Source organism: Paraburkholderia sp. 2C (assembly GCF_054589215.1).
Genome location: NZ_BAAILL010000045.1, coordinates 236,114 through 293,784, shown reverse-complemented (window position 1 = coordinate 293,784; position 57,671 = coordinate 236,114). Strand labels below are relative to the sequence as shown.

Below are 57,671 nucleotides of genomic sequence, written 5' to 3'. Positions count from 1 at the left end.
GGCTCTCGCCGCTCGCATCGGGCTCGATCAGTGTCGCCACCGCGGTCGGGTCGCTGTCGGTGCGTGCGCTGATGGGGCCGGCGATCCGCGGTATCGGCTTTCGCCGGCTGCTGATCGGCGCGACGCTCGTCACGGGCTGCTTCTACGCGAGCTACGGTCTTTTCAGTCCGGCCACGCCGCACGCGCTGATTTTCGTCGTGCTGCTGTTCGGCGGCCTGTTCAATTCGCTCGCGATGGTGACGCTCAACACGCTCGGCTATTCGGATATGCCGAAGCCGCAAATGAGCCGCGCGACCGCGCTCGCAAGCATGGCCCAGCAACTGTCGATCAGCGTCGGCGTGGCGTTTGCCGCGTCGCTGCTCGCGTTGACGGCGTATCTGAATGGCGGCAGCGCGGCGCAACTCGGTGCGCGCGATTTTTCACCGGCGTTTTTCGTGGTCGGCGCTTTGACGCTCTGTTCGTTGCTGTTCTTCGTCAAGCTTTCGCATGACGAGGGGAATGAATTGCGGCAGCGTTGAGATCGATCGTGCAGGACGCAGGCACTCAACGTAGGCGTTGTGCGGCAAATTCCGCTTCGAGCGTCCATGTGACGCCGTCCGGCGCGAGTGCGACGCCGGTCCAGTGAAAGGCATCGCGGCCGATGTCCGTGAAATTCCAGCGAATCGGCGTGCCGTCCGCGTGCGTGCCGATCTGCACGATCGCGTCGCCGATGCGCCGGCCAATCAGTTCGTCGCGCTGGCCCGTCGCCGGGTTCAGATACGTGACGCGCCATGCGCGCAACGCCGGGTCCCAGATGCGCAGTGTCGTTCCATACATGTCATGTGTGCCGTTGGACCTGACGGCGCCGCCACGGGCGCCGTCGCCTGCCGCGTGTGCGCGGTGCTCGCGCGGCGGCATGATCCAGACGTCCTGCACCGCGCGGCCCTCGAGCACCCGGCCGAATTCGATCTCGCCTTGCAGCGGCGCGGCGCGCAGGTCTTCGCGATAGTGCAGCACCTGCATACGCCAGCTGCCGACGAGCCAGCCGTAGACGTCGTCTGCTTCGTCGATATCGGCAGCGCGGCAAGGCGCGCTCAGCGCAGTGAGCAGCGATTCCGCTGCGACGGGTTCGTGCAGGCGATCTGCGTTCATTTCACCGATGCTCCGTTCGCGTTGAAAAGGGCGGGGCGCACATACGACCGCGCTTTGCGTCGATGTGATAAAACAACGATACGGCGTTCGAGGGGTGACATCTTGGGGAAAATTGCCGCGCAACTGGACGATGCGCTGCGCGCGCGCGATCAAGCCGGCGCGTGTGGCGCGCTGCTCGCGAGGCCGCTCGCGGCGGGCGATGGCTGGTCCGTCATGGACATGCTCTGCACATTCGGCCCGCACGACCATCCATTCGGCGAACGGCACGACGGCGTCTGCATTGCGGCGGTCGTGGCCGGCTCGTTCGGCTACCGGAGCGCGCAGGCGCGCGCGCTGCTGGCGCCCGGCGCGCTGCTCGTCGGCAACGACGGCGAGTGTTTCGAATGCGGACACCGTTATGGCGCGGGCGACCGCTGCGTATCGTTTCACTATCGGCCCGGGTATTTCGAATCGCTTGCGGCCGATGCGGGCGTTGTAAGCGGCATAAGCGTCAGCGCACGTACGAGCGGCCGCGGCACGCCGCGCTTCGCGTGTGCGAGCATCGCGCCGCTGCGTGCCACCGCGCCGCTTGTTGCACGGGCGTGCGCGGGAATCTCGACAGCCGTATCGCTTGCCTGGGACGAACTGGCTATCGAACTCGCCGTCGCGGCATTGCAGGCGGCCGGCGCCGGTCAACGCAAGCATGCGCACGAGCGACGCGCCCATGCACCGGCCGCCGCGTGGTCGCGTGTCGCGCAAGCCGTGCGCCTGATCGACAGCACACCGGACGCGCCGCACACCTTGCACACGCTCGCGCAGGCATGCGGCCTGAGCGACTTCCATTTCCTGCGCACATTCGAGCGCATCGCCGGCGTCACGCCGTATCAGTATGTGCTGCGCGCGCGATTGCGCCATGCGGCGCTGCAGCTTGCCGACAGCGACGGCACGCGCGAGCGGATCGTCGATATCGCGTTCGGTTGCGGCTTCAACGATCTGTCGAACTTCAACCACGCGTTTCGGGCTGAGTTCGGGATGAGCCCGCGCGTCTGGCGCACGCGACACGCACGGACGCCATCGGGCGCGCAGCGCGCATGAGCGGGTCGAGACGAAGCGCCCGCACGTTGGCGCAACGCGCGCTGCGCATGCTGTCGGGCCGCCGTATACCGGCGTTCCGCGCATTCACCGCCGCGAACTCGCCGCGCGCCTGTCTGCTGGCGTTCGTTTGCGCCTTGTTTGTCGCGCGAGGCGCATGGGCCGACGAGGCGACGGCCTCACCGGGCGATACCCCGCCTTCGACCATCGAGCGCGACGTCCATCTATTCATCGTGCAGAAAGACGGCTCCGTCGAAGAACACGACGACACCGTGTTGCGCGCGAACACGACGAGCGGCGTCGACGATATCGCGCAGCGCTACGTCTGGTTCAACAAGGACATCGAGCAGGTGCAACTGCTCGCGGCGGACACGATCGACCGCGACGGCGTCGCGCATCCGGTCGGCCCCGACGGCATTCGCGACGTGCAGGAGCCGCGCTCGGCCGGCGCACCGACGTTCCAGGACGGCGTGTTGCGCACGGTAATCTTTCCGGGCGTCGAACCGGGCTCGCGCGTGCATCTCGCGTTTCGCAAGACGCGCACGGTGCCGCTGCAGACCGGTACATTCGCGTATTTCGTCGAACCGTCGCGTGGGCCGATCGAGATGCAGAAGCTGATTTTCGATCTGCCCGCCGACGTGCCGCTCTATGCCGATGCGCGCGGCTACGTCGCGGAGCCGCCCGTCACCGAAAACGGCCGCACGCGCTACACGTTCGATTATCAGCACGGCCCCTATGCGCCGATCGAATCGGGCGCGGTCGGCTATGCGACGTGGGGCGACCGGCTGATGGTATCGACGACGCCCGATTTCGCCGCATTTGCCGCGCGCTATCGCAACGCGGCCGCCGACCCGTCGACGAACGATCCGACCATCGTGCGGCTCGCGCGGCAGCTGACCGCGCAGACCGACGACCCGCGTGAGAAGGCGCGGATTCTCTACGACTGGATGCGCTTCAATATCCGCTACGTCGCGCTTTTTCTCGGCGAAACCGCGGCGGTGCCGCACAAGGCCGTCGACGTGCTGCGCAACCGCTACGGCGATTGCAAGGACCATGTCGCGCTATATGGCGCGCTGCTGGCCGCGGTCGGTATTCAAAACCAGCCGGTGCTGCTGAACCTCGGGCCGGTCTATACGCTGCCCGATGTGCCGGGCTACGGCGCGAGCGCGATCAATCATGTGATTACCTGGATTTCTTCGCTCGCGCTGTTCGCCGATACGACCGCGGGCGGCACCGGCTTCGGCTATTTGCCGGCCAGCGTGATGGACCGGCCGGTGCTGCTGGTCGACGACGGCATCCTCGTGCGCACGCCGGCCGTGCAGCAGCGTGCGCGCGACGCGCGCCTGCAGATCGACATCGATCGCGGCGGCGCGGGCCGTTTCAGCTATCGCGTCGAAGATGCCGGCGCGCCGGCCGAAACGGAACGCAATATGTTCCGGCGTTCGACGCGCCAGCGCTGGCAGCAGATCGCTGCCGAACGGCTGCGGCAAACCGGCCTCACCGGCTTCGCGCGGATGCGGCCTGGGGAATTGAATGCGACCGCCGGGCCGTTCGTCACGTCGATGCAAGGCACGCTCGAGCACGTGACGTGGCCGGACGGCACGACCGCGCTGCCCGCGTTGACGAGCCTGTCGGGCGGTATCGCGACGCAGGTGCAGGTCTGGCTTGCCGAACCGCAGCGCACGCAGCCGTGGGTCTGCATCGGCGGCGACTTCGACGAGACCTCGCAAATCACGCTGCCCGACAGCGTGCGCGTGACCGATCTGCCACAAGACGCGCAGGTGCACGACCGCTTCTTCGATTTCTCATCGCACTACGTGTTCGATCCCGATACGCGGATCGTGCAGATCACGCGGCGGCTGAGCGCGCGCTTCGGGCACCAGATGTGCAGCGCGGACGAGTTCGCCGCGGCACGTGCATCGCTTGTCAGAGTCGAACGCGATGCGCTGTCGCAGATCGTCGTGCGCGCCGGAAACGAAGCGCGGCCGCCCGTCGCGCCACTCGCTCCTAAGGCGGCACAGTAAGCGCAACGGGCGAGCAAGGGCCTACGTGCCGGTCTTCGTCACAACCGGCACCCACACGCCGTTCTTCACCTGATACAGCGTCGAGGCGGCATTCTTCAACGCACCGGTGCTGTCGAACGCAATCGTGCCGGTCACGCCTTCGAAGCTGATGCTTTTGAGTTTCGGCCGGTAGGCGGACGGTGTCGCGGAACCTGCTGCCTGCATCGCCTTGATCGCGGCCCACGTCCCGTCATAGCCGAACGGCGCATACGACAGGATGTCTTCGCCGAACTTCGCCTTGAACTTCTGCGAGAAGTCCTTGCCGCCCGGCAATTGCGCGAGCGGCCGGCCGTATTCCCAGGCCATCGTGCCCTCGGCCGCGTCGCCGGCAAGCTTGATGAACTCGGGGTCTTCCACACCGCCGCCGCCGAGCAGCTGCGCACTCATGCCGAGCTGTTTCATCTTCTTCGCGATCGCGGCCGCCTGCGTATCGAGGCCGCCGAAGAAAATCAGATCCGCGTTGGTCGATTTGATCTTCGTGAGCTGCGTGCTGAAGTCGACCGCGTGATTGTCCGTGTACTCGCGCGCGACGATGTTGCCGCCGGCGGCCTTGACGGCTTTTTCGAATTCATCGGCTTCGCCCTGGCCGAACGCGGTGCGGTCGTCGATGATCGCGATGCGCTTCGCTTTCGTCGTCTTGACCGCATAGGTGCCTGCGTTGCCGGCATTTTGCGCATCGGTCGAAATCACCATGAACGTGTTCGCAAAGCCACGATTCGTGATCGTCGGATTGGTTGCCGCCGGGTCGATCATCGGGATACCTGCTGTTTCGTAGACTTGCGACGCGGGAATCGTCGTGCCCGAATTGAAGTGGCCGACCACCACGGCGACGTTCGCATCGACGAGCTTCTGCGCAGCCTGCACGCCGACGCGCGGGTCCGCCTGGTCGTCTTCGGAGACGAGCACGAAGGTCGCCACCTGGTCGCCGATCTTGATCTTCTGCGCGTTCGCTTCGTCGATGGCGAGCCGGATGCCGTTTTGCAGATCCTTGCCGTAACCGGCGTTCTGCCCTGTCAGCGGTGCCGCGGAACCGATCTTCACGGTCAGTTCGTCCGCCGACGCGGCGGACGCGGCAATGGCGAGCACGACTCCCAGCAACAGCGCGAACGGCTTTAGTGTTTTGCACAAGCTCATGGCTTCTCCTTACGTCGGCACAGCTGATGGACAGGAAAGCAGGCGTTTCGCGCAGCGTAATGATAGGCACGCGTGGCGGCGCGGTTTGCCGGATGGTTCGATGCGATGACGCCTCACACGATCGGAATGCACGAGATTACGGATGACGCGAAGCAGCGGGCAATGCAGGAAAACGCGAAGCCCGCGGGCCGCAAGCGCAAGCGGCTGTCGGACCGATTGGCGCGAATATAGAAAGCCAATTTCTGGCCGTCTTGGCAGATCGCGGCATGCGCAATGCGGATTTCGGCACAGCCGCCGTGCTGTGAAGCGGCGTGCGAGTCACGATGGAAATGGGCAGCAGTGCAGAAAAGCGCGGAACGACCGGCGCCCGATAGGGGCGTATCGGGCGCCGGTGTATTTGAGCGGTGTGAAAAGAAGCGTCGCGCTACTAGCGTTCTGCTTGTTCGAGCCCTGCGGCAAGTGCTGCCACGATCACGTCGAGGTGCTTCCTGTCGGCGACCAGCGGCGGTGCGGCAACTATCACCGTTCCCATGGGCCGCACAAGTGCGCCGTGCGCGCGTGCGATATCGCACACGCGATTGTGGTACCCGCCCATCAGATCGACCGGCTCGCGCGTCGACTTGTCCGCCACGAGATCGAGCGCGACGAGCAGGCCCTTGCCGCGCACGTCGCCAACCGTGTCGAAACGTTCGGCAAACGGACGCAGCGCGTCGAGTAGATAGTCGCCCTGCGTCGCGGCATTGGCCGTGAGCTGGTCGCGTTCGATGATATCGAGCGTGGCGAGCGCGGCCGCGCATGCAACCGGATGACCGGAGTTCGTATAGCCGTGCATGATCGCGCCGGTGAAATCGCTGTTGGTGTGAAACGCGCGCTCGATGCGTTCGTTGACGACGGTTGCGCCGAGCGGCACATAGCCCGACGAGAGGCTCTTCGCGAAACACATGATGTCGGGTTTCACGCCCCACAGGCGGCTGCCGAATAACGCGCCGGTACGTCCGAAGCCGGTCACCACTTCGTCGGCGATCAGCAGCACCCCGTGGCGGTCACATACCTCGCGCACAAGCGGCCAGTAATTCGCGGGCGGCACAATCACGCCGCCCGCGCCCTGAATCGGCTCGGCGATAAATGCAGCGACCGTGTCCGGCCCCTGAAACACAATCTCGCGTTCGAGCAGCGCCGCGCAAAGCTTGCCGAGTTCATCGGGATCCTCAGTGAACGGATTGCGATATAGCCACGGCGGCTCGACATGAAAAACACCGGGTAACGTCGGTTCGTAATTGCGCCGGAATACGGTAAGGCCGTTCACGGCGCCTGAGCCGAAATGCGTGCCGTGATAGGCCATGCGTAGCGCGATGAACTTGCTACGTTCTGGCTGCTTTTCGATTTTCCAGTACTGACGCGCGAGCTTCATGGCAGTTTCGACCGCGTCCGAGCCGCTCTGGCTGAAAAACACGCGGCGCATGCCTTCTGGATCGAGCATGTCGACGAGGCGTTTCGCGAGTTCCTCGGCACGCGGGTGCGAGATCGCGCCGCCGAAAAGGGTCGAGTATTCGAGCTCGTCGAGTTGCTCCGAAATCGCTTGCTTGACTTCGCGGCGGTTATGTCCGACCGCGACGTTCCAGAGTCCGGACGAGCCGTCGACCAGTTCGCTACCCTGATCGTCGTAGAGGATGCAGCCGTCGCCGCGCACGATGCGCAGCGGCTGGACGGCCTGGTCAGCGGCCGGATGGGATTCCCAGTTCCAGAAATGGCTTTGAAACGCTTGCATGCAGGCTCCTTGAAGCGAAATGTAGGGGGCAGCGTGTCGTGCGACGCGTGCGGACAATGGCGCGTGGTGCGGTTGAGCGGACCGGTTCGGCAAGCGTAAGGAAACGGTGCGCACGGCAGTGTTCCAGGACCGGCGAACGGGTTGGCCGAAGCGCGCTTTTTGCGCGGCGGCGAAAGTGCGTGCGGCGGCCATGCGCCTTTCAGGCCGTGTAACCGGCTTTTGCTGGAATAAGCGGTCGTTGCGCTCTGTTCTCCATGTAGGCATCGAAAGCGCTGGATCTTTCGATCTACGTTTCATGACTGACAACCTCTTGAGCACATGCAAAACGATTACTGCCGCCACCTGGTGCTGACCCACGAGCCCGACAGCAAGGACAGTTGGCGCCGTGACAGCGCGATGAAGCTGCACCTCGATTGCGAGTACGAGTCGGGCGATCCGGCCGGTTCGTGCCTCGATGCGTGGAGCCTTGGCCGGCTCGACATGCTGGACGGGCGTTTCGCACATATGTCGCTGTCGCCGCTGGCCGACCGCGGCGATACGTGGCTATATCTGAAGCTCGTCAAAAGCGGCGCGATGCATATCGAGCAGGGCGGGCAGGCGCGGCGCATCGGACCCGGCGAGATCGTGCTCGTCGAGTCTTCGCAGGATTACTGGCAGTCGTTCGGTGGGCAGACCGATTTGATCGCGCTGCGTTTCCCGTCGCATGCGCTGAAGGAGCGTGGCCTGCGGCACACGCTGCGCGGTCTGATCACGCCCGATATGTCGGCCGCCGATACGCGCGCGATCAGCGAACTCGTCACGTCGATCGCCGCGCAGCGCGGCGAGACGAGCGCGAGTCTGCGCCACCGCCAGGGCGATCAGTTGCTCGAACTGATCGATCTGCTGATCGAGGACCCTGCCGCGCTGACGCGTGCGCGCAGCGGCGATGCGACGCTATTTCGCGCCAAGCGCTTTATCGCGCAGAACCTGCGCAATCCGGAACTGACAGTGCCGCTGATCGCCGCGGCGGTCTGCGTGTCGGAGGCGCACCTGAGCCGGCTGTTCCGCGGCGAAGGCCAGTCGGTCATGCGCTACGTGTGGGAGAGCCGTCTCGTGCTGGCGGCGGATATGTTGAGGCGCGGCGGGCATGGCGATAAAGGCCGCGTGCAGATCAGCGATATCGCGTATCGCTGCGGGTTTTCGACGCCCGCGCACTTTAGCCGCGCCTTCAGGGAGCGTTACGGCGTCTCGCCACGCGAGGCGCTCGCCGCGAATGGGCGCGAAACCGCGATCTGGTTCAGTGCGGCCCGCCCCCGTGCCGCTTAGAACGGCAGTTGCGGCAACGCTAACGCGTGCACGCCGAAGCCGACCGCGTCGAAGCGCTCGGCGCCGCCGCTTGGCGTATTCACGATAAACGGCTGCCCGAGTACATCGGCCCGCACCATTTCGGTCGAGCCGCCGCCGTCGAGATTGATCGCGTCGGTGGCGCCTGCCGCTAGCATCAGTTGCGCCGATTGCTCGTTCGTCGTGCCGGTCGAATAGCCGGGCAAGCGGCCGTCGACCACCGCGAAATACAGATAGCGCCCGTTTTGCGACAGGCCGACGAGCGTGCGCGGATTCGGATTGAGCGGATCGCCCTCGTTCGGGCTTTGCGCGCTGACGTCCTGGCCGTTCTTCACAAGGATCGCCGAACCGGCGACCGCGTACTGGATCAGCTTCAGTTGCGCCGGCGAAATCTCCGGCGCTTCGGCGATATACGCGCGGTTCTGCCGCGTCACCGCGAGCACCGCTTCGCTTTGCGTCGGATCGGTCGTGAGCGGGCTCACCACCGTGCCGTTCGAGACGAGCAGGCCGATCACGGTTTTCGGTTCCGGCGCCGCGTTGCAGCACGGCGCGAAGAAATTGCCATTGATCGCGATGCGCGTACGCGTACGCGCGGCGAACTGCGAGATCGTTTCGGCCGTCGTGTTGAGCGACCCGCTGTGCTGCGTCGTTTCGAGCGAGATGCCCGGCGCGAACAGGTCGATGCGCGTGATGTAGGCGCGGCTGATGGTCGGCGCGCCGCCGGCCGTTGCCGGGTTCGACGGCACCGTCGCCGTTTCCGCATCGACGCCGAGGTAGACCGGCGAGTAGCCGCTCTGCGTGATCTCGGTGCTCGGGTTGGGGATCTGTGATGCGGTTGCAGCAGTCTGCGCTTGCGCGCCGAGCGAGGCGAGGCTAAAGACGGCTGCTGCAATGGCGGTCTTTAAACCCGCGGTCTTCAGACGGAACGATGCAAGGGGGTGGGCACGTGCCATGTCGTAGTCTCCCGGGACTAGCGTTGGAAAACGGTTTGGGATCAGTCCGGGAGATGACGATAGGGGCGGAGGATGAACGTCGCGTGATATTCGGCTGACGTTTAAATTTCTTCTTTTTAGATTGCAAGTTACTTACAAATGCATGGGTGGCGCGTGCAAACACACGAATGCGTGTGGAAGTAAGTCAGAAAAAACACGGCAGGGCCGCGTGCGGGCGCGAGCGCAACCCGCAGGCATCGAAAATCGATCAGGCGATCACTGCTCGCCTTGCATGCGCAGCAGTTCTTCGCGAAGTCCCAGTAGCGGTTCTTTCGTTTCGTCGTCGGCCCACGTGTCGAGGTCGTCGAGCGCGTTCTGGCAGCCGTCGAGCACGATATCGAGATCGACCGGCACGCCGTTGGCCATCGCGAACTGCAGCGTCTCGGCGAATTGCCGGCATTCTTCCTCGCCGTACGAAATATCCAGACTGTCGGCGATCACAAACGCGATATTGCTGCGCGCCTTGTCGTCGGGCGTGACCATGTCGACGATGCCGCGCGCCACCGCGGGCGAATAGTAGAGCGCAATATCGAGCCATTGCGCGGCGTCGAAGCCGTCTTCTCCGAACTGCGCTTCGAAAAACTCGATCGCTTCCTGCTCGTGTGCTTCGTCTGCGTCGACGCTGACGCACAGCGCCTCGAATTGCTCTTCGCGTTCGCTGCGGATATAGCCGTCCATCGATACCTCTTTGCCTTTAAATAAAAACTGCGCGTTCGTGGTGCATGGGCGCTTCGATCGCGCTGTGAGCGCGCTGGGGTTGCCTGTCGCGCGGCACGCATTATAGGACGTGGCAGGGGGCAAAAGCTTTCTGCAAGGAATAATGCAACGCCATCGTTTGTTATTTGTACGCGTCACAGGAATTGATTTGAAGCCGCTCGCTCCGAGGAGATCGTGTCCATGTCCGTAAAACCCCATTCGCGCTTCGTGCGTTTCTTTCTGTTCGCGTGCGCGGCGCTGGCCATGCAGCATGCGCAGGGCCAGTCGCAGGCCAAAGGCGAACAGCCACCCCGCTGGCAGATCTTGCCGCCGACGCCTGCGCCCGTCGCGGGCGAGCAGACGGGCCGGGCAGAGGTCAACGGCATCCGCCTTTACTATGCAACGATCGGCCGCGGTTCACCGGTCATTCTGATGCACAGCGGGCTAGCGAATTCCGACTATCTCGGCAACCAGGTCCGGGCGTTAATGAAACATCACAAGGTGGTGGTCATCGATAGCCGAGGCCACGGTCGCAGCTCTCGCGATTCGCATGCGTTCGGCTACGACCTGATGGCCGACGATGTCCTCGCGCTGATGGACAAGCTGCATATTCAGAAGGCCGATGTGGTCGGCTGGAGCGACGGCGCGATCATCGGACTCGATCTGGCGATTCGGCATCCCGACCGCGTCGGCAAGGTGGTCGCGTTCGCCGCCAATACGAAAACCGATGGCGTGATCGAAGGCGTCGAAAAGAATCCGACCTTCGCCGCCTTTATCAAACGGGCGGGCGACGAATACCGGCGGCTGTCGCCGACGCCGAACGAGTACGACGCGTTCGTCGAGCAGATCAGCCATATGTGGGCGGCGCAGCCGAACTGGACCGACGATCAGCTGAAGTCGATCAGATCGCCGGTGCTGGTGCTCGACGGCGACCACGACGAAGCGATCAAGCGCGCGCACACGGAATATATCGCCGCGACGATACCGGGCGCCGGTCTGGAGATTTTGCCCAACACGAGCCACTTTGCGTTCCTGCAGGACCCGGCGGCGTTCAACTTCGCGGTCCTGCATTTCCTCGGCGACGAGTAGCCGGGCAGGCGTGACGGTGCCCGAGAACGTTCATTCGATCTCGCGCACCTTGACACCTCACGCCGATTCGACGACCCATGCATCGAACCACTCGCGCGGATGCGCGATGTCGTTCTGCGCGGCGATCAGCTCGAGTTCGTAGCGGCCGGCGTCCCATGTCGCGCGCATCACGCCGTTGACGGCCGCCAGCGTATGCTCGAACGCGACACGCAGCGGGTCGCCGAGCAGCGTACGCGTGACGAACACTGCGCTCGTCAGGTCGCCGACACCGACCGGCTGGCGCGCGAACGGATAGAGCGGGCGCTGTCCGACCCAGCTCTCGCGCTCGGTCACGACGAGCATGTTGAAGCGGTCCGCCGGGCTGTTGCGATCGAGCAGATGCTTGACGAGCACGAGCTTCGGCCCGCGCTGCATGAGTTCGCGGCACGCCACGACCGCCTCCTCGGTGGTCTCGATCATGCGGCCGACGAGGCGCTGCAGCTCGCTGTGGTTCGGCATGATCGCGTCCGACACCTCCGGCATCGACTTCACGAGAAACTCCTGGATGCCCGGTTCGACGCGGCAGCCGGTTGCCGTGCCCATCACCGGGTCGCAGAAGTAGCGCGCATGCGGGTTGACCGCCTTCACCGCGCGCACGATTTCGATCACCGCCTGCGCCTGCTCGGGCGTGCCGAGATAACCGGAGAGCACGGCGTCGCAGCGCGGCAGCATGCCGATCGCGCCGATCCCTTCGACAAGCTCCTGCATCTGCTTCGCGTCGATCGCGCTGCCGGCCCAGTGGCCGTATTGCGTGTGATTCGAGAACTGGACGGTGTTGAGCGGCCACACGTTGACGCCCAGACGGCGGATCGGGAATTCCGCGGCGCTATTGCCCGCGTGCCCGAAGACGACGTGCGACTGGATGCTCAGAACGTTTTTCATGACTGGCGGCGCGGGGGGGCGCGTATTTTTATAGCGAGTGCTTCGCCGGGTTGCCTCGATCGATCGGACTTGCGGCCCGATGCCTATGCGCATTGAGTGTCGCGCGCGGATGCTGCGCGCGCAACGTGCGTCAATGAACAATACATGACTTTTTGTGCCGTGCAACGATCGGGCGACTCGCGCTGTTGCGCCGACCCGTCAGGCGCGAGCCGCTATCGGCATTCAGACCAGCTCGCGATACAACGCGAGATACCGCTGGGCCGAGGTGCTCCAGCCGAAATCCTCGCGCATTGCGCGCTGTTGCGTGGCCTTCCATTCGCTGCGCCGCGCGTACAGCGCAAAGGCCCGCCGGATCGCGGCGGCGAGCGCCTCGGGCTCGAAGCGGTCGAAGACGAAACCGGTCGCGGCCTCGTCGGCGAGATTTTCGAGCGACGCGTCGACGACCGTATCGGCGAGGCCGCCGACCCGGTGCACGAGCGGCAGCGACCCGTAGGCGAGCGCATAGAGCTGCGTGAGCCCGCACGGCTCGAAGCGCGACGGCACCGCGACGACGTCGCTGCCCGCGATGATCGCGTGCGCAAGCGCCTCGTCGAAGCCGAGTTCGACCGCGACCGATTCCGGATGCGTCTGCGCGACGCGTTGCAGGCCGGTTTCGAGCGCGGGGTCGCCGGTGCCGAACACGACCAGCTGGCCGCCGCGCCGGATGATTTCGGGCAGCGCGGCGAGCAGCAGGTCGAGGCCTTTCTGCTCGGTGAGGCGGCTCACCACACCGAACAGCAGCACGTCGCTTTTCTGCGGCAGGCCGAAGCGCGCCTGCAGCGACGTCTTGCAGGCGCGCTTGCCGGCAAGCCGCGTATCGGTATAGCGCGCGGGCAGGAGCGCGTCGGTCGACGGTTTCCAGACCGTGTAGTCGACGCCGTTCAGAATGCCCGACAGGTCGTGCGTGCGTTGGCGCAGCAAGCCGTCGAGGCCGCCGCCTTGCGCGATGGTCTGGATTTCGCGCGCATAGGTCGGGCTGACGGTGGTCAGGCGGTCCGAGAAGTAGAGGCCCGCCTTCAGGAACGAGATCTGGCCGTAGAACTCGACGCCGTTCATGCCGAAGAAGTCGGACGGCAGCCCGAGCATGCCGAACTGCTGCGCCGGGAAAATGCCTTGATACGCGAGGTTGTGCACCGTGAACACGCTTTTTGCGAGCGGCCGGCCCCGCTCGCGTTCGGCGGCCTTCAGATACGCGGGCGCGAGGCCCGCATGCCAGTCGTGCGCGTGCAGGATCTGCGGCGCCCAGGCCGCATCGAGATGCTGCGCGAGTTGCGCGGCGCACCAGCCGAGCAGCGCGAAACGCTGCGCGTTATCGCCGTACGGCACATGCTGGGGGTCGAGATACGGGTTGCCGGGCCGCTCGTAAAACGTATCGGCGCGAACCACGTAGACGATCACCCCGTTTGCCGCGAGCGTGCCCTGTTCGAGCCACGCCTCGGACGCGCCGAAAGTCCGCTCGAGGCGCGCGACGCGCTTCAGGTCCGTCAGTCCGGCGAGCACGGACGGGAAGCCGGGCAGCAGCACGCGCACGTCGGCGCCGAGCTCGATCAGCGCGGGCGGCAGCGCGCCGGTGACGTCGGCGAGGCCGCCCGTCTTCAGTAGAGGGTACAGCTCGCTTGCGACGTGCAGCGCGCGAATCGTCATAGGCGTCGTCCTCGCAGTCCGGGTTCAGGGAATTGTGCCGCACTACCAGGTGCGCCGCGTTGAGCTAGCGTTGGGCGTCGCGTCGTAACGCCTCGGCCGTGACGAGCACGACGCCGCTCTCGGTTCGATAGAAGCGTTCGGCGTCGCGCGCCGGGTCTTCGCCGATCACCGTGCCGTCCGGAATCTGGCAGCCGCGGTCGATCACGACCTTGCGCAGCCGGCAGCTCGCGCCGATCGTCACCTGCGGCAACAAGACTGCCTCATTGATGTTACAGAATGAGTTCACGACGACATTCGTCGACAGCACCGAGCGGGAAATCTGCGAGCCCGAGATCACGCAGCCCGCGCAGACAATCAGATTGGTCGCCGACCCTTGCAGTCCGTTCAGGTCGCGCACGAACTTGGCCGGCGGCAACTGTTCGAGATGCGTCCAGATCGGCCAGTTGCGGTCGTACAGGTCGAGCGTCGGAATCGTCGAGGCGAGGTCGAGATTCGCGGCCCAGTATGCGTCGATCGTGCCGACGTCGCGCCAGTACGACTCGACGCTCGGGTCCGACGATACGCACGACATGCTGAACGGGTGAGCGATCGCCTTGCCCGACGTCACGATGCGCGGAATGATGTCCTTGCCGAAGTCGTGGTCGGTCGCGGCGCTCGTGATGTTGTCCTCGAGCTGGTCGTACAGGTATTGCGCGTTGAACACATAGATGCCCATGCTCGCGAGCGCGATATCGGGGCGCCCCGGCATCGCGGGCGGATCGGCCGGCTTTTCGACGAAGCCCGTCACACGGCGCTGTTCGTCGACGGCCATCACGCCGAAGGCGACCGCTTCCATGCGCGGCACCTCGATGCAGCCGACCGTGCAGTCCGCGCCGCTTTCCACATGGTCCATCACCATGCGCGTGTAGTCCATCTTGTAGATATGGTCGCCGGCCAGCACGATGATGTACTTCGGGCCGATCGAGCGGATGATGTCGAGGTTCTGGAACACCGCGTCGGCCGTGCCGCGATACCAGTGCGCGCCTTCGACGCGCTGCTGCGCAGGCCACAGGTCGATGAACTCGTTGAACTCGCCGCGCAGGAAACCCCAGCCGCGCTGCACGTGGCGCAGCAGCGAATGCGCCTTGTATTGCGTGACCACGGCGATGCGGCGGATGCCCGAATTCAGGCAGTTGGACAGCGCGAAGTCGATGATGCGGTATTTGCCGCCGAAGTGGACAGCCGGCTTGACGCGCTTGTTGGTGAGCGGCCCGAGCCGGGTGCCGCGGCCGCCCGCGAGCACGATGGCGAGCGTGGTGTGTTGCAGGTCGTTCAGGCTTGCCGGAGTATCCATCTGCGTCTCCCAGTTGCTTAAGGGCCCCCCGGACAGACAAGCTAGCGTGCTGCGAAGCGTATTGTTCTTGTTTGTTGTTTTTGGTGCGGCCTTCCACAGTCTGGACCTTGCGGACCCCGCGCGCAATGCGCAAGACGCACTGCATGATGCAAGCCACGTGCCTCCTCATGTGCCTCGTCATGAGGGCTTGCCGCGTGTGCTTGCGCCAGCACGTTCGAGCAGCGCCAGGTAGAATCATCCGCTCCGATCTGTGTCCGTTCAAGTTCGGGTTATTGCTGCCCACATCAGCCGCCCGACCCTGCGCCTCTTAGTCAAGAACAAGCTCATGAAACCGCGCCACACTCTCTCGCTCGCGTCGTTGCCTTCGCTTTTGCCTGCCGTTTCCCTTTCGATTGCCCGAGTTTCGTCTGCATTGATGGGTGGCGTCTGTGCGCTGGCGATCGCGCTTGCGCCGGCTGCGCATGCCGCCGGTCAGGCGGACGAGGGCGCGGGCATGGCGCCGGCTGCCGCCCGCGGCGCCTCCGATAGCGGCGCGCCCGCGGCCGCCGGCAACGCCGGGCCCGCCTATGGCCCGGAGCTCGAAGGCTTCGATTATCCGTATCCGGTGCGCCAGTTCAGCTTCATGTCGCAAGGCGAGTCGCTGCATATGGCCTATATGGACGTCGCGCCGGCCGACCCCGCTCACGCGAACGGCCGCACCGCGGTGCTGCTGCACGGCAAGAATTTTTGCGGCGCGACATGGGTCGAGACGATTCGTCGCTTGAGCGATGCCGGCTACCGCGTGATCGCACCCGACCAGATCGGCTTTTGCAAGTCGAGCAAGCCCGAGCGCTATCAGTTCACCTTTCAGCAGCTCGCGCGCAATACACACGATCTGCTCGAATCGATCGGCGTCACACGCGCAACGATGATCGGCCACTCGACGGGCGGCATGCTCGCGATCCGCTATGCGCTGATGTACCCGGAGGCGACGCAGCAACTCGTGCTGGTCGACCCGATCGGCCTCGAGGACTGGAAGGCGAAGGGCGTGCCGTCGCTGTCGGTCGACCAGTGGTATGCGCGCGAGCTCAAGACCAGCGCGGACAGTATTCGCCGCTACGAGCAGGCCACGTATTACGCGGGCCAATGGAGTGACAGCTACGAACCATGGGTGCAGATGCTCGCGGGCATGTATCGCGGACCGGGCAAGCAACTCGTTGCATGGAATTCCGCGCTGCTCTACGACATGATTTACACGCAGCCTGTGTATTACGAGTTCGGGCTGCTGAAAGTGCCGACGCTGCTGATGATCGGCGACAAGGACACTACCGCGATCGGCAAGGACGCCGCGCCGCCCGACGTGCGTGCCAAGCTCGGTCACTATCCGGAACTCGGCAAGGCCGCGGCGCGCGCGATGCCGCATGCGACGCTTGTCGAATTCCCAAGCTCGGGTCATACGCCGCAGTTGCAGGATCCGCAGGCGTTTCACAAGGCGCTGCTCGATGGCATGGCGGCGGTGCAGGGCGCGAAGTAACGCATCGCGCCGGCGTCGCGCGGCTCATCGCGTGGTGAGTTAAGGCGTTCGAGCCTGTAACAGTAAAATTGTTATTTACAGGTTAGGCGTCAGAGCGCGGGATCGCGCCCCGTCGTACAGGGCTCGGGGCGGCCGATGCAAAGCCGCCGTCACCGAGCGGCCGCGTCGAGTTCGTCGCGAATCTGCGCGGCCATTTCGAACGAATGCAGCCGCGCCGCGTGATCGTAGATCTGCGCGGTCAGCATCAATTCGTCGGCGCCGGTCTGCTCGACGATCGACACGAGTTGCTCGCGCACCGTGTCGCGGTCGCCGATCGCCGAATACGCGAGCGAATGCGCGACGCTCGCCAGTTCGAACTCCGATGCTTCGATGCGATCGACGGGCGGCTGCAACTGGCCCGGCGTGCCGCGCCGCAAATTGACGAACTGCTGCTGCAAGGACGTGAAAAGCCGCCGCGCCTCGTCGTTCGTATCGGCTGCGAACAGATTGACGCCGACCATCGCATACGGCCGCTCGAGTGCTGCGGAAGGACGGAACTGCGCGCGATACAGCTTCAACGCCGTCAACATCTGGTCCGGCGCAAAGTGCGAGGCGAATGCAAACGGCAGACCGAGCGCCGCGGCCAGTTGTGCGCTGAAGAGGCTCGAGCCGAGCAGCCACAGCGGCACATTGAGGCCCGCGCCTGGCACGGCGCGCACCCGCTGGCCGGCAACCGGTTCGGCGAAATAGCGCTGCAGTTCGACGACGTCGTCGGGGAACGAATCCGCGCTGCCTTGCAGATCGCGGCGCAAGGCGCGCGCAGTGGTCTGGTCGGTGCCTGGCGCGCGGCCCAGACCGAGATCGATGCGGCCCGGATACAGCGACGCGAGCGTGCCGAACTGCTCGGCGATCACGAGCGGCGCGTGATTGGGCAGCATCACGCCGCCCGAGCCGACGCGGATGGTTTGCGTGCCGCCGGCGACATGCCCGATCACGACCGACGTCGCCGCGCTCGCAATGCCGGTCATATTGTGATGCTCGGCCAGCCAGAAGCGTTTGTAACCCCAGCGTTCCGCGTGTTGCGCGAGGTCGAGCGTGTTGCGAAAGGCGTCGCCTGCCGTCGAGCCGGCGGTGATCGGAGACAGATCGAGAACGGAAAAGGGAATCATGGCAATCCAGAGGAAGGCCGCGCGAGCGGCGCAGAACAGAGCGGATTGTGCCAAAGCACGCTTATTTCCGCTGAAGGCCGCCATAAGTCCACATTCGCCGCAGGGTTGGACTGTCCGATGTCGCGGCGAGCTTGCCGGCGTCGCCCGCGTTGCCGATCGCGCACGGCATGCGGCCGCGATGCGCACGCGTCGGTCTTGCACGACATGCCCTAGCGTGTGAATTCGCACAGATAGTCAGGCATCGGCGCATTAGCCTGAGGGTGGCGCTGTCGACATGGCCGCGGCCTTCCCCGGACTTCGACGCCGGTCGCTTGAGCTCGTCACGCGTAGGTCGGCTACGCAGTACACCCCCGGACGCAGCGGGCGACCGGCTCAGCCGGACGCTGATTCCGGTGGCATCAGCTGCACTTGTAACCGATCCGCCCCCCGCATGATCGAAGTTTCGTCAGCCGATTCGGTGTAAACGCGCTCTCGCGCGTTCGTCGTTGCAACGCTAGATTGTGATCAATCGGCGCATAGTCGAGGGGCCAAACGGTCGCGCATGCGCGGCCGAACAAAGCGACAGAGCCGCTGCTGATACGCGGCCGGTTGAAGCGGAGCAGGTGCAACGGCCGTGAGACGAAGCGTCCACGGCCGTTGTGCCGCCGCATCCACCTTCCTTCACATTTCCCCACATCAATTCGACCGCCCACGCACAATGCGCGCTGCTTCGGCGTGTCCGCTTCGCGCGGTTCGTCTCCGCGCCTCATCTCAGCGCCTTATCTCAGCGCCTTATCTCAGCGCTTGGCCCCCGTGCTTCGCCAGCTCACTTCGTCTCATTACGCGCCGCTTCGCGCGTCTGCGGTATCCTGTCACGTCGATGACTCCGTGACATCCGTCACCTTCCACGCTTTCAGATGGCCTTCCGCTATTCATCGCTGGTCGCGGCCACGCTCGGCGCATCGATTGCGCTTGCCGGTTGCGACAATCAACAGACCGAGCACGCCGTGCAGAAGCTCAAGGATTTCTTCAACGCAATCAAGCCGGACGTGCTGCTGCTCAAGGGGCTCACGCCCGGCGTCACCACCGAAGCGCAGATTCGCGACCAGATGGGCAAGCCCGAAACCGAGCGCAACTTTACCGACGGCTCGAAGCGCCTCGAATATCCGCGCGGCCCCGAAGGCCTCAACACCTATATGGTCGATATCGGTCTCGACGGGCGCTTGCAGGCTGTCACGCAGGTGCTGACCGCGGCCAACTTCGCGAAAATCCGCGCCGGCATGAGCGAGGACGAAGTGCGGCGCCTGCTCGGCAAACCCGGCCAGATCGCCGTCTATCCGCTGAAGCCCGAAACCGTGTGGAGCTGGAAGTGGCGCGAAGGCGGGGTCACCGAGGAAGCATTCTTCAACGTGCATTTCGATGCGAACCACGTCGTCTACACGACGTCGCGCTCGGATGTGATGCGCGGTCATTGAGCAGGAAACGGAGCCGGAAACTGCGCGGCAAACCGAGAGGAAACCGAGCGGGAAACTGAGCGGCAAACCGAGCGGCAAACCGAGCGGCAAACCGAGCGGTAACCGGGCAGCTAACGCAATGACGGCAAAACGAGGAGGGGTTCGGCAGGTGGCGTATCGACGTCGTTACAAGAAGATCGGTCTCGTGCTCGGCGGCGGCGCCGCGCGCGGTTGGGCGCATATCGGCGCGATCCGCGCGCTGCACGACGCGGGTATCAGGCCCGATGTCGTCTGCGGCACCTCGATCGGCGCGCTGGTCGGCGCGGTCTATGCGCATGGCGACCTCGACTGGCTCGAAGACTGGGTGTCGCGGCTGACGTGGCAGTCGGTCGTGAGGCTGCTCGATCTGCGCTTCTCGGGCGGGCTTTTCGGCGGCAAGAAAGTGATCCAGGTGTTTGCCGAGCGCTTCAACGGCTGCGAAATCCGCGATCTGAAGATGCCGTTCGCCGCGGTCGCGACCGAACTCGATACGGGCCGCGAGACGTGCTTGCAGGAAGGCAGCGTTGTCGATGCCGTGCGTGCGTCGATTGCGATTCCGGGTATTTTCACGCCGGTGTGGCATGAAGGCGTATGGCTCGTCGACGGCGGGCTCGCGAATCCGGTGCCGGTATCGGTCGCGCGCGGGATGCGCGCGGACTGTGTGATCGCAGTCGATCTGAATAACGACATTCTCAATGGCCGCGATCTCGGCGGCGCGGCGCTGCCGTTGCCGGCCACCGCACGGCGGCCGCGTACGAGGGCGCGCAGACGGCCGGCGCCGCGCGCGGCCGGGTCTCTACCTGCCGAACCGCTGGCGAATCCGCTTCACCCGCAGGCCGATGTGCTGATCTCAGGGCCGTCGCTGGCGGATCAGGTGGTGGCTGCCGCCGCAACGCCCGCGCTGCGTCGTAACGGCAAGCCGTGGCCGCGCTGGCTGCAGCCGGCGCCGGGGTTCGAAGACCGCGTGGGCGACGTTCATATCGGCGATGTGCATCCGGGCGACGTCCGTGTGCCACCCGCGCCAAGCGCGCGCATCCCGTCGATGCTGAGTTCGATCGCACAGAGCATCGACATCATGCAGGTGCGTATCACGCGCAGCCGCCTTGCCGGCGAACCGGCCGACGTGCTGATCCAGCCGCGTCTCGGCGGCCTCGGCATCTTCGATTTTCACCGTGCGGAGCCCGCGATCGCCGAAGGGCGCGCGGCCGTCGAGGCGATGCTGCCGGCCATCCGCGCGCTGCTCGGCGAGTGACGCGCGTGCATGCCACGCGGGTTCACGCCGGTTCGCGCGGGTTCGCGTGAGTTCATATGGCATGCTCAGCGTCGCGCCTTGCGGCGCGGGTGTGCTATTTTCCGCGCTGCGCCGTACCTTGCCTTTATGCGGCAATGCGGTGATCCTGATGCCGTCGCGAGCGTTGCCGCGTCGTGATTGCCGCCGTCTGTCACCTGAAGGCGCGCCGCGCGGCACCGGCCCGCGCACCTCGCGGTGCGGCGTCATCGACTCCTCTGGACTGGAGACCATCTTGCCCGATCACACTCAAGCTCAAGCCGAAGAAGTCTGCAAGCTCGTCGTGCAGGATATCCACAAGCGCTACGGCGACAACGAAGTGCTCAAGGGCGTGTCGATGAACGCGCAGAAGGGCGACGTGATCAGCATCATCGGCGCGAGCGGCTCGGGTAAGAGCACGTTTCTGCGCTGCATCAACTTTCTCGAGCGGCCGAACGCGGGCAAGATCATCGTCGACGGCGAAACGGTGCGCACCAAGGCCGACCGCAACGGCAATTTCGAAGTGGCGGACCACAAGCAGCTACAGCGCATCCGCACGAAGCTCGCGATGGTGTTCCAGCACTTCAACCTGTGGGCGCATATGACGGTGCTCGAGAACGTCGTCGAGGCGCCGATGCATGTGCTGGGCCTGTCGCGTCGCGAAGCCGAAGAGCGTGCGCGCACGTACCTCGAGAAGGTCGGGCTCGCGCCGCGCCTTGAAAAGCAGTATCCGTCGCATCTGTCGGGCGGGCAGCAGCAGCGCGTCGCGATTGCGCGCGCGCTGGCGATGAATCCCGACGTGATGCTGTTCGACGAACCCACTTCGGCACTCGACCCCGAACTCGTCGGCGAAGTGCTGAAGGTCATGCAGGCGCTCGCCGACGAAGGCCGCACGATGATCGTCGTGACGCACGAGATGGGCTTTGCGCGCAACGTGTCGAATCACGTGATGTTCCTGCATCAGGGCCGCACCGAAGAAGAAGGGCCGCCGGCCGAAGTGCTCGGCACGCCGAAGAGCGAACGGCTCAAGCAGTTTCTGTCCGGCAGCCTCAAATAGTGCTCGTGCATGACGCGATCGATCCGCGCCGATTCCGGCGGCAGTCCCGATAAAAGCGCCGACACGAGCGCAGCCAGCAGCGCGGAAACCCGCGCGCCGGGCACCACGCAGGTGGCGATCGTCGCGTTGCCGCCGGTGTCGATGTCGGGCGTCGGGCCGATCGTCGATACGCTGAATCTCGCCAATGAAATCGATGGCCGCGCGCTGTACCGCTGGCAGGTCTGTTCGTGGGACGGCCGGCCGGTGCCGTTGGCGGGCGGCGCGCAATGGCCGGCCGACGCCGCATTCGGCGCTGCGATCGCGTGCGACTGGCTGATCGTGATCAGCGAGCGCTTCCAGCCGTTCGCCGACCACCGGCGGTTTCTCGCCGACCTCGCGCGGGCCGGCGCGCGCATACCGCTCGTTACCGGCATTCATCACGGCGTCTGGTGGCTCGCGATGGCGGGGCAATTGTCCGGCTATCGCGTGAGCGTCAACTGGGAGACGTATCAGCAATTCACCGAGCAGTTCGAGCACGCGATCGTCACGCAGCAGATCTTCGAGATCGACCGCGATCGCGCGACCTGCGCGGGCGGCCAGGCAAGCATCGACTTCATGCTCGCGATGATCGCGCGCGAGCACGGCCAGGAACTCGCCGAACGGATCGCCGATGCGCTTGGCGTCGGTACGCTGCGCACGGGCGCCGAGCGGCAGCGCATTCCGTTCGTGACCGCGCCGGGCGAACGCCATCCGCGTCTGAACGATGCGCTGCTGCTGATGGAAGCGAATATTGAAGACCCGCTCACGACCGACGAGATCGCGGACCTCGTCGGCGTGTCGCGGCGTCAGCTCGAGCGGCTTTTCCGGCAGTATCTCGGTGCGATGCCGTCCCGATACTACCTGGGCCTGAGGCTCTCGAAGGCGCGCACGCAGTTGCAGCGCACGAGCAAATCGGTCGTGCAGATCAGCCTTGCGTGCGGGTTTTCGTCGGCCGCGCATTTTTCGAACGCGTACCGCGAGCGTTTTAATGTGACGCCGCGCGAAGAGCGCCGCAACTGGCTCGATAAGCAGTCGGCGGGCGCATCGTCGCGCGCGACGCCCGCGGCGCCGGGCGAGCCGCCCGAACGCGACCGACCCTAGCGCCGCGCGCCGGCGCCCCGGGATCTTCGATAGAACACGTCGCGTATGCGCAAGACGGCGCGCGTATCGTTTTCTACACTATGAAGGTTACCCGCCCGCCTCGAGGATCCGCCATGAACGACCAGAATGTGACACGCCAGACCTTCGACGAAGTGATGGTGCCGGTGTTTTCGCCCGCCCCGTTCGTGCCGGACCGCGGCGAAGGCTCGCGCGTCTGGGACACGCAGGGCCGCGAGTATCTCGACTTCGCCGGCGGCATCGCCGTCACCGCGCTCGGCCATGCGCATCCGGAACTGCTCGAGGTGCTGAACGGGCAGGGCGCGAAGCTCTGGCATATCGGCAACGGCTATACGAACGAGCCGGTGCTGCGCCTCGCGAAGCGGCTCGAAGAACTGACGTTTGCCGACCGCGCATTTTTCGCCAACTCGGGCGCCGAAGCGAACGAAGCGGCGTTCAAGCTGGCGCGGCGCGTGGCGTTCGACCGGCATGGCGCGGATAAGGTTGAGATCGTCTCGTTTGCGCAGTCGTTTCATGGCCGCACGTTCTTTACTGTCAGCGTCGGCGGGCAGCCGAAATACTCGGAGGGCTTCGGGCCCGTGCCGGCCGGCATCGTCCATCTGCCATACAACGATATCGAAGCGGCGCGCAAGGCGATCGGCCCGAAAACATGCGCGGTCGTGGTCGAACCGATCCAGGGCGAAGGCGGCGTGATTCCCGCCGATCCCGCGTTTCTGCGGGCGCTGCGCGAAGCGTGCGACCGGCACGGCGCGCTGCTCATTTTCGACGAAGTGCAAACGGGCGTTGGCCGTACCGGCTTTTTCTACGCGTATCAGGACACCGATGTGACGCCGGACATCCTGACCACGGCGAAGTCGCTCGGCAACGGCTTTCCGATCGGCGCGATGCTGACCACGAACGAGCTGGCCGCGCACTTCAAGGTCGGCGTACACGGCACGACGTATGGCGGCAATCCGCTCGCATCGGCGATCGCGCTCAAGGTGGTGGAACTGATCAGCGATCCGCACCTGTTGGCCGGCGTCCGCTCGCGCAGCACGGCGTTGCAGGAAGCGCTCGCGAAACTCAACGAGCGCTTCGGCATCTTCACGCAAGTGCGCGGCAAGGGGCTTCTGATCGGCGCGGAGCTCAACGATGCATTCAAGGGGCGCGCGAAAGATTTCGTCACGGCAGCGGGCAAGCATGGGCTCATCATGCTGATGGCGGGCCCGGACGTGTTGCGCTTCGCGCCGTCGCTGATTATTCCGCTCGACGATCTGCACGAGGGGCTCGCAAGGCTCGCGAAGGCGATCGAAGAAGTGATCGGTGCGACGGCTGCGTCGCACGCGAAGTAGCCTGCACACAGGGAACCACGATGCTCTTTGTCCGCCCGGGTCGCCTTGCCGACCTCGATGCGCTCGAACAGATGGCGCGCGCCGCGCAGCCGGTGCTGCATTCTTTGCCGCATGACCGCCGCGCGCTCGAGGCGCGCGTCGCATTGTCGGAAGACTCGTTTCGCGCGGAAGCGGATTTTCCGGGCGAGGAGTTCTATCTCTTCGTGCTCGAAGATAGCGAAACGGGCAGGCTGCTCGGTACGGCGAGCATCGTCGCCGCGGCCGGTTATTCGGAGCCGTTCTACGCGTTCCGCAACGATGCGCTGATTCATGCGTCGCGCGAGCTGCATGTGAACCGCAAGATCCACGCGCTGACCATGTCGCACGAGCTGACCGGCAGGAGCCGTCTCGGCGGCTTCTATATCGAGCCCGAGTTGCGCGGGGCGGCGGCCGCGCATCTGCTGTCGCGCGCACGCATGATGTATATCGCCGCGAACCGCAAGCGCTTCACGCCCGAGGTATTTTCACTGCTGCTCGGCGTGACCGACGAAGCAGGCGTGTCGCCGTTCTGGGAAGCGGTGGGCCGCAAGTTTTTCGGCCGCCACTTCGCCGATATCGAAGTACAGTCCGGCGGACGCAGCAGCACGTTTATCGCCGAGGTGATGCCGAGCTATCCGATCTATGTGCCGCTGTTGCCGGAAGCGGCGCAGCGCGTGCTCGGCGAGCCCGACGAAAAAGCGCTGCTCGCGTACGAGATTCATCTCGAAGAAGGCTTCGAGACCGACCGCTATGTCGATATCTTCGACGCGGGACCGGTGCTGACCGCGCAGGTCGATCGCAGCGCCTGCGTAAAGCGCAACGAGACGCGCGCCGTGCATGCCGCAGACGAAGCGCCGCCCGAGCGCGCACAGAGCGCCACCTATATGGCCGCGAGCAATCGCCCCGGCGAGTTCCGCTGTGTGCTGGCCGAATTGCCGCGCGAGCGCAGTGCGGGCGCGCCGCTGCCGGCCGCGGCGCGTGCCGCGCTCGGCGTCAGCGTTGGCGACACGGTTCGCTGCGTGATCCTGCATCAGGAAGAGAGCAACGCATCTGCGGAGGACATGCAATGATCGTCGTGCGTGTCGTGCAGACGGGCGATCTGGACGCGCTCGTCGCCCTTGCCGGAGAAACCGGACCCGGCCTTACCACGTTCAAGCCCGATCGCGCGGCGCTCGAGGCGCGCATCGAGCGCTCGCGCCGCACGCTCGACAATCGCGCGGCGCCGCACGAGCAGGGCTACCTGTTCGTCATGGAAGACAGCGCGACGGGCGACATCGCGGGCGTCTGCGGCATCGAAACGGCGGTCGGCCTCGATCAGCCTTTCTACAACTATCGGGTGAGCACGGTCGTGCATGCGAGCCAGGACCTCGGCATCTGGACGCTGATGCGCGCGCTCAATATCTCGCACGATCTGACCGGCTATGCGGAAGTGTGCTCGCTGTTTCTGAGCCCGCGCTATCGCGCAAGCGGTGTCGGCGGCTTGCTGTCGCGGTCGCGCTTCATGTTTATCGCCCAGTTCCGCGAGCGTTTTCCGCAGCGCATCTGCGCGGAGCTGCGCGGCCACTTCGATGCGGAAGGCACGTCGCCGTTCTGGCGCGCGGTCGGCTCGCACTTCTACCAGATCGATTTCAATGCGGCCGACTATCTGAGCTCGCACGGCCGCAAGTCGTTTCTTGCCGAGCTGATGCCGCGCTTTCCGGTGTATGTCGATTTGCTGCCCGAAGAGGCGCAGGAGTGCGTCGGCCTCACGCATAGCGACACGCTGCCCGCGCGCAAGATGCTCGAAGCCGAAGGGCTGCGCTACGAGAACCACGTCGATATTTTCGATGCGGGCCCCGTGCTCGAATGCCATATCGCCGATTTGCGCACGGTGCGCGAGAGCGTTGTCGTGCCGGTGGAGATCGGCGACGCGTCGCATGCGTCCGCGGACGGCCGGCGCGAGGCGGCGCATGGCAACGAAGGCGAAGCGCCGCGTTCGCTCGTCTCGAATACGTCGCTCCACGATTTTGGCGTCGGCGTGGCGCGCGGTGTCGTCGAAGCGGGCGTCTTCCGCCTGTCCGCCGACGAAGCCGCGGCGCTGCGCGTCAACGCCGGCGACCCCGTGCGCGTGCTGCCCGCGATCCACGCACCCCAACCGAAACAGGGATCAGCATGACCGAACTATTGATCGACGGCAGCTGGACTGCCGGCACCGGCGCGGCCTTCGCGTCGCGCGACCCCGGCACGAACGGGATCGTCTGGGAAGGCAACGGCGCATCGGCCGACGATGTCGAGCGCGCGGTCATGAGCGCGCGCCGCGCGTTCGCGCATTGGTCGGCCACATCATTCGAAGCGCGGTGTGCGATCGCGCGCCGCTTCGCCGCGCTGTTGAGCGAACGCAAGGAAGCGCTTGCCGCGACGATCGGCCGCGAGACCGGCAAGCCGTTGTGGGAGGCGCGCACCGAAGTCGCCGCGATGGCGGCGAAAGTCGATATCTCGATTCAGGCTTACCACGAGCGCACCGGCGAAAAGCGCGCGGCGATCGCCGATGGCACCGCGGTGTTGCGGCACCGGCCGCATGGTGTCGTCGCGGTGTTCGGGCCGTATAACTTCCCGGGGCACTTGCCGAACGGGCATATCGTGCCCGCGTTGATCGCGGGCAATGCGGTGGTGTTCAAGCCGTCCGAACTCGCGCCGGCCGTTGCGCGCGCAACGGTCGAAGTGTGGCAGGAAGCGGGGCTGCCCGCCGGCGTGCTCAGTCTCGTGCAAGGCGAAAAAGACACGGGCGTCGCGCTTGCGAATCATCGGCAGATCGACGGGCTCTTCTTTACCGGCAGCTCCGGTACGGGCTCGCTGCTGCACAAGCAGTTCGGCGGACGCCCCGAGATCGTGCTCGCGCTCGAAATGGGCGGCAACAATCCGCTCGTCGTGGCCGAGGTGGGCGATCTCGACGCGGCCGTTCATCACACGATCCAGTCGGCGTTTTTATCGGCCGGGCAGCGCTGCACCTGCGCGCGGCGCATTCTCGTGCCCGACGATGCGTTCGGCGACCGTTTTATCGCGCGTCTGGTCGACGTCACCTCGCGGATTCGGGTCGGCGCGTACGACGCAGACCCGCAGCCGTATATGGGCGCGGTCGTCACCGCGCGCGCGGCGGCACGGCTGGTCGATGCGCAGACGCGGCTCGTGGCGGGCGGGGCGCGCACGCTGCTCGAGATGCGGCAGCGCGATCCCGCACTCGGCTTCGCGAGCCCCGCGATTCTCGACGTGACCGAGGTGGCGGATCTGCCCGACGAAGAGCATTTCGGGCCGCTGGCGCAGGTCATCCGCTACCGCAGCTTCGATGCCGCGATCGAACGCGCGAACGACACTGCGTACGGACTCTCGGCAGGCCTGCTTGCCGACGACGAAGCGCAGTGGACGCATTTCCAGCGCACGATCCGCGCCGGCATCGTCAACTGGAACCGGCCGACCAACGGCGCGTCGTCGGCTGCGCCGTTCGGCGGCGTCGGGCGCTCGGGCAACAACCGGCCCAGCGCGTATTACGCGGCCGACTATTGCTCGTATCCGATGGCGTCGGTCGAAAGCGCGCAATTGCAGATGCCCGCGAACGTGTCGCCGGGCCTTTATTTCTAGGGATCGGACGATGCAAGCGATCGAAGCGAATTTCGACGGGCTGGTGGGCCCGACTCATAACTATGCGGGCCTGTCGTTCGGCAATGTCGCGTCGTTGTCGAACGACAAGTCCATTGCCAATCCGAAGGCCGCCGCGAAGCAGGGCTTGCGCAAGATGAAGCAGCTGGCCGATCTCGGCTTCCGGCAGGGCGTGTTGCCCCCGCAGGAACGGCCGTCGCTGCGTTTGTTGCGCGAACTCGGCTTTTCGGGCGGCGACGCGACCGTGATCGCGAAAGTAGCGAAGGAAGCGCCCGAACTGCTCGCCGCGGCGAGCTCCGCCTCCGCGATGTGGACCGCGAACGCGGCCACCGTGAGCCCGTCGGCCGACACCGCGGACGGGCGTGTGCATTTCACGCCGGCGAACTTGTGCAGCAAGCTGCATCGCGCGATCGAGCACGAATCGACGCGCCGCACGCTGCGCGCGATTTTCGCGGACGAAGGCCGCTTTGCGGTGCACGAAGCGTTGCCGGGCACGCCCGCGCTCGGCGATGAAGGCGCGGCCAACCATACGCGCTTTTGCGCCGCGTACGGCGAGCGCGGCATTGAATTCTTCGTGTACGGCCGCAGCGAATACCGGCGCGGTCCGGAACCGAAGCGCTACCCGGCGCGGCAGACCTTCGAGGCAAGCCGCGCGGTCGCGCAGCGGCATGGGCTCACGGAAGAAACGACCGTCTACGCGCAGCAGAACCCCGATGTGATCGATGCGGGCGTGTTCCATAACGACGTGATCGCGGTCGGCAATGGGCATACGTTGCTGTGCCACGAACTCGCGTTTGTCGACCGCAGCGCGGTGTACGACGAACTGCGCGCGAAGCTGGCCGCGCATCATGCGCCGCTCGAGGTGATCGAAGTGCCGGATGCGCTCGTGAGCGTCAACGATGCGGTCACGTCGTATCTGTTCAACAGCCAGTTGCTGATGCGGGCGGACGGCACGCAGATGCTTGTCGTGCCGCAGGAATGCCGCGAGAACGAGCGCGTCGCGCGTTATCTCGACACGCTCGTCTCGGGGGGCGGACCGATCGGCGAGGTCAAGGTTTTCGATTTGCGCGAAAGCATGAAGAACGGCGGCGGCCCTGCCTGTTTGCGGCTGCGGGTCGTGCTGACCGATGCGGAGCGCGAAGCGGTGTTGCCCGGTGTCTGGATCGACGCACGGCTGTTCGGCTTGCTCGATGCGTGGATCGACCGGCACTATCGCGACCGGCTGGCGCCCGGCGATCTGGCCGATGCGCAACTGCTCGACGAATCGCGCACGGCACTCGATGAACTGACGCAAATTCTGCGGGTCGGATCGCTGTACGATTTTCAACGCTGAATGTTCGACACTGAACCGAGGCCGAGACCATGATGCTCGACGACTTCCTCGCCTGCACGCTAGCCGGCACCGCGCCCGATGCCGCGCAACGCGAAGGCGTGTGCGCCAATGGCGTGCGCTGGCATTGGCTCGACGACGGCGTGCTGCAATTCGAGCCCGCGGCGGCCGGGCGCGATGCACGCGATGCGGCCGCCGTGCACAGCGTGCTCGCGTCGGCCGGCATCCACGGCGACGAGACCGCGCCGATCGAGTTGTTGTCGGCCATCGTGCGCGATATCGCGAATGGCCGCGCGCCGCTCGTATGCCGGCTGCTCGTCGTGCTCGGCAATGTCGCGGCGATGCGCGCGGCGTGCCGCTATATCGACGACGATCTGAACCGTCTTTTCAGCGGCCGTCATGCGCAATTGCCGAACAGCAAGGAAGCGCCGCGCGCTGCCGCGCTCGAACGAAGCGCCGCGCAATTCTTTGCGAATGCGCCGCAACGGCGCGGCGCGCGCTGGCATATCGATATGCACACGGCGATTCGCGCGTCGGTGTTCGAGCGCTTTGCGCTGCTGCCCCATACGGGCGAGCCGATGTCGCGCGCGATGTTCGAATGGCTGCGCGACGCGCAGATCGCGGCCGTGCTCGTGCATTCGGCGAAAAGCAGCACCTATTCGCATTTCACGTCCGAAGCATGCGGCGCCGACGCATGCACGCTCGAACTGGGCAAAGTGCGCCCGTTCGGACAGAACGATCTCGTGCGTTTCGCGGGCGCCGACCGCGCGCTGCGTAACCTGATTTCGGGTCAGCGTGATGACCGCTGCGATCGCGCCGGCCGCATCCGCTCCATTGACGAAACGGCGGGCGCCACGCCGCTGCCGCGCGTCTTCACGGTGATCGATCAGATCACGAAACACAGCGACGCATTCGAACTGCTGGTCGAAGCCGACGTGCCGAATTTCACCGCGTACCCGCAACACACGCTGCTCGCTCGCGACGGCGGCTATCGCTATACGGTGAGCCATCCGGAAGAACGCATCGTGTTTCCGAATCCGTCGGTAAAACCTGGACTGCGCGCGGGGCTGATGGTCGTCGAAACGACGGCGGACGCACTCGCATCACTGCAATAAGCGAAGTTTCGTTGTGCGCACACGATTTCGCTGTCCGCGGCATGCGGGCGTGCGCTAAAATCGCCGGGCATCAGAACCCGGTGCATCGCGCATGGTCTTGAATGGGTTGGGCATCGGCCGCACGGCACTGTGGCTGCATATCGACGCATATAGACGCATATCGCCGAATGTCGCGCATTGATCGGGCCGCATCGACGAAAACTGCCTCCATGCCGCGCGAATCGCCAGGTTCATTGAATCCGCCAGGTATAACGAAGAGAGCGCAAAGCGCCACGCGCGCTTTGCCATAGGGGAGCCGCATGACCACCACCGCAGTCCAGCAGGAAGGCCGGCCAGACGGCCTTTCGGGTTCCACTGACGGCGATCGGCAAGGCGACGCCGGCAGTACCGGCGAAGGCGCGCCGCGCGACGTGTATTTCGCCCGCCAGCCGCTCTTGAACCGGGACGGCATGCTGTGCGGTTTCGAACTGAAAATCCAGCAGCCGCTTTGGGATCTCCCGGTGTCCGCAGAGCCTGCTCATGCCGGCGAGAACACCGAACCGGAAAGCGGCGCTGACGGCGACGGCGAACTGGCCGCGAACGCGAACTCCGCTCAGGCGCGGGTCGGCGCGCTGATTCGCGCGCTGGTCCGGCCCGAAGTGCGGCTCGCGCTGACCGGCCACCCCGCTTATATCGATGCGACCCGCGAATTGCTGTTCGACGAAGCGGTCAAGGCATTGCCGCCCGAGCGGTTTATTTTCGAACTGCCGTCCGATATCCAGGTGGACGACGAACTGATCGCGCGCATCGTCACGTTGCACGGCCGGCGCTTTCGCTTCGTGATCGATCATGTGACGCAGGTCGACGACCGTTTCGCGCGTCTTCTGCCGTATGCGGAGACCGTGAAGATCGATCTGCGGCAGACGCCGCCCGCGCTGCTGCCGAAGCTCGCGAGCGTGCTGAAGTCGGCCGGCAAGATGCTGATCGCGCTCAATACCGAGACGCACGACGACTTCAGCACCGCGTTCAATCTCGGTTTCGACCGCTTCCAGGGCTATTTCTTCGCGCGTGCGCAAAGCGTCTCGTCGACGCGCCGCGTGAGCGCGCCGCGCCATGCGCTGCTGAATCTGCTGCAGCTTCTGGCCGGCGAACCGACGGTCGCGCAACTCGAGGCGGAGCTGAAGCTGAACCCGGTGCTCGTCATGCACCTGATGCGCCTTGCGAACGCCAGCGGGCTCGCGCTGGGCTTGCGCGTCACGACGCTGCGCGACGCGATCAACGCGACGGGCACCGACAAGATCGCGCGCTGGACGCAACTGCTGCTCTACGCGGACGGCCGCAAGGTCGCGCTCGAAGACGATCCGCTGCTGCAATTGGCCGCCTCGCGCGCGCGTTTCATGGAACTCGCGGTTGCACGTTTGCCTGAGGCAGGGCGCGACGAAACCGACGCGGCGTTTCTAACCGGGGTCTTTTCGTTCGTCGATGCGGTGTTCGGCGGCTCGCTCGAAACCACGCTCAATGTGCTGATGCTGTCGCGACCGATCCGCGCGGCAATCGAGCATCACGAAGGATCGCTCGGCATGCTGCTGACGTTGACCGAGGCGCTCGAGCGCGGCGCGTGGGACGAGGTCGAGACTGCGTGCCAGGCGCTTGCGCCGTTGACCGCGCCGGAAGCGGCCGAACTCGCGCTGACCGCGGCTGCGTGGGCCGGCATTGCCGAGCACAGCGCCGAGGCCGAAGGGCTCGAACGGATCGAAGATTAAATCTCTGCAAGTGCGTCGAACCTGCACGCATGTGCAGGGCGCGCGCACGGCGAGATGCGCTGTAATACGCGCGGTAATATGTGCCGCGCCGGCAGGTTGGTCAGCTCAGTGATGCGTCTCGTCGATCCCGTTCGCGGAATCGAATCACGGCGCGAATCACTGCGTCTCCAGCTCACCCACCGGCGCTTGGGCGAAAAAACGCCGCAATTCCCGTGATAACTCGTTGAGCGCCGCCATTTCCTGCTGGCTGATCCGGCGCGGCTCCGTGTTGTGCGTCCAGTCGCCGTACATCAGCGCGACCGTCGACTGGTTCTCGAGCATGACCGGCAGCAGCACGAACGATTGCGCGTCGCTGAACGAGCGCTTGTACCAGTCCGGCAGCCGCGCGACCATCTTCGGGTCGCGCGCGTTCTCGATGAAAATGCCGACCGAGTTTGCGATGGCGAGGTGGAACACGTCGGGCTGGAACGCACTGGCGAACGACAGCTGCGGCATCACCGCGTCGACCTTCGGCCCGAAGCCCATGCTGGCCTTGAAGGTGCCGCTGCCCTGGCGCACGAACACGACCGTGCGGTCGAAGCCGAGCCCCGCCAGCACGGTTTCGGACGCCAGCGTCAGCGCTGGCGCGAGCGCGTTGTCCGCGGGCAGCGCGCGCAGGTCTTCGACGCCCGCGCGAATGCGGTCTTCCGGCTCGAGCGGCTCGCGGGCGATTGCATCGGCGCTTGCGCGCAGTTCGTTGATCTCGCGCATCACGCCGTCGCCGGCTTCTTCGCGCGCCAGCGCGATGCTCATTTCGATCAGCACGTCCGCCTCGGTGTTGAGCGGCCGGCTATAGCGCTGCGCGAGTTCCGCGATGCGTGCGTCGCGCACGGCGACGGGCATGTCGGGCGCGGTCAGCAGGTTCGCCACCTCGGTCGAGAAGGTCGTGACGGCGCGCATCCATTGCGTCTGGCGCGGCTCGTCGTCGCGCGCCGGGTCGAACGCGGTCATGCCGATGCGGATGATTTCCGGCAAGCGCCAGCGCACCGCGGCTTCGATGCCGATCTCCTCGTACGACACACCGAGCACGCTCGCGCACGCATCCTTTTCGGAGATGCCCGCATCGAGCTGGCGGCGAATCTGATCCCATTCGGTGTCGAGATAGAACACGACGAGCAGCTTGCCGACCTGGCGCATCAGCGTGCAGACCACGGCTTCCTCGCCCGCGCGCAGGTCGCCGCGTTCGGTCAGCTTGCGCGCCACGCAGCCCGAGAGCATGGTGCGGTTCAGTTCGAGCTTCGCGTCGATGCGGCGCGGCACACTGTGGTGAAAGTGATCGACGATCTGCAGGCCGACGACGAGGTGGCCGACCGCATCCATGCCGAGCACCATCAGCGCGCGCGAGACGGTGGTGATGTTGCCGCCGAACGCCATGTACATCGCCGAATTCGCAAGACGCAGCACCTTGTGGGTCAGTGCGAAGTCGGAGAGCACAACCTGAACGAGCGACGTGAAGTCGAGCTCGTCGTTCTTGACGGCGGCCATTGTCGTGCGGAGCGACTGCGACAGCATCGGAAAATCGCCGCGCTCGCTCATCTTGCCCCAGAGCCTGTCGAGCAACGCCGCCTTTAACATGTGAGTCCCGCAAAAGCCATACGTGTTCCAGTGAGTAGCCGGCCGCGCACTTCGTGCGGGCCGCCGGTGCGTTGTTGCGCGGCGTGCATCACGCTGCGTCGTGCAGGTAAAGCGCGCGCGATTCGAAGCGCTGCGCGAGTTCTTCGGACGGCAGCGCCTTGCACACGAGCCACCCCTGAATGTGATCGCATCCCATCTGGGTCAGCAACGCACGCTGCGCTTCCGTTTCGACGCCTTCGGCGACCAGTTCGAGATCGAGTGTCTGCGCAAGTCCGACCACTGCGCTGACAATTGCCTGATCGTTGCGCGAGGTTAGCAGATTCTCGACGAAGCTCCTGTCGATTTTCAGCTTGGCGAGCGGGAACCGTTGCAGATACGCGAGACTCGAGTAGCCCGTGCCGAAGTCGTCAACAGCAAAACGTATGCCGATGGCAGTTAATTCCGCGAGCAGCGCGGTGGCATGCGCGGGATCGTGCATCAGCAGGGTTTCGGTGATTTCGAATACGAGCCGGCGCGGGTCGATGCCGGTCAGCGCGATCGCTTCGCGCACGTTGTCGGTGAAGCGCGGGTCGCGGAACTGCTGCGGCGACACGTTGACCGCCACGTATTGCAGCTTGATGCCCTTGGCGTCCCACTGGATGAGCTGCATGCACGCGGCTTTCAGCACCCAGTTGCCGAGGTAATTGATGAGGCCGACCGACTCCGCAAGCGGAATGAACATCGACGGCGGCACGAGCCCGTGCAGCGGATGGTGCCAGCGGATCAGCGCCTCGACGCCGACCACGCCGCGCGAGTGGCTGCTCGTGATCGGCTGGAAGTGCAGCGAGAACTCGCCGTTGCGCACGCCGTCGTAGAGGTCCGATTCGAGCTTGAGGCGCTCGGCGTCGGCCGGGCTGTCGTCGGGCACGTAGAACGCGAGCGTGTTGCCGCCCGCCGCCTTCGCGCGCAGCAGCGCGTGGTCGGCCCAGCGCAGCAGCTGGCTGTCGCGCGAAGTCGAGTCGTTCGAGTGCTGCACGTCCGGATACAGCGCGATGCCGATGCTGGCCGACAGATGCACGGGCTGCCGGTTGTACGAGTAGGGCTGCTGGATCGCGGTCAGCAGGCGCCGCGCGAGCGCTTCGGCGGCGATCGCGGCGTCGGTGCGCGTGGCGGCCGGCGGCAGCAGGATCGCGAACTCGTCGCTGGCCACGCGCGCAATGATTTCGCCTTGCGTCGTCATGTGCGTGAGACGCCTCGCGGTGTCGCGCAGCATTTCGTCGCCGGCGTCGTAGCCGAGCGCGCGGTTGACGCGCTGGTAGTCGTCGAGGTCGAGCAGCAGCAGCGCGGCCGGCGTGCCGTTGGCGTCGGCCTGCTGCTGTGCGTCGCGCAGCGCGTCGACGAGCGCCGGCACGTTGGCGATGCCGGTCAGATGATCGGTGTGCAGCGCGCGCTTGAGGCTCGCTTCGTTGGCGCGCCACGCGGACACGTCGAAGCCGGCGATCGCATAACCCTCGATGCCGTCGTGGTTATTGCGCACGACGCGCAGTTCGACGGCGATCGGGTAGGTCAACGACTTGACGAGATCGAGCGAGACCTTTTCGACCGTGCCGCTTGCCTCGGCACGCGTCAGCACGGCTTCGAGGCGCGCGCTGTCGGCGGGCGCGACGATGTCGTGCAGGCTGATGGTTTGCAGATACTCGCGGTGGTAGCCGATGAAGCGCAGGCTCGCGTCGGTCACGTACAGGAAGCGCAAATCCCTGTCGACGTGAGCGAGGAAGTCGACGGCGCCGACGGTCTGCTCGAGACCGAGGGCGGCGGCGCCCGCACCGGCCGCGTGCGCCTCGCCGCCGCGCGGGCCCAGTACCGTGCGCCAACGCTGGATCGCGTTGCGCAGCCAGCCCCGTCGAGGTGCGGTAATCCTGTTCGCTTCCATGTAAGTCGCTGACAATCCTGTTTCGTCGCAGGCGGGCGAGCCCGTCCGCCGGTTACCGCATCCAGCCGGAAGATGGGAAGACGTCCATCAGAGCACCATAACGGCCGGCGCGGCAAAATCTTTAGCCTTGGGTCGAAAAAAAGCATCCAAAAGACTGGTTTTCGCGTGACGGCAAGCCGTTTTCGCGGGAATAAGCGTCACTTTCGCACCGCACGCTGCACCGCATCGACGGTCCCGCTAAAGTACTGCCCCCCTTGTTCCGTTAATGCGATTGTTCGTGCGGCGGTTCGGTTTTGGTACGATGCGCGGCGGTCGGTGGGACCGTTTCCATCCCTGGCCTGCACGATTGCTGTTTTTTGAATCCACGCCGCCATCCATCATGTCAGAACCATTCGACGATAGAGACGACCGCAGGACCGAGAAGGGAGCCGGCGGCATGCAGAGCGGCACACTCAGCGTCTCGCTGGATGCCCCGCGCTCCGCTTCGGAATTCGTCTATCTGGGCCGCCAGCCGATCCTCGATCGCAGCGGCGCGCTCAATGCCTATGAGTTGCTGTTTCGCGACAGTGCGCACAATCACGCGCGCGTGTCCGACGACGCGCAGGCGACCGCCCAGGTCGTGGCCCGCACGATCGGCTCGATTGGCGTGCCGGCCGTGCTCGGCCAGCATCGCGGCTATATCAACATCGGCCGGCGCCTGCTGTTCGACGACATCGTGCATCTGATGTCGCCGCAGCGCTTCGTGCTCGAGATCCTCGAAACCGTGACCGTCGACGCGCGGCTGCTCGCGCGTCTGGCCGAATTGCGCCGGGCCGGCTTCCGGATCGCTCTCGACGACGTCTGGGAGCTCTCCGAGAGCCTCTACGCGATGCTGCCGTATGCCGATATCGTCAAGGTCGATTTCCTGCTGGCTGAACGCAGCTCGCTGAAGACGCTTGCGGCGACGCTGCGCGGCCACGGCAAAACGCTGATCGCCGAAAAAGTCGAAACGCGAGAGGACTTTCTTCAGGCGCGCGACCTCGGCTTCGATCTGTTCCAGGGCTACTTCTTTGCGCGGCCGCAGGTGCTGGCCGCGCAACGCAGCCGTTCGTCGAGCGCGGCGCTGTTGCGCCTGCTCGCGCTGCTGTCGCGCGACGCGGGACTCTTCGAGCTCGAAGCGGAGCTCAAGCGCCATCCGAACGTCGTCGTGCAATTGCTGCGACTCGTCAACTCGAGCGCCTTTGGCCTTGGCCGTCATATCGCTTCGCTGCGCGAGGCGATCATCGCGACCGGCACGCGGCAGATCGCGCGCTGGGCGCAACTGCTGCTCTACGCGGGCGGCGGCGAGCTGCCGTGGAGTTCCGATCCGCTCGTGCAGCTGGCCGGCACGCGCTCGCGCTTCATGGAGCTGGCGGCGCGCCTGCTGCGTCCCGGCGACGAGGATTTCGCCGATGCGGCGTTTATGACCGGCATCTTTTCGCTCGTGCATGTGGTTGTCGACTCGACGCCCGCGAAGGCGCTCGACAAGCTCGGGCTGTCGCCGCTGATCCGCAATGCGATTGTCGAGCGCGACGGCGAGATGGGTGCGCTGCTGCGGGTCGCCGAAGCGGCCGGGCAGGGCGCCGATGCAACGGCGATCGTGCAGGCGGAGGTGCTCGAGCGTTTCTCGGTGTTCACGCCCGCGGTGCTGGCGGAACTCAACCTGTCGGCCGCCGCGTGGTTCGGTGCGCATGCGGGTGGGAATTGACGGCAGCTGAAACGGCATAACACCAAGGCGGCGACGGGTTCGGGCTGACCGCAGCATGCACGGGCGCCGGGCAAACTGTGATCCAATAGCGAATCGATGTGCGTGACGGCGAAGGATGACGACGGGGGCGGCCGGTGTCGCCCCTCCGCCCGCCGCACGAACCGGAGGAGCGCAGATGAACCGTACCCTGAAGCAAACCCTGACTGCGGCGGGCCTCGCCGCCGCGCTGTCGTTTTATGCGCTTGGCGCATCGGCGACCCTGAAGCCCGGCGACACCGCGCCCGATTTCACCGCGCAGGCGTCGCTCGGCGGCAAGACCTACACCTACTCGCTGGCCGATGCGCTGAAGCGGGGGCCGGTCGTGTTGTACTTCTATCCGGCCGCCTTCACGAAAGGCTGCACGATCGAGGCGCACGAGTTTGCCGACGCCGTCGACGAATACAAGCAATACGGCGCGACCGTGATCGGCGTGTCGCACGACAATATCGACACGCTGACGAAGTTCTCGGTCAGCGAATGCCGCAGCAAATTCCCCGTGGCCGCCGACGCCGATGCGAAAGTGATCGGCAAGTACGATGCCGGCCTGCCGATGCACGACTCGATGGCGAACCGTGTGTCGTATGTGATCGCGCCGGACGGCAAGATCATTTACGAATACACGAGCATGTCGCCGGACAAGCACGTCGAAAACACGCTGCAGGCGGTCAAGCAATGGGCGGCGACGCACAAGTCGCAGTGACCTGTGCCCCTGGCCGCGCGGCCGGCGCCGCGCTGTGCTGCGCCTGACGCCGTCGTGCGTGCTCGCGAACAATCACATTGAGCAGCGCTTGATCAACGATTGACCGACGTTCTTACGGAGGCGCGATGCCGATCTTTGTCGCTCTGTTCGTTCTGATTGCGTTGATCTACGGTGCGGTGCGCGCGTACGATGCGCTCGCCGCGCATTTCGGCATCGGTGTCGCGATCGGCGCGGCGGTGGTGGCGGCGATCGTCGTGATTGCCGCGGCGGCTTACTGGTGGCGGCGTCATCGCGAGATTGCACCGAACATCCACGACGGCGACTGGACTCATGAGCTCAAGCAATCGTGGGGCAGCGTGCGGCTCGCCGCGGGCAAAGGCCTGTGCTCGATCCAGCTCGGCGGCGCGAAGGGCGACTATATCTTCGGCGACCTGCAAGGCGCGCGGGCCGAACGCGACGGCAGCGGCTGGCGCGTCGGGCTGAAGGTCAAGGATACGGCGCGGCCGGTCTGGCAGTTGCCGATGCAAAACGAGCGGCAGGCGCGCCAGTGGCAGCGCATTCTGACGCGCGCGATGGCGCAGAAGCTCTAGGCGGCGCCCGGTCGGTGTCCCCGCTTGGTGCCTGGGATGCCCGCTTGACCGGCACTCGTGCGGCGCGCGGCGCCGGTCAAACGGTGGAGCGATAGACGAGCGAGCCGTCGGGCAGCTTCGTCATCAGGCCGTCGGCGTTGTTGGCCGTCGAGAATAGCGCAAACGTGATGCCCTGGTGTTGCATGACGCGCCGTAGTTCGAGCGATACGCCCGGCCCGACCGCCACCATGCCCAGTCCGTTGCCGTGCGAGAGATTCTTTTGCGGCACGCTCGCGTCGAAAATCAGAATCGCCGGCTTCAGATTGCGCTGCGCTTCCCGTAGATGGCGCAGCCAGATTTGTGCGTGAGGCAGCGCGACGGACCCGGTCTGGATGCCGTCGTCGAAAAAGCGCGTATGCGTGCGGCGCAGGAGCGCGTCGAGCGCGGCGGGCTTGAGCCATGCCGCACGATACGATTCGCCGCGATAGTCGCGCAGTCGCGCGAAGTCGGAAAGGAACTGCTGCATGGCCGGCGTCCGTTGCCGACGCGTACGCAAGGTGCGGTTGATATGCGGGTCGCCGTCTTCGATAAACGATTGCAAGCTCGCGAACTGGCCGGCGTTCGATTGCTGCGTGAGGTCGTCGATTTTCCGCGCATCTTTCAGCGATATCACTTCATTCCATGCGCCAAGCGTGCGGAACATCAATGCGGCGTCGGGCACCCGCAAGCTCGGCGTCGCCCGGCCAGGCGGCACGGGCGCGATATGGCCGGGCATAGCCGGCAAGGCTGCGGGCTGCTGTTGATGAGCGCTCGCCCGCGCGCGTGCCGCGGCGACCGGCGCCGTTTCGTTCGCGGGCCGCGAGGCGTCGGGTGGTGGCGGCGAGGTGTGCCAGCGTCTGAACACAGGAATCACATCGCACCTCCGCCATGAGCCGGTTGCGGCGCCCCGCCTGCGAGAGCCGGGCCCTGAAGGTTCTCATGCTAGAGACGCAGGAGGCGGGGCGGGCAATGAGCGGCTAGTGCGGGCCGCCGCTCATTCACTTCGCCGCGGCCGCCGGCTCACCGGTACCGCCGCGCCGCTTTTCCCACCAGAGACGCATCCGGTCCATATACAGATAGACGATCGGCGTCGTATAGAGCGTGAGCATCTGGCTCACGATCAGCCCGCCGACGATCGCAAGACCGAGCGGCGCGCGCAGTTCCGCCCCTTCGCCGCGACCGAACGCGAGCGGCAGCGCGCCGAGCAGCGCCGCGCAGGTCGTCATCATGATCGGGCGGAAGCGCAGCAGACACGCTTCCTCGATCGCGTCGCGCGACGACAGTCCGCGCGTGCGCGACGCGTCGATCGCAAAGTCGACCATCATGATCGCGTTTTTCTTCACGATGCCGATCAGCAGAATCACCGCGATCAACGCGATGATGCTGAACTCGGTATTGAAGAGCAGCAGCGCGAGCAGCGCGCCGACGCCCGCCGACGGCAGCGTCGAAAGAATCGTGAGCGGATGGATATAGCTCTCGTACAGAATGCCGAGCACGATATAGACGGCGGCCAGCGCGGCGAGAATCAGGATCGGCTGGTCGTTCAGCGACTGCTGGAACGCCTGCGCAGTGCCCTGGAAGCTGCCGTGTATGGTTGCGGGCACGCCGAGCCGCGCCATGGTCTCGTCGATGGCCGCCGTTGCGTCCGATAGCGACCGGCCCGGCGGCAGATTGAACGAGATCGTCGAGGCGACGAACTGCCCCTGGTGATTCACCGAGAGCGGCGTGTTGCCGGGCCCGAACGTCGCGATCGCCGACAGAGGAATCATCGTTTCCTTCGAGGTCGACACCGCCGCGCCCGTCGACGCGCTCGACTTGCCGCTCGCCGCGATCGAATTGTTCGCGAGATTGCGCGCGGCGTCGGCGGCGATGGCCGCGGCGTTCGACGAACCGGCGGTGCTCGCCGATGTGCCGCTGCCCGATGTGCTCGTTGCGTTGCCCGAGGCGTTCGTCATCGTCACGGTGCCGGCCGTCGCGTTCGTCGATTGCGAGCCGCTCGCCGTGCCGCCGGTCGTACTGATCCATACCTGCTTGAGCATCTCCGGGCTCTGCCAGTATTTCGGCGCGACTTCCATCACCACGTGGTACTGGTTCAGCGGGTTGTAGATCGTCGACACCTGGCGCTGGCCGAACGCGTCGTACAGCGTGTTGTCGATCTGCGATGGCGTGATATTGAGGCGCGCGGCCGTCGCGCGGTCGATCGTCACGAACGCCTCGAGGCCGCTTTCCTGCTGGTCCGAATTGACGTCGGCCAGTTCGGGGCGCGCCTGCAGCGCCGTCGTGATGCGCGGCGTCCATTTGTAGAGATCGGGCGTCGAATCGGCGAGCAGCGTGTACTGATACTGCGCGTTCGACTGCCGGCCGCCGACGCGGATGTCCTGCACGGCCTGCAGGAACGTGCGGCCACCCGCCACGTGCGACAGCGGCCCGCGCAGTTGCTGGATCACCTGGTCGGCCGAGAGCGTGCGGCCGGGCTTCGGCTTGAGCGACACGTACATGAAACCGGCGTTCGTTTGCCGGCCGCCGGTAAAGCCGACCACGGTATCGACGTTCGGGTTCGACTGCACGATGCTCATCATCTCGGCGAACTTGCCCTTCATCGCCTGGAACGACGTGCTCTGGTCCGCCTGAATACCGCCGATCAGCCGCCCCGTATCCTGCTGCGGGAAAAAGCCCTTCGGGATGATGATGTACATCCAGATGTTGAGACCGACCGTTGCGAACAGCACGAGCAGAATGATGCGCGGATGGCGCAGCGACCAGCCAAGCGTGCGCCGGTAGCCGTCCTGCATGCGGGTAAAGCCGCGCTCGAGCCAACGCGAGAAACGGCCTTCCTTTTTCTTCTCATGCGGCTCGTGGAGCAGGCGCGAGCACATCATCGGCGTGAGAGTCAGCGACACCACGAGCGAGACCGCGATGGCCAGCGAGAGCGTCAGCGCGAACTCGCGGAACAGACGCCCGACAATGCCGCCCATCAGCAGAATAGGCAGGAACACGGCGACCAGCGAGATGCTGATCGACATCACCGTGAAGCCGACCTCGCGCGCGCCCATGATCGCCGCTTTCATGCGCGGCACGCCGCTCTCGATATGGCGCTCGATATTTTCGAGCACGACGATCGCATCGTCGACGACGAAGCCGGTGGCGATCGTCAGCGCCATCAGCGACAGGTTGTCGATCGAAAAGCCCATCAGATACATCGCGGCGAACGTGCCGATGATCGAGATCGGCACCGCGACGCTCGGAATCAGCGTCGCGCGCCAGTTGCGCAGGAACAGGAACACGACCATCACGACCAGCGCGACCGCGATCATCAGCGTGTGCTCGGTGTCGAGCAGCGATGCGCGGATCGTGGTCGAGCGGTCCGCGGCGGGCACCACTTGCACGTCGCGCGGCAGCGACGCGACGAGTTGCGGCAGTTCCTCCTTGATGCGGTCGACCGTTTCGATGATGTTCGCGCCCGGCTGCCGGTAAATGATCACGAGCACCGCGCGCGAGCCGTTCGAGAGGCCGAGGTTGCGCAGGTCTTCGACCGAATCGACGACTTCGCCGATATCGGACAGATGCACGGCCGCGCCGTTGCGGTATGCAATGACGAGGTCCTTGTATTGCGACGCCTTGCTCGCCTGGTCGTTCGTATACAACTGCACGTGCTTGTCGCCGAACTCGATCGAGCCTTTCGGGCTGTTCGCGTTCGCCGAGGCGAGCGCCGCGCGCACGTCTTCGAGGCCGACGCCGTAATGGAACAGCGCATGCGGTTCGAGTTCGACGCGCACGGCCGGGTTTGCCGAGCCGCTGACGTCGACCTCGCCGACGCCGTCGACCTGCGACAGCGACTGCTGCAGCACGGTCGCGGCCGAATCATAAAGCTGGCCGGCCTGCAGTGTTTTCGAGGAGACCGACAGAATCAGGATCGGCGCATCGGACGGATTGACCTTGTGATACGTCGGATTCTGCCGCAGGCTGGTCGGCAGATCCGCGCGCGCCGCATTGATCGCGGCCTGCACATCGCGCGCGGCGCCGTCGATATCGCGGTTGAGGCCGAACTGCATCGTGATGCGCGTCGAGCCGACCGAACTCGACGACGTCATTTCGGTGACGTCCGCGATGGCGCCGAGGTGCCGCTCGAGCGGACTCGCGACACTGGTCGCGACGTTTTCCGGGCTGGCGCCCGGCAACGTGGCCTGCACCGAGATGGTCGGATAGTCGACCTGCGGCAGTGGCGCGACCGGCAGCTTCGAAAACGCGAACAGGCCGGACAGCGCGATGCCGATCGACAGCAGCGTGGTGGCGACCGGGCGCGCGATAAACGGACGCGACAGGTTCATCGGTCAGCTCCCGGCATCGGTGGCGGGCGGCGTCGCGCCGTTGCGAGGATCGCGCTGAAAGCGCGCGCGCAGACGGCGCGCGAGCGAATCGAAGCCGAGGTAGATAACGGGCGTGGTAAACAATGTAAGCAGCTGGCTGACGACGAGACCGCCCGCGATCGCGATGCCGAGCGGCCGGCGCAGCTCGGAGCCCGCGCCGCTGCCGAGAATCAGCGGCAGCGCGCCGAGCAGGGCCGCCATGGTGGTCATCAGGATCGGCCGGAAGCGCAGCAGGCAGGCCTGGTAGATCGCCTCGCGCGGCGATTTGCCATGCTCGCGCTCCGCTTCGAGCGCGAAGTCGATCATCATGATCGCGTTCTTCTTCACGATACCGATCAGCAGCACGATGCCGATGATGCCGATGATGTCGAGATCGTGCCCGGTCATCAGCAGCGCGAGCAGCGCGCCGACGCCGGCCGACGGCAGCGTCGACAGAATCGTGACCGGATGCACGAAGCTTTCGTACAGCACGCCAAGCACGATATACATCGTGACGATCGCCGCGAGAATCAGGAACAGCTCGTTGGACAGCGATGCCTGGAATGCGAGTGCCGCGCCCTGGAAGCGCGTCTGGAACGACGCGGGCAGGCCGATGTCTTTTTCCGCCTGCTGGATTGCCTTCACGGCCGCGCCGAGCGACGCGCCCGGCGCGAGGTTGAACGACACGGTGGTGGCCGGGAACTGGCTCAGGTGCGTGACGAGCAGCGGTGCGGGCCGCTCGTGGAACTTCGCGATGGCCGAAAGCGGCACCTGGCCGCCGGCCGCGGTCGAAGAGGGCAGGTAGATCGAATTGAGCGACTCCGTGTAGTGCTGCAGCGTCGGCGTCGCTTCGAGAATCACGCGGTACTGGTTCGACTGCGTGAAGATGGTCGAGACGATACGCTGGCCGAATGCGTCGTAAAGCGCGTTATCGACGGTCGCGGGCGTAATGCCGTAGCGCGCGGCGGTGGGCCGGTCGATTTCGACGTACACCGATTGGCCGTTGCTCTGCAGATCGGTGGCGACGTCGGCGAGATCCGGTACCTGCTGCAGCCGTTCGACGAGCTTTGGCACCCACGTCTGGAACTCGGCGATGTTCGGGTCCGTCAGCATGAACTGATATTGCGTCGGGCTGACCGTCGAATCGATCGTCAGATCCTGCACGGGCTGCATGTAAAGCGTCGCGCCCGGCAGATGCGCGGTCGCGCGCTGCAACTCGCGGATCACTTCGCTCGCGGTGGCATCGCGGTCGTCGCGCGGCTTCAGGTTGATCAGCATGCGGCCGCTGTTCAGCGTGATGTTGGTGCCGTCGACGCCGATAAACGACGTGAGGCTGTCGACGTTCGGATTCTTCAGCACTTCCGCGGCGAGCGCCTGCTGGCGTTCGGCCATCGACTGGTACGACACCGACTGCGGCGCCTGCGTGATCGCCTGGATCACGCCGGTATCCTGGACCGGAAAGAAGCCCTTCGGAATAAACACGTAGAGCAGCGCGGTCAGCACCAGCGTGAGAACCGCGACGACGAGCGTGGCGGGCTGGCGGTCGAGCACCCAGCGCAGCGCGACCGCGTAGCGGTCGATCACGTAATCGATAAACGCGTGCGCGCGCGCTTCGAAGCGGTGGCTTTCCTTCGGCGGCGTGTGGCGCAGCAGCTTCGCGCACATCATCGGCACAAGCGTGAGCGATACGACCGCCGAGATCACGATGGTCACCGCGAGCGTGATCGCGAACTCGTGGAACAGGCGCCCGACCACGTCGCCCATAAACAGCAGCGGGATCAGCACCGCGATCAGCGAGACCGTCAGCGAGATGATGGTGAAGCCGATCTGCTTCGAGCCCTTTAACGCCGCCTGCAGCGGCGGTTCGCCTTCCTCGACGTAGCGCGCGATATTTTCGATCATCACGATCGCATCGTCGACGACGAAGCCGGTGGCGATGGTCAGCGCCATCAGCGACAGGTTGTCGAGCGAGAAGCCGCACAGGTACATCACCGCGAGCGTGCCGATCAGCGACAGCGGCACCGACAGGCTCGGGATGATCGTGGCATAAATGTTGGCGAGGAACAGGTACATCACGAGCACGACCAGCACGACCGACATCAGCAGCTCGAATTGCACGTCGCGTACGGAGGCGCGGATCGTCGTGGTGCGGTCGGTGACGATCTGCACGTCGAGTGCGGCCGGCAGCGATTGCTGCAGCGACGGCAGCAGCTTCTTGATGCTGTCGACCACCTGAATCACGTTCGCGCCCGGCTGGCGCTGCACATTCAGGATGATCGCGGGCGTGTCGTTCACCCACGCGCCGAGCTTGGTGTTCTCCGCGCCGGGAATGATCGTCGCGACGTCGGTCAGCATGACCGGACGGCCGTTCTTGTAGGCGACGACCGCGCTCTGATACGCGCGGGCGTCGGTCAGCTGATCGTTCGCGTTGATCGTGTAGGCGTGCGTCGGGCCGTCGAAGCTGCCCTTCGGGGTGTTGACGTTCAGGTTAGCGATGGTGGTGCGCAGATCGTCGAGATTCAGGCCGTACGACGCGAGCGCAAGCGGGTTCGCCTGGATACGCACGGCCGGACGCTGGCCGCCCGACAGGCTCACGAGACCGACGCCGCCGACCTGCGAGATTTTCTGCGCGAGGCGCGTGTCGGCAATATCCTGCACCTGCGTGAGCGGCAGCGTTTTCGACGTGATCGCGAGCGTGAGGATCGGCGCGTCGGCCGGATTGACCTTGGCGTAGATCGGCGGCGCGGGCAGATCGGACGGCAGCAGGTTGCCGGCCGCGTTGATGGCGGCCTGCACTTCCTGCTCGGCGATATCGAGCGGCAAATCGAGGTTGAACTGCAGCGTGATGACCGATGAACCCGCCGAGCTTTGCGACGACATCTGGTTTAACGACGGCATCTGCCCGAACTGCCGTTCGAGCGGCGCCGTGACCGACGAGGTCATCACGTCGGGGCTCGCGCCGGGATAGAACGTCTGCACCTGGATGGTCGGGTAGTCGACTTCGGGCAGTGCGGAAAGCGGCAGAAAGCGCAGCGCGACGAGGCCGACCAGCATGATCGCGGCCATCAGCAACGCGGTGCCGACGGGACGCAGGATAAAGGCGCGGGATGGATTCATGCGATATCAGCGGGTCCTTGAGGCGGGTCCTTGAGGCGGGTTCCAGGCAGGGCCTTATTGCGACGACGCTTGCGACGCGTGCCGGTGGCGATGGGCATGCGGGCCCGATGCGCCCGTGGCCCAGGACGCGCCTGCTGTGCCCGATGCACTCGATGCGCCCGATGCGCCGGCCGGTTGCTCGGCCGGAATCGTGATCTTCGCGCCTTCCTTCAGGCGGTCCGAGCCGTCGGTGACGACGCGTTCGCCGACCTCGAGGCCCGACGCGACGCTCGTGCGCTCGCCGTCGACGGGGCCCGGCTTGATCTTGCGTACCGTGACCGTGTTGTCGGGCTTCACGACATAGACGAACGGGCCGATCGAACCGTTCAGCACCGCGGAGGTCGGCACGATCGTCGCCTGGTGGATCACGTCGACCAGCAGACGGGCGTTGACGAACTGATTCGGGAACAGCATGTTGCCGGTGTTCGCGAAGGTCGCGCGCAGCTTGACGGTGCCGGTGGTCGTATCGATCTGGTTGTCGATCGTTTCGAGGTAGCCCGCTTCGAGCGACGTCGAATTCGTGCGGTCGTACGCGGTGACCGACATTTTCGTCTTGCCGTTCAGTTGCTTGAGAATGGCCGGCAGATTGTCTTCGGAGGTGGTGAAGATCACGCTGATCGGCTGCAGCTGCGTGATGACGACGATGCCGTTCGCGTCGCCGGGCGTCACGTAGTTGCCGGGGTCGACCTGGCGCAGGCCGACGCGGCCCGCGACCGGCGCGGTGATACGCGCGTAGGTGAGGTCGAGCCTGAAGGTGTCGATATTCGCTTTGTCCGACTGCACTTGCCCTTCATATTGCTTGACGAGTGAGGCCTGCGTGTCGACCTGCTGGCTCGCGATCGAGTCCTGCGCGAGCAGCGTCTGATAGCGCTTCAGGTCGAGGCGGGCCGTCTGCAGCAGCGCCATGTCTTTCGCGAGCGTGCCTTGTGCGTTCGCGAGCGAGATCTGATACGGGCGCGGATCGATCTGCGCGAGCAGCTCGTCTTTCTTCACCATCTGGCCTTCCTGGAACGCGACCGTTTGCAGCGTGCCGGACAACTGCGTGCGAACGGTGACGTTCGCCAGCGGCGTAACCGTGCCGAGGGCGGTAATGACGATCGGCATGTCGCCTTGCGTGACCGATGCGACCTTGACCGGCTGCGGCTGGTTGGCGAATGCGCCGCGCCGGCCGCCGCCCGTGCGCCCGGCGTGCGCGCCGCTCGCACCGGCCGCGGCGCCGGCGCTCGCGCCTTCGTCGGCCTTACGCCACGGATGCCAGCGCACCAGCACGATCGCCGCGATGACGACGATGGCTAGCCCCAGCCACAGCGCGCGGCGGCTGCGCCGCGGTCCGCCGCCCGATCCGGGGGGCGGGCTCGCAGGGGCAGGCGCGGGAGGCGGGTTGCGGGTGGTGTCCGACTGCTTTTGTTTTTCGTCCATCGGTTCGATCAGCTGGCTAGCGAGGAATGGGGCAAAACTACGGGGCATCGCCACGCTGCACGACGGTCCGCGTATCGAAATGGCGGTCGCGCGTGCGGCGCGCTCATCGGCTGGCGCGGCCGATGGGCGAACGCGATGCGGCGTTTAAAAAAGCAAGAGACAAGGCGCTGACTCAAGCGGGATAAAGAGCGAAGGCAAAGAGCGAGGGCAAAAAGCGCAATGCCGGTGGCGCTGTGGGCGTATCCATTCAGAACACAATGAACCGTCCATACGGAGCAACCGGGCGCCGCAGCCATACGATAAGGCTTGAGCATGTAGGCGACGTGTACCTGGCGGCACGCACCCTATCGATCCGGCGCTTCGCGCGTCCACGCAGCGGATGGTGCGCGACGCTGCTTACGCGACGCCTTTTGCCGCCGCCGTCTCGAGCTTGCAGCAAGCTTGCGCGGACGGGCATGACCCGCAAGAAAGCATGATGCTACGTCCCACCCTGGTAACAGTCCAGCCTGTGTATTTTTCGCAAGGTTACGTAGGTTACAGATTGAAAACGTCGTGGCGCGGCAGCAGGAGCGTGCCGTTTGGGCATGCCGGCCAGCGCGGTCAGTCGTGTTTCACATGCGTTCGGATTTCCGGCCGACGCTGCGGCAGTGGGCCCCGGCTGGCGACTTCGATGGTCGGCGGAAATGTTTAAGTGTCCGTTTCATTGAACACGGACCGATTTTTCCGAAGAGGCCGATGCAGGAAGAATTTGCTTGACTTGATCAGCATAACCATAAAAAATTGGCAGTTCATTCCGAAAGGGCGCTTAGCTATTCTGACGGCCACATTACTTTCTTCATTTTGTCGCCGCCGTGTCGCATGGATGTCGTATGGCAGCACTAACATCCCAGCATCGCTGGCGACTACATGGCTAGCTCAACTAAATTGATGCAGCTCACGCGTTTCGGATTCCGTCTCTCAGGTTCTAGCACGGCCCTCGGAATGGCTAGAACTTTTTAAGGCGCCACGGTTACGTGGCGCCTTTTTTTTGGTTTTTTGCGGCTTTACTTCTTTGCGGATGAGTCTGGATGCGGGGAGTAATATGGGCCGGCTGCGGCCTTCGTCTTGATACTTCAACCTCGAGTCTCAATGCTTCGTCGATCAGCGTCGCGACTTCGACAGCCGATGTCCTAATCCAAGGTCGGTTGCGATCTGCCAGGTGTAGACGCGCGAGTAATGCACCCCATACCGCGAACCGATCAGTTCGCGCAGCCTCCCGTTTGTCCATGCATCGCTTGGAAAGCCATGTTCTTTCGCCGAACCTCGTAATGCGTTGGCAATCCATTCTCGCGCCATATCATCGAGCACCGATGTACGGCCACCGATGCTAATCCGGCGCAATGCGTCGAGGCCGCCGTCGTCGAGAATCGTTTTATAGCGTCGCACGGTATAGGTCGATATATGAAGTGCGTCGGCAACGGCGTCGACAGTAGCGCCGTCAGTTAACATTCGGCCCGCCAGCATTCTGCGGGCGACGCTCGGAAGATTGTCTGCAGTTGAGCGCATTTCTTGTCTCGTCCATTGGAATTCCGTTGGGCGTCGCGTCGCGTCGCTTACCGGAAACGACTTGATATTTCCGCTTGACGCGGGGCTTCCTGGAAAGCACGACCAAAAAATTCGCGCCTCCATTTCTGATACGTGTAACAAAAGCTTGTTTTCAATACTAATAGCCCTTTCTTACCGGTTTTGACAGTGACCCGATAAAAAATCATCATCGTCTGATTGTTAATCCATTTTTCCTATGAAATGAACAATTCACCGGGCATATTGGTGGCCGCGCCGTTATCTTCCCTGGCGCCGCTTATAACCGGTCCGACATGAGGCGCGCCAATGTTCGCCAACTTTCAGTCGGCAGGATATGAAGGCATCGGAAATTTCAGTCGGCAATCGAAGTTGCAGGCACTTCATGCAACACCGACAACAAAAGATAAATAAATATTCTTGACGCCAGGACGTGGCCTTGAATAACTCTTGAAAATGGTGTAGGGAATTGGTGCCCGGTGTTTTTTTACTTTCTCTTTAGAAAACTCTGAATAACGGAACCGATAAGCTAAAAATCGCCTGTATTGAAACGACAGCATTCGAATGCACGCGAATCATCGGCAACGTTTGATGTCGCCGCATTGCCGGGTATTAATTTATCTGGCAATGCGGCGATACAGGGAATGAAACGGTATTGTAATAAAGCGCTATTGCTTCGCGAGACTCGGTTCTTCCGGCGGCTTCGGAATCGTATCGCCCCAGCCGCCGCCCAACGCGCGGATCAGCGCGACGGTCGACTCCGCCTGCACGCCCTGAAGCTGTACATCGACGCGCCGCGCGTCGAGCACCGTGCGTTCCGCGTCGATCACATCGAGGTAGTTCACCGCGCCCTCGGTGTACTGCACGCGCGACAGGTGCGCGGCACGCGACGAGGCCGCGACCGCGCGTCCTTGTGTCTGCGTCTGGCCTTCGAGGATGCGCAGGTCCGACAGGTTGTCTTCGACCTGCTGGAATGCGATGAGCACCTGCTCGCGATAGTTCGCGACCTGCTCGTCGAACTGCGCGTGGGCATTCTTCAAATTACCCTTGCGCCGTCCGCCGTCGAAAATGGTCTGCGTGAGCGCGGTGCCGGCGGCCGGCCCGGCGAGGAACGCCCAGCTGCTCGCGCGGAACAGGTTGGCGAGCGTGCCTGCCTCGAAGCCGGCGTTCCCGGTCAGCTCGAGCGACGGAAAATACGCGGCGCGCGCGATGCCGATGCGCGCGTTGGCCGCCGCCATCGCGCGCTCGGCCGCGGCGATATCGGGCCGCCGCTCGAGCAGCGCGGACGGCAGGCCGGGCGGAATGCGTATTTCGACTGGCGACAGCGGATTGGCCGCCATCGTGAACTCGGACGGCGTCTTGCCGAGCAGCACGGCGAGGCCGTGCTCGGACGATGCCCGTAGCCGCTGCACGGTCATCAGGTCCGAGCGCGTGCTTTCGAGCTCGGCCTTCGCGCGCGCGACATCGAGTTCGCTGATTTCGCCGTCGTCGAAGCGATGCTGAACGAGACCCAGCGCCTGCTCGCGCAGATCGACCGCATTGGCGAGCACCGCGGCTTCGCCGTCGAGTTCGCGCAGCGAAAAGTAGTTCTGCGCCACGTCCGCCTGTAATGCGAGCAGCACCGAGCGCAGCAGCGCCTCGGTTTGCTGTGCGTCGGCCTTGGTCGCGTTGTAGTTCGAGTCGACGCGCCCGAACAGATCGACTTCATACGAGGCGCTTGCCTGCGCGCGCCAGATCGTCTGTTCCGGAATATGCGTGCCGTCCGGCTCCAGGAACGACACCGCCGAGATCTGCTGGCGCGTCGGCCCGAACCCCGCGTTGAGGGTCGGGAAGAAACCCGCGCGCGCGACTTCGTTCAATGCGCGCGCTTCCTTGACGCGCGCGACCGCGGCCTTCAGATCCTGATTCGCGTCGTGTGCCTGCTGTTCGAGCGAGTCGAGCGTCGGATCGTTGAAGAGGGTCCACCACTCTCCGCGCGCGATCGCTTCGGATGGCTGCGCGGTTTTCCATGTGCCGTCGGTCGGCACCTTGATGGCCGTCTGCGTGAAATCGGCCGCGGTTTCCTTGTAGGCGGGCGCGACCTGCGCATCGGGCACCTCGTATTTCGGCGCGAGCGAGCAGCCCGTTGCGACAAATGCCGCGGCAACGAGCGTGGCGAGCAGCGCCGGGCCTTTCAGAGGCGCTTTTTTCAGAGGCGCGCTGTTCAGCGTCGCATTGTCTGGAGATATTTTCATCGTCGTACGCCCCTTATTCTTCATAGACCGATGCGCCGACCTGCACATGCGGATGGTTGCCATGCCTGTCGACGAGATGCTCGTCGCCGGTCAGCTTGCGCAGCACGACATAGAACACGGGTGTCAGCATGAGCCCGAAGAAGGTCACGCCGAGCATGCCGAAGAACACCGCGATACCCATCGCGCGGCGCATCTCCGCGCCGGCGCCGACCGAGATGACAAGCGGCACCACACCCATGATGAAGGCGATCGACGTCATCAGAATCGGCCGCAGGCGCAGCCGGCACGCTTCGATCGCCGCGTCGACGATCGAGCGTCCGCCCATTTCGAGTTCGCGTGCGAACTCGACGATCAGGATCGCGTTCTTCGCCGATAGCCCGACGAGCACCATCAGCCCGATCTGCGTGAAGATGTTGTTATCGCCGCGCATGAGCCACACGCCCACCAGCGCCGACAGCAGGCTCATCGGCACGATCAGGATCACCGCGAGCGGCAGCGTGAGGCTTTCGTACAGTGCGGCGAGCACGAGGAACACGAGCAGCACGCTGATCGGGAAGATCCATAGCGCCGAGTCGCCGGCGAGAATCTGCTGGTAGGTGAGGTCGGTCCATTCGAACTTGATGCCGCGCGGCAGCACTTCCGCGGCGATCCGCTCGGCGGCGGCCTGCGCCTGGTTGGACGAGTAGCCGGGCGCGGGGCCGCCGTTGATGTCCGCGGCGGTGTACGCGTTATAGCGCACGACCATCTCCGGCCCGTAGGTCGGCGTCACTTTCACGACCGACGACAGCGGCACCATTTCGCCCGCGGCATTACGCGTCTTCAACAGGCCGATGTCGGCGGCGGTCGCGCGGAACGGCGCGTCCGCCTGCGCGCGCACCTGATAGACGCGGCCGAAGCGGTTGAAGTCGTTGATATACAGCGAGCCGAGATAGATCTGCATCGTATCGAACACGTCGGTGATCGAGATGCCCAGCTGCTTCGCGCGCACGCGGTCCAGATCGACGTTCAGTTGCGGCACGTTGATCTGGTAGCTCGAGAAGGTCGGCCCGAGTTCCGGCGTTTGCGCGGCCTTCTTCACGAACGCCTGCACCGCGCTATTGAGCGCGTCGTAGCCGAGCGCGCCGCGATCTTCGAGCTGCATCTTGAAGCCGCCGAGCGTGCCGAGACCCAGCACCGGGGGCGGCGGGAACACCGCGACGAAGGCGCCCTTGATACCCGCGTATTTCTGGTTCAGCGCGGCGGCGATTTCATTGCCCGATTCGCCCTTGCCGCGCGACGCGGACGGATACAGCTTGGCGAACATGATCCCGGCGCTCGACGAGTTCGTGAAACCATTCACCGACAGGCCCGGGAATGCGACTGCGTGCTGTACGCCCGGCTGCTTCAGCGCGATCTCGCTCATCTGGCGGATCACGTCTTCGGTGCGGTCGATCGATGCGCCGTTGGGCAGCTGCGCGAAGCAGATCACATAGTCCTTGTCCTGCGCGGGCACGAAGCCGCCCGGCACGATTTTCGCCATCAGGCCCGCACAGCACAGCAGCACCGCATAGACGCAGAGCATCAGCCCGCGGTGGCGGATCACGCCTTTGACGCCCTTGCCGTAGTTCTCCGAACCGCGGTTGAAGACGCGGTTGAAGTGGTGGAAGAAGCGCCCGAGCACCTTGTCCATGATGCGCGTGAGCCAGTCCTTCGGCGCGTGATGGTCCTTCAGCAGCAGCGCGGAAAGGGCGGGGGACAGCGTCAGCGAGTTGAATGCCGAGATCACCGTCGAGATCGCGATGGTCATCGCGAACTGCTTGTAGAACTGGCCGGTCAGGCCCGACATGAACGCGAGCGGCACGAACACGGCGACGAGCGTGCAGGCGATCGCGATAATCGGTCCGCTCACTTCGCGCATCGCCTCGTAAGTGGCCTCGCGCGCGCTCAGCCCGTTGCCGATATTGCGCTCGACGTTCTCGACCACGACGATCGCGTCGTCGACCACGATACCGATTGCCAGCACCATGCCGAACAGCGATAGTGCGTTGATCGTGAAGCCGAACGCGAGCATCAAGGAGAACGTGCCGATAATCGACACCGGCACCGCAAGCAGCGGAATGATCGACGCGCGCCACGTCTGCAGAAACACGATTACGACAATCACCACCAGCACGATCGCCTCGATCAGCGTGTGGATCACCGCCTTGATACTGTCGCGCACGAATTCGGTCGGGTCGTACGCGATCTTGTAGTCGACGCCTTCCGGCATATCGGCTTTGAGTTCCTTCATCGTCCGGTAGACGTTCTCGGCGATCGCGAGCGAGTTCGCACCCGGCTGCTGGTTGATGACCATCATCACCGCCTGCTGGTTGTCGAGCATCGCGCGCAGCCCGTACTCCTGTGCATCGAGATCGACACGCGCGACGTCGCCCAGGTGTGTGACCGCGCCGTTGGGCGCCGCCTTCAGGACGATGTCGCGGAATTCTTCGGCGGTCGTCAGGCGTCCGCGCGCGTTCACGTTCAGCTGCAGTGGCGCGTTCGACGGCGCGCCGCCGACGATACCGGCCGCCACCTGAATGTTCTGCTCGCGGATCGCGTTGATCACATCGGTGGCCGTCATATCGTGCTCGGCGATCTTCTGCGGATCGAGCCAGATACGCATGGCGTAGTCGCCCGAGCCCCACAGCTGCACTTCGCCGACACCGGGAATGCGGCTCAAGCGGTCCTTGACGTTGATCAGCGCGTAGTTGCGCAGATACGTCATGTCGTAGCGGCCGTCCGGCGAGATCAGGTTCACGCCCATCGTCAGCGTCGGCGAACTCTTGATGGTCGTGACGCCGAGGCGCTGCACTTCGTCGGGCAGGCGCGGCAGTGCCTGATTGACGCGGTTCTGCACGAGCTGTGTCGCGAGGTCCGGGTCCATGCCGAGCTTGAACGTGACGGTGGTCGTCATGTTGCCGTCGCTATTGGCCTGCGACTGCATGTACAGCATGTTCTCGACGCCGTTGATCTGCTCCTCGATCGGCGACGCGACGGTCTCGGCAATCACCTTCGGGTTCGCGCCCGGGTATTGCGCCTTCACGACCACCGACGGCGGGATCACTTCGGGGTATTCGGCAGTCGGCAGATTCACGAGTGAGATGATGCCGCCGAGCAGAATCAGCATCGAAAGCACGCCCGCGAAGATCGGCCGGTCGATGAAGAATCGGGATATGTTCATGATGGACTTCCGTCGTATTGCTTCGAATGGCTTCGAATGACTGCTTCGAATGACTGCTTCAAATCGCTGCTTGAAACCGCCGCTTCAAACTGCTGCATGAAACCGCTGCATGAAACCGCTGCATGAAACCGGTCAGGCCGCCGAACCGGTCGCGCGCGCGGCAGTGGCCATATCGACGTTGTGGACCTTGATGAGGTCGCCGGGACGCGCACGCTGGATGCCGCTCACGACGATCCGGTCGCCTGTTTTCAGGCCGCTCGTCACGACGCGCAGGCCTTCATGCAGTTCGCCCTGGACGATTTCGCGGTACTGCACGTGATCGGTGCTGTCGACGACGAGCACGAATTTCTTCGCCTGGTCGGTGCCGATCGCCGCATCGTCGATCAGGATGGCCGGATGCCGCTGGCCGCCGCCGACCTGCACGCGCGCATAGAGGCCGGGCACAAGCGAGCCGTCCGCGTTGTCGAGGCGCGCGCGCACGCGGATCGTGCCGGAGCTCGTATCGAGGTGGTTGTCGACGAAGTAGATCGCGCCCTCACGCGAATACGTCGTTTCGTTGGCCAGTTCGATCGACACCGGCACCGGGTGGCCGGCGTCGCGATTCAGATAGGCGAGATACGTGTGTTCGTCGACGTCGAACGCCGCATAGATCGGCGAGACCGACACGAGCGTCGACAGCACGGGCGCATTCGCGCCCGGCGCGACGACGTTGCCGACCGTGAGCAGCGCGCGCGACATGCGGCCCGCTACCGGCGCCGTGATATGCGTGTAGTCGAGGTTGACCTTCGCCGCCTCGAGCGCGGCCTGCGCGGCTTTCACGTTAGCGATCGCTTCGTGCGCGCGGCTTTGCGTTTCGTCGTAATCGCGCTTCGCGATCGCGTTGTCGGGCAGCAGGCGGTCGGCGCGCGCGGCGTCCGCGTCGGTGTATTTTTCGTGCGCGAGCGCCATGGCAAGCTGCGCGGCCGTGCGATCGACTTCGGCCTGATACGGACGCGGATCGATCGTGAACAGCGGATCGCCCTTCTTCACGAGTGCGCCGTCCCTGAAATGCACGGCGACGATCGTGCCGGGCACGAGCGGCTTGATCTCGACGGCGTCGATCGCTTCGAGCCGTCCGGAATAAACCTGATAGTCGATAATCGGACGCGAGATAACGGTCGCGACATCGACTTCGACTGCAGGCGGCGCCGCATGGTCGGCCGCCGCGGCCTGGCTCACCGGGCTCGCGTCATTGCGCCACGCGACGAGGGCGCCGGCCCCGCCGATCACAATGAGTGCGCCAAACACCCAGATCACTCGTTTTGAGTTTTTCAGCATATTGGTATCCCGACCGAATCAAGTTAATGCTTTAAAACGAAGGCGGATTCGACGGGCGAGTGGGTGCAGTGCCGCCTCGCAAGGAGGCTGCCTGACGCATTCGCACGACCGGGGTTGTCCGCCGCGACAAGAAGACTGCATGGAGGCCGCACACATATGCGGTCCACACGAAGCACATAACACCCGAGCGGCCGTTTAATGCCGAACTGGATCAGGTGAATTTCTTAAAAAACGATGTTTGCAACAGCGCAGAGAATTGACTCGTGCCATGCGCGCAGCGATTGAAAGGGTGGCGACGTGGCTTTGCAAAGTCGCCGTGATTGTCGCTGCAAGCATGCCGTCGGATAAACGCTGGAGCCTGGAGGAAACTATTGTGCGAAACGGCTTCACGTTTAATGTTTTGCGCGGAATAAGCGCCGGCGTTCGAGTGTTCGTGCCTGTTGCCACTGTGCGTTTACGCGATCTCATCTTCCGGTTGCTGCGGGTTCGATGGCGCGCGCGAGCGTAATCCGTGTTCGTCGGCGAGCGCGCCGATCGACCGGCGGGCACGCGCCAGCCGGCTCATCACGGTGCCGATCGGTACATCGAGGGCGACCGCTGCTTCCTGATAGGTCAGTCCTTCGACTGCGACGAGCAATAGCGTGCTGCGTTGCGCTTCCGGCAAACGCGCGACCGCCTCGATGATCTGCCGGTTCATCACGTCCTTTTCGGGGGTGCGTGCACCCGGGTCGGCGACCACTTCAAGCAGTGCGTCGTCCCATGCGACGTTCGTGCGGCCCCGGATGCTGCGCGCGCGTACCTCGTTGAGCCAGATCGAATGCGCGATCGCGTATACCCAGCTAAGCGGCGACGTACCGGCTTTCAGTTGATGCTGCCGTTCGAGCGCGCGCACGCACGTGTGTTGAACGAGGTCTTCGGCGTCGTGACGGTTGCCCGCGATCCGCAGCGAGAATGCCCAGAGTCGCGGCAGCAGGTCGGGGAGCAGGGTGGAGAAGTCGGAGCCGGCCATCGGTGCTGATTCCTGATGGAATGCGGACGGCGCGCGTGCCGTTCAGGGAACCGCGAACCGAATAAGGTTCGGGTGAGGTTTATTTTGACATTCGTGTCAATATTGTCAACGATGTCGACCATCGCGTAACGCGAACAGTGTTTTGCGTGCCGGAACGGTAATTCTCTCGTCACGGGTTGGCCGTGCCTTGCGGTTTTCGCTACGATGTGGCCCGTGTTGCCACCGCCTGGGAGCCGTTTTGCAGCCGCCGCGTTTCATCAGTTGCGCTTATGCCGCTCATGCCGGTCGCAATCGTTTCCGACGCCGTATGCGGTGATGACGGTGGGGCTGATCGTGGCAGCCGCGCTGTTTCTCTATGAGGCGCACAAGATCGTCGACGACGGTTTGCGCGACGAGGAAGCGTTTGCGGTGCTGGGCGCGGCAAACCGGCTGCCGCACGATGTCGAGGACGCGGAGAAGTCGAGTCGCTTCGCGGCGTTGCTTTGCGGCCTTGCCTCGCGGCGTTGCTTCGCGGTGTTATTTCGCAGCGTTGCTTTTCAGCGTTGCTTTTCAGCGTTATTTCGCCGCGATGCCGATCGTTGCGAGTCCGGCGATGGTCGCGATGACCGACGCGGCCACGTGAATCCCGATTTCCGCCGCCGCCCAGCCGTAGCGGCCTTCCTGCAACCGCTGCACGACTTCGGCGGAAAACGTCGAAAACGTCGACAGGCCGCCCATCAGGCCGGTGATGATAAAGAGCCGCCATTCCGGCGCGAGACTCGGATTGCGCACGAAGAACGCGACCGCGACACCGATGATGTAACCGGCAATCAGATTGGCCGCGAAGGTGCCGAGCGGCAGCGGGGGGAACACCCCGTTGAGGCGG

At 64.8% G+C, this 57,671-nt stretch carries 41 protein-coding genes (2 of these 41 running past the window's edge); 20 read left to right on the top strand and 21 right to left on the bottom strand.

What is annotated here, in order from left to right; all coding sequences use genetic code 11:
• Positions 1–518, top strand: the end of a protein-coding gene (locus ACYPXD_RS23240) for a DHA2 family efflux MFS transporter permease subunit (RefSeq protein WP_459716489.1). Its footprint begins 871 nt before the window's first position; only the last 518 of its 1,389 coding nucleotides appear in the window; its start codon lies beyond the left edge, outside the window; it ends in the stop codon at positions 516–518.
• A gap of 25 nt (positions 519–543) precedes the next feature.
• Here ACYPXD_RS23240 and ACYPXD_RS23235 read toward each other — a convergent pair whose 3' ends face one another.
• Entirely contained in the window at positions 544–1,131 is a 588-nt protein-coding gene (locus ACYPXD_RS23235; RefSeq protein ID WP_459716487.1) for a hypothetical protein, read from the bottom strand.
• A 102-nt stretch (positions 1,132–1,233) separates the two neighbouring features.
• On the opposite strand from ACYPXD_RS23235, the gene ACYPXD_RS23230 reads away from it, so the two are divergent.
• Positions 1,234–2,205, top strand: coding sequence for a helix-turn-helix transcriptional regulator (locus ACYPXD_RS23230; protein ID WP_459716485.1), 972 nt, complete (start codon positions 1,234–1,236; stop codon positions 2,203–2,205).
• Entirely contained in the window at positions 2,202–4,226 is a 2,025-nt protein-coding gene (locus tag ACYPXD_RS23225; RefSeq protein WP_459716483.1) for a DUF3857 domain-containing transglutaminase family protein, read from the top strand. The genes ACYPXD_RS23230 and ACYPXD_RS23225 overlap by 4 nt, the downstream gene beginning before the upstream one ends.
• Before the next feature lie 21 nt (positions 4,227–4,247).
• On the opposite strand, the gene ACYPXD_RS23220 is transcribed toward ACYPXD_RS23225, so the two are convergent.
• Positions 4,248–5,399, bottom strand: coding sequence for a branched-chain amino acid ABC transporter substrate-binding protein (locus ACYPXD_RS23220; protein ID WP_459716481.1), 1,152 nt, complete (start codon positions 5,397–5,399; stop codon positions 4,248–4,250).
• A gap of 427 nt (positions 5,400–5,826) precedes the next feature.
• Complete coding sequence (locus ACYPXD_RS23215; protein WP_459716479.1) at positions 5,827–7,167, bottom strand: aminotransferase class III-fold pyridoxal phosphate-dependent enzyme; 1,341 nt, start codon at positions 7,165–7,167, stop codon at positions 5,827–5,829.
• A gap of 318 nt (positions 7,168–7,485) precedes the next feature.
• Between ACYPXD_RS23215 and ACYPXD_RS23210 the strand changes: the two genes are divergently transcribed.
• Complete coding sequence (locus tag ACYPXD_RS23210) at positions 7,486–8,472, top strand: helix-turn-helix domain-containing protein (protein WP_459716476.1); 987 nt, start codon at positions 7,486–7,488, stop codon at positions 8,470–8,472.
• Here ACYPXD_RS23210 and ACYPXD_RS23205 read toward each other — a convergent pair.
• On the bottom strand, positions 8,469–9,443 hold the full coding sequence (locus ACYPXD_RS23205; protein WP_459716475.1) for a phosphodiester glycosidase family protein: 975 nt from the start codon (positions 9,441–9,443) through the stop codon (positions 8,469–8,471). The genes ACYPXD_RS23210 and ACYPXD_RS23205 overlap by 4 nt on opposite strands.
• A 255-nt stretch (positions 9,444–9,698) precedes the next feature.
• On the bottom strand, positions 9,699–10,160 hold the full coding sequence (locus tag ACYPXD_RS23200) for a hypothetical protein (protein WP_459716473.1): 462 nt from the start codon (positions 10,158–10,160) through the stop codon (positions 9,699–9,701).
• A gap of 219 nt (positions 10,161–10,379) precedes the next feature.
• Between ACYPXD_RS23200 and ACYPXD_RS23195 the strand changes: the two genes are divergently transcribed.
• A complete protein-coding gene (locus ACYPXD_RS23195; protein WP_459716471.1) occupies positions 10,380–11,267 on the top strand; it encodes an alpha/beta fold hydrolase in 888 nt (295 codons plus the stop codon).
• A 57-nt stretch (positions 11,268–11,324) separates the two neighbouring features.
• On the opposite strand, the gene pdxY is transcribed toward ACYPXD_RS23195, so the two are convergent.
• The 3 genes from pdxY to glgC all read right to left on the bottom strand — a co-directional run bounded on the left by pdxY (position 11,325) and on the right by glgC (position 15,204).
• A complete protein-coding gene (pdxY, locus tag ACYPXD_RS23190) occupies positions 11,325–12,188 on the bottom strand; it encodes a pyridoxal kinase PdxY (protein ID WP_459716469.1) in 864 nt (287 codons plus the stop codon).
• A 222-nt stretch (positions 12,189–12,410) separates the two neighbouring features.
• Positions 12,411–13,871: a glycogen synthase GlgA gene (glgA, locus tag ACYPXD_RS23185; RefSeq protein ID WP_459716466.1), complete on the bottom strand. Its 1,461-nt coding sequence runs from the start codon at positions 13,869–13,871 to the stop codon at positions 12,411–12,413.
• Between the two features lie 64 nt (positions 13,872–13,935).
• The gene (gene glgC, locus ACYPXD_RS23180) at positions 13,936–15,204 is read right to left on the bottom strand and encodes a glucose-1-phosphate adenylyltransferase (protein WP_459716463.1); all 1,269 of its coding nucleotides are present in this window, start codon (positions 15,202–15,204) and stop codon (positions 13,936–13,938) included.
• A gap of 493 nt (positions 15,205–15,697) precedes the next feature.
• Between glgC and ACYPXD_RS23175 the strand changes: the two genes are divergently transcribed.
• Entirely contained in the window at positions 15,698–16,717 is a 1,020-nt protein-coding gene (locus ACYPXD_RS23175) for an alpha/beta fold hydrolase (protein ID WP_459716750.1), read from the top strand.
• Positions 16,718–16,866: 149 nt separating this feature from the next.
• Here ACYPXD_RS23175 and ACYPXD_RS23170 read toward each other — a convergent pair whose 3' ends face one another.
• Positions 16,867–17,865: an LLM class flavin-dependent oxidoreductase gene (locus tag ACYPXD_RS23170; protein ID WP_459716459.1), complete on the bottom strand. Its 999-nt coding sequence runs from the start codon at positions 17,863–17,865 to the stop codon at positions 16,867–16,869.
• Between the two features lie 896 nt (positions 17,866–18,761).
• Between ACYPXD_RS23170 and ACYPXD_RS23165 the strand changes: the two genes are divergently transcribed.
• The 11 genes from ACYPXD_RS23165 (at position 18,762) to ACYPXD_RS23115 (ending at position 31,967) form a co-directional block, all read left to right on the top strand.
• Positions 18,762–19,319 (top strand): hypothetical protein, encoded by a 558-nt coding sequence (locus ACYPXD_RS23165; protein WP_459716457.1) that lies wholly within the window; start codon positions 18,762–18,764, stop codon positions 19,317–19,319.
• A gap of 148 nt (positions 19,320–19,467) precedes the next feature.
• Entirely contained in the window at positions 19,468–20,589 is a 1,122-nt protein-coding gene (locus tag ACYPXD_RS23160; RefSeq protein WP_459716455.1) for a patatin-like phospholipase family protein, read from the top strand.
• Positions 20,590–20,860: 271 nt separating this feature from the next.
• Positions 20,861–21,661 carry an ABC transporter ATP-binding protein gene (locus ACYPXD_RS23155; protein ID WP_459716452.1) on the top strand — a complete coding sequence of 267 codons (801 nt, stop codon included), beginning with the start codon at positions 20,861–20,863 and terminating at the stop codon, positions 21,659–21,661.
• Positions 21,662–21,802: 141 nt separating this feature from the next.
• The gene (locus tag ACYPXD_RS23150; RefSeq protein ID WP_459716748.1) at positions 21,803–22,780 is read left to right on the top strand and encodes a GlxA family transcriptional regulator; all 978 of its coding nucleotides are present in this window, start codon (positions 21,803–21,805) and stop codon (positions 22,778–22,780) included.
• Between the two features lie 113 nt (positions 22,781–22,893).
• Entirely contained in the window at positions 22,894–24,129 is a 1,236-nt protein-coding gene (locus tag ACYPXD_RS23145; RefSeq protein ID WP_459716450.1) for an aspartate aminotransferase family protein, read from the top strand.
• Positions 24,130–24,149: 20 nt separating this feature from the next.
• Positions 24,150–25,217, top strand: a complete 1,068-nt coding sequence (gene aruF, locus ACYPXD_RS23140) for an arginine/ornithine succinyltransferase subunit alpha (RefSeq protein ID WP_459716447.1) — start codon at positions 24,150–24,152, stop codon at positions 25,215–25,217.
• Complete coding sequence (gene astA, locus ACYPXD_RS23135; RefSeq protein WP_459716445.1) at positions 25,214–26,302, top strand: arginine N-succinyltransferase; 1,089 nt, start codon at positions 25,214–25,216, stop codon at positions 26,300–26,302. Before aruF ends, astA begins: the two co-directional genes overlap by 4 nt.
• Positions 26,299–27,762 (top strand): succinylglutamate-semialdehyde dehydrogenase, encoded by a 1,464-nt coding sequence (astD, locus tag ACYPXD_RS23130; protein WP_459716443.1) that lies wholly within the window; start codon positions 26,299–26,301, stop codon positions 27,760–27,762. Before astA ends, astD begins: the two co-directional genes overlap by 4 nt.
• 10 nt (positions 27,763–27,772) lie before the next feature.
• A complete protein-coding gene (astB, locus tag ACYPXD_RS23125) occupies positions 27,773–29,113 on the top strand; it encodes an N-succinylarginine dihydrolase (protein WP_459716440.1) in 1,341 nt (446 codons plus the stop codon).
• A 32-nt stretch (positions 29,114–29,145) separates the two neighbouring features.
• Positions 29,146–30,225 (top strand): succinylglutamate desuccinylase, encoded by a 1,080-nt coding sequence (gene astE, locus ACYPXD_RS23120; protein WP_459716746.1) that lies wholly within the window; start codon positions 29,146–29,148, stop codon positions 30,223–30,225.
• 299 nt (positions 30,226–30,524) lie between these two features.
• A complete protein-coding gene (locus tag ACYPXD_RS23115) occupies positions 30,525–31,967 on the top strand; it encodes an EAL and HDOD domain-containing protein (RefSeq protein WP_459716438.1) in 1,443 nt (480 codons plus the stop codon).
• A 156-nt stretch (positions 31,968–32,123) separates the two neighbouring features.
• Here the strand turns inward: ACYPXD_RS23115 and ACYPXD_RS23110 are convergent, their stop codons facing one another.
• Both ACYPXD_RS23110 and ACYPXD_RS23105 read right to left on the bottom strand, forming a co-directional pair.
• Positions 32,124–33,581, bottom strand: a complete 1,458-nt coding sequence (locus ACYPXD_RS23110) for an HDOD domain-containing protein (protein WP_459716435.1) — start codon at positions 33,579–33,581, stop codon at positions 32,124–32,126.
• Between the two features lie 88 nt (positions 33,582–33,669).
• Positions 33,670–35,493 carry a putative bifunctional diguanylate cyclase/phosphodiesterase gene (locus ACYPXD_RS23105; protein ID WP_459716743.1) on the bottom strand — a complete coding sequence of 608 codons (1,824 nt, stop codon included), beginning with the start codon at positions 35,491–35,493 and terminating at the stop codon, positions 33,670–33,672.
• A 436-nt stretch (positions 35,494–35,929) separates the two neighbouring features.
• On the opposite strand from ACYPXD_RS23105, the gene ACYPXD_RS23100 reads away from it, so the two are divergent.
• From ACYPXD_RS23100 to ACYPXD_RS23090, 3 genes are all read left to right on the top strand, one after another.
• The gene (locus ACYPXD_RS23100) at positions 35,930–37,219 is read left to right on the top strand and encodes an EAL and HDOD domain-containing protein (protein WP_459716432.1); all 1,290 of its coding nucleotides are present in this window, start codon (positions 35,930–35,932) and stop codon (positions 37,217–37,219) included.
• A 175-nt stretch (positions 37,220–37,394) separates the two neighbouring features.
• Positions 37,395–37,958 (top strand): peroxiredoxin, encoded by a 564-nt coding sequence (locus ACYPXD_RS23095; RefSeq protein ID WP_459716428.1) that lies wholly within the window; start codon positions 37,395–37,397, stop codon positions 37,956–37,958.
• Positions 37,959–38,083: 125 nt separating this feature from the next.
• Complete coding sequence (locus ACYPXD_RS23090) at positions 38,084–38,548, top strand: hypothetical protein (protein ID WP_459716426.1); 465 nt, start codon at positions 38,084–38,086, stop codon at positions 38,546–38,548.
• 76 nt (positions 38,549–38,624) lie between these two features.
• Here the strand turns inward: ACYPXD_RS23090 and ACYPXD_RS23085 are convergent, their stop codons facing one another.
• The 10 genes from ACYPXD_RS23085 to crcB form a co-directional block, all read right to left on the bottom strand.
• Positions 38,625–39,311 carry a hypothetical protein gene (locus ACYPXD_RS23085; RefSeq protein WP_459716424.1) on the bottom strand — a complete coding sequence of 229 codons (687 nt, stop codon included), beginning with the start codon at positions 39,309–39,311 and terminating at the stop codon, positions 38,625–38,627.
• Between the two features lie 253 nt (positions 39,312–39,564).
• Positions 39,565–42,894 (bottom strand): efflux RND transporter permease subunit, encoded by a 3,330-nt coding sequence (locus ACYPXD_RS23080; RefSeq protein WP_459716421.1) that lies wholly within the window; start codon positions 42,892–42,894, stop codon positions 39,565–39,567.
• A 3-nt stretch (positions 42,895–42,897) separates the two neighbouring features.
• Positions 42,898–46,029 (bottom strand): MdtB/MuxB family multidrug efflux RND transporter permease subunit, encoded by a 3,132-nt coding sequence (locus ACYPXD_RS23075; RefSeq protein WP_459716419.1) that lies wholly within the window; start codon positions 46,027–46,029, stop codon positions 42,898–42,900.
• A gap of 54 nt (positions 46,030–46,083) precedes the next feature.
• Positions 46,084–47,487, bottom strand: coding sequence for an MdtA/MuxA family multidrug efflux RND transporter periplasmic adaptor subunit (locus tag ACYPXD_RS23070; protein ID WP_459716417.1), 1,404 nt, complete (start codon positions 47,485–47,487; stop codon positions 46,084–46,086).
• Positions 47,488–48,627: 1,140 nt separating this feature from the next.
• On the bottom strand, positions 48,628–49,032 hold the full coding sequence (locus tag ACYPXD_RS23065) for a helix-turn-helix domain-containing protein (protein ID WP_459716415.1): 405 nt from the start codon (positions 49,030–49,032) through the stop codon (positions 48,628–48,630).
• Positions 49,033–49,715: 683 nt separating this feature from the next.
• Complete coding sequence (locus ACYPXD_RS23060) at positions 49,716–51,281, bottom strand: efflux transporter outer membrane subunit (protein WP_459716413.1); 1,566 nt, start codon at positions 51,279–51,281, stop codon at positions 49,716–49,718.
• A gap of 13 nt (positions 51,282–51,294) precedes the next feature.
• Entirely contained in the window at positions 51,295–54,480 is a 3,186-nt protein-coding gene (locus ACYPXD_RS23055) for an efflux RND transporter permease subunit (RefSeq protein WP_459716410.1), read from the bottom strand.
• Between the two features lie 132 nt (positions 54,481–54,612).
• A complete protein-coding gene (locus ACYPXD_RS23050) occupies positions 54,613–55,797 on the bottom strand; it encodes an efflux RND transporter periplasmic adaptor subunit (RefSeq protein WP_459716407.1) in 1,185 nt (394 codons plus the stop codon).
• Between the two features lie 454 nt (positions 55,798–56,251).
• A complete protein-coding gene (locus ACYPXD_RS23045; protein WP_459716405.1) occupies positions 56,252–56,806 on the bottom strand; it encodes an RNA polymerase sigma factor in 555 nt (184 codons plus the stop codon).
• Positions 56,807–57,361: 555 nt separating this feature from the next.
• Positions 57,362–57,671, bottom strand: partial view of a fluoride efflux transporter CrcB gene (gene crcB / locus ACYPXD_RS23040; RefSeq protein WP_459716403.1) — the 3' portion only. Its footprint extends 71 nt past the window's final position; 310 of the gene's 381 nt are visible here — the last part of the coding sequence; its start codon lies off the right edge, out of view — the gene reads right to left on this strand; it ends in the stop codon at positions 57,362–57,364.

Excerpts from the sequence above, each read along its gene's own strand:
- ACYPXD_RS23195 (WP_459716471.1), top strand. The coding sequence starts at position 10,380 with ATGTCCGTAAAACCCCATTCGCGCTTCGTGCGTTTCTTTCTGTTCGCG.
- ACYPXD_RS23090 (WP_459716426.1), top strand. The coding sequence starts at position 38,084 with ATGCCGATCTTTGTCGCTCTGTTCGTTCTGATTGCGTTGATCTACGGT.
- ACYPXD_RS23080 (WP_459716421.1), bottom strand. The coding sequence starts at position 42,894 with ATGAACCTGTCGCGTCCGTTTATCGCGCGCCCGGTCGCCACCACGCTG.
- ACYPXD_RS23150 (WP_459716748.1), top strand. The coding sequence starts at position 21,803 with ATGTCGGGCGTCGGGCCGATCGTCGATACGCTGAATCTCGCCAATGAA.
- ACYPXD_RS23070 (WP_459716417.1), bottom strand. The coding sequence starts at position 47,487 with ATGGACGAAAAACAAAAGCAGTCGGACACCACCCGCAACCCGCCTCCC.
- astA (WP_459716445.1), top strand. The coding sequence starts at position 25,214 with ATGATCGTCGTGCGTGTCGTGCAGACGGGCGATCTGGACGCGCTCGTC.
- ACYPXD_RS23210 (WP_459716476.1), top strand. The coding sequence starts at position 7,486 with ATGCAAAACGATTACTGCCGCCACCTGGTGCTGACCCACGAGCCCGAC.
- aruF (WP_459716447.1), top strand. The coding sequence starts at position 24,150 with ATGCTCTTTGTCCGCCCGGGTCGCCTTGCCGACCTCGATGCGCTCGAA.
- ACYPXD_RS23095 (WP_459716428.1), top strand. The coding sequence starts at position 37,395 with ATGAACCGTACCCTGAAGCAAACCCTGACTGCGGCGGGCCTCGCCGCC.
- ACYPXD_RS23100 (WP_459716432.1), top strand. The coding sequence starts at position 35,930 with ATGCAGAGCGGCACACTCAGCGTCTCGCTGGATGCCCCGCGCTCCGCT.
- astD (WP_459716443.1), top strand. The coding sequence starts at position 26,299 with ATGACCGAACTATTGATCGACGGCAGCTGGACTGCCGGCACCGGCGCG.
- pdxY (WP_459716469.1), bottom strand. The coding sequence starts at position 12,188 with ATGAAAAACGTTCTGAGCATCCAGTCGCACGTCGTCTTCGGGCACGCG.
- ACYPXD_RS23205 (WP_459716475.1), bottom strand. The coding sequence starts at position 9,443 with ATGGCACGTGCCCACCCCCTTGCATCGTTCCGTCTGAAGACCGCGGGT.
- ACYPXD_RS23050 (WP_459716407.1), bottom strand. The coding sequence starts at position 55,797 with ATGCTGAAAAACTCAAAACGAGTGATCTGGGTGTTTGGCGCACTCATT.
- ACYPXD_RS23110 (WP_459716435.1), bottom strand. The coding sequence starts at position 33,581 with ATGTTAAAGGCGGCGTTGCTCGACAGGCTCTGGGGCAAGATGAGCGAG.
- ACYPXD_RS23075 (WP_459716419.1), bottom strand. The coding sequence starts at position 46,029 with ATGAATCCATCCCGCGCCTTTATCCTGCGTCCCGTCGGCACCGCGTTG.
- ACYPXD_RS23235 (WP_459716487.1), bottom strand. The coding sequence starts at position 1,131 with ATGAACGCAGATCGCCTGCACGAACCCGTCGCAGCGGAATCGCTGCTC.
- ACYPXD_RS23220 (WP_459716481.1), bottom strand. The coding sequence starts at position 5,399 with ATGAGCTTGTGCAAAACACTAAAGCCGTTCGCGCTGTTGCTGGGAGTC.
- glgA (WP_459716466.1), bottom strand. The coding sequence starts at position 13,871 with ATGACGATTCGCGCGCTGCACGTCGCAAGCGAGCTGTACCCTCTACTG.
- astB (WP_459716440.1), top strand. The coding sequence starts at position 27,773 with ATGCAAGCGATCGAAGCGAATTTCGACGGGCTGGTGGGCCCGACTCAT.
- ACYPXD_RS23200 (WP_459716473.1), bottom strand. The coding sequence starts at position 10,160 with ATGGACGGCTATATCCGCAGCGAACGCGAAGAGCAATTCGAGGCGCTG.
- ACYPXD_RS23115 (WP_459716438.1), top strand. The coding sequence starts at position 30,525 with ATGACCACCACCGCAGTCCAGCAGGAAGGCCGGCCAGACGGCCTTTCG.
- ACYPXD_RS23215 (WP_459716479.1), bottom strand. The coding sequence starts at position 7,167 with ATGCAAGCGTTTCAAAGCCATTTCTGGAACTGGGAATCCCATCCGGCC.
- ACYPXD_RS23165 (WP_459716457.1), top strand. The coding sequence starts at position 18,762 with ATGGCCTTCCGCTATTCATCGCTGGTCGCGGCCACGCTCGGCGCATCG.
- ACYPXD_RS23045 (WP_459716405.1), bottom strand. The coding sequence starts at position 56,806 with ATGGCCGGCTCCGACTTCTCCACCCTGCTCCCCGACCTGCTGCCGCGA.
- ACYPXD_RS23225 (WP_459716483.1), top strand. The coding sequence starts at position 2,202 with ATGAGCGGGTCGAGACGAAGCGCCCGCACGTTGGCGCAACGCGCGCTG.
- ACYPXD_RS23055 (WP_459716410.1), bottom strand. The coding sequence starts at position 54,480 with ATGAACATATCCCGATTCTTCATCGACCGGCCGATCTTCGCGGGCGTG.
- ACYPXD_RS23060 (WP_459716413.1), bottom strand. The coding sequence starts at position 51,281 with ATGAAAATATCTCCAGACAATGCGACGCTGAACAGCGCGCCTCTGAAA.
- ACYPXD_RS23170 (WP_459716459.1), bottom strand. The coding sequence starts at position 17,865 with ATGATTCCCTTTTCCGTTCTCGATCTGTCTCCGATCACCGCCGGCTCG.
- glgC (WP_459716463.1), bottom strand. The coding sequence starts at position 15,204 with ATGGATACTCCGGCAAGCCTGAACGACCTGCAACACACCACGCTCGCC.
- astE (WP_459716746.1), top strand. The coding sequence starts at position 29,146 with ATGCTCGACGACTTCCTCGCCTGCACGCTAGCCGGCACCGCGCCCGAT.
- ACYPXD_RS23105 (WP_459716743.1), bottom strand. The coding sequence starts at position 35,493 with ATGGAAGCGAACAGGATTACCGCACCTCGACGGGGCTGGCTGCGCAAC.
- ACYPXD_RS23175 (WP_459716750.1), top strand. The coding sequence starts at position 15,698 with ATGGCGCCGGCTGCCGCCCGCGGCGCCTCCGATAGCGGCGCGCCCGCG.
- ACYPXD_RS23065 (WP_459716415.1), bottom strand. The coding sequence starts at position 49,032 with ATGCGCTCAACTGCAGACAATCTTCCGAGCGTCGCCCGCAGAATGCTG.
- ACYPXD_RS23145 (WP_459716450.1), top strand. The coding sequence starts at position 22,894 with ATGAACGACCAGAATGTGACACGCCAGACCTTCGACGAAGTGATGGTG.